The following is a 57,671-nucleotide window of genomic DNA, read 5'->3' on the forward strand; positions in this document are numbered from 1 at the left end:
GGCGATGGCTCCTGGGGGACCGCACGAGTCCGAAGACAAACGGATGTTGCGCTCTTGCCTGTGGTGAAAGCGTTCGCCATTTTAATTAGATCGTTCGTTTTTTGAACTAACCTTGAGTTTTAGAATTCATTTATTTATAGTGCTTTTCCAAAATCAATTTCGCTCGGGAATCTATTTTCTCTGGAAGCTTGGTTTTAGAAAAATAAGCAAGTGCTAGACTCTCACCATCACTTCCACCTAAATCTCCACTTATTCCTTCAGCTCGATAAACGCCACTTACATTGTATGTTTCATCACCGTTTGGGTATCTAAAATAGTAATCTCTACCTGATATAACATCTACAAAAGTTAAGCGCTCCGCACGCAACCCTGTTTCCTCAAACAACTCCCGTTCTGCCGTTTCTTCAAAGCTTTCACCAAGCTCCATTACACCTCCAGGCAAGCCCCACTCTTCAGTATCTTTCCGGTGTTGAAGCAAGATATCACCAGACTCATTAAAGACAAGGATGGTTGCACCAACAAGAATGAACGGTCGTTTCCCTATTAACTCACGAATATCCTTTATATAATCAGCCATATGATAAGTGCCTCTCTTTCTCTAAATAGAAAAATAAAAGTAGAATGATAGCAACCATCCCACTTCGCCTCTTATTTCTTATAATCAAACGTTAATTCATCTTCAGCTTCGTTGTAGTCTACATACAAATCGTGCCCATCAAAAAACCAGACATCGTCATCTTCTACAAAAAATTCAACGCCGTTTACTTCTGTTTTAACGGCTATTTTATTCGGCGCATCTTCTGCCATGAATCCTAACGCGAAATTTTCTTGTACTGGACTTGAACCGTATACTTTCGAGAAAAACTTAATTTTATCATTTTCACCCATTGCAAAATCATCCTTGAACCACTTTGCCGCTGAATCACTTATATAAATATTCATGTGTATCATCCTACTTTCCACTAGATCATTGCATCTCCTAGGTTATTCATTTTACTAGCTTCCATACGTTTACTATAACAGAGAAGGACGATCATTTAAAAACAGCCAATCTGTTTAAACCGTGTTACGGAGAATGGTAAAAGGGGGAAATTTATTTTGGACTCCTCCATTTTTAAATTTTCTCCCGCCACCTTTTCGTCGGAAGCTTAATCCGCCTCTCCGACCACTAACTCTAGAGCCACAGCCGAAACTAGATACTTCACCACGCTAACCACTCAGCAGTTTGGTCATTTACAGATGTATCAATTAGCTTCATATCTCTTCATTTTTTATTTTAAACAGCATTTGGTTCATATGATTTGCCTTCTGGTATGTTTTTAGTGGTGTAAAAAATACTGTACCGGATTGGGCTAGTCATATGTATTCTTTCACACAATTATATGGACTCTATTCGAAAAATAATAAAGGTGTTATCCAAAGTTAGATAACACCGGAAACGTCTCTGTTTAGATAAGCATCGATGAACATCGATTGAATTATATCCTATATCCTTACGATTCTGTTCGATTGCTCTGCAAAAGATTCGTCATGTGTAACACAAACAATAGTCTTTCCTCGTTCCTGAATCTCCCTAAACAAATCAAAAATAATTTGTTTATTTACATCATCTAAATTTCCTGTAGGCTCATCTGCAAAAATTATACTAAATGGTTTTAATAGAACTCTAGCTATTGCAAGCCGTTGTTGTTCACCACCACTTAATTCATATACGGGTCTATGAAGAAGTGAACTATCAAGTTGAACCCTTTCCAGTGCTTTTGAGAATTCGGATTCTAATTTAACCTTCGACTTGAAATTTGGTCTTGAGATCAACAAGTTCTGGTATAGTGTCTTATCATTTAGCAACACATAATTTTGAAAGACGAATCCGAAATGGTCTCTCCTTAAACCTCTTAATATTTTTTTTTGTGGATTTTTATATCCTAAAATCTTTATATCACCACTGTCTGGTTTGTCTATAATACTCAGTAGATTAAGTAGAGTTGTCTTACCTGATCCACTTCTCCCCATTATGCATATGAATTCACCATCTTCTACACTTAAATCGTAATCACTAAATATCTTTTTATTTCTATAAGATTTATGAATACTGTTCATAGAAATCATCTACAACTACTCCTCTCGCTCATGCCTTAGGTCTGCTGAAAATAAGTAACGACAGAAATAATAAAATAAAAAAAACACCCACTAAGCTTCCCCAAAACCACCATTGACTTTCTAATAATAAATTAAATCTAATAAGTAACCTATGGACAATCAATGAAAAACAAAAGATTATCATTATTAATATTGACTTTACTAAAGCTGAAAGCATATCTTTAACTCCTTGTAGTTTAATTTAAATCGTTCTTTATTGTTTTTAGAACTTGTTTGCGAGTTAACCTTGAAAATAAGAAATTTAGAATAATTAACTCTAATAGTATTAAAACAGCGGCATAAATGAAAATAAAATATTGTGAGGAATAAATAACAAATATTAAAACTGCTGCCAGTATATTTGCAAAGATCATGCTTCCTAAAATAAATTTATGCCTATCCCAATAAGAAAAACCAAAAAGATAATATATTGTAATCTTATAAGAGTTTTGCTGGAAATATGTCCAAGTAAATATAAACAAAAAAATCAAAATAGAAATGATTACCATCATTAAACCGATCATTAAATTTGTTAGATCTCTTTGCATTTGAATAATTTCTTCGCTTCTCTCTTGGTAAACTGATCTAACTTCATTGATAAAGGGTTTCGTATTTGTTTCTTTTAAAAAAGGCTCCATTTTGTTAAATGCCTCACCTTGAGAATCATTATGATAAAACACGCTTGTAGTCATAAATGCAGCGATAGCAGAAGAATTATATTCACCATCTAGTAAAATTGAAACTGGATCATTTATAAAGTGTCTATTTTCATAGTCACTGATTTGACTATTATATGTAAAATAGCTTTGATTATCTTTTACATATATTATGTTTATAGCTAAATCCTCGATAGCAGTATCATTTAAGACCACACCAAGTGATTCATTATATATATTATCTACTTCAACACTACTAAAATAAAATTCTTCTAAATACGCTTGTTCGATTATATCTTCTATTTCTTGGTATTTTTCAGGAACGAGAACGTTTAATGTGGTATCTTCACGATTTATTTGATCATTTATAGGAATTTCATTAACTGCAAATATTGGGTTTACTTTTAAATAGTTCTCGTCAATAATAATGGATCGACCGCTTGGTAACACATTTGGTCTACCTTGTTCATGATTTAATTCATATAAATAATTTTTATCGCTATTGTCTGAGACATCTTGAAAATTGTTCGCATAGATAAGAAACGCTTCCATCTCTTTATTCAGCTCATTATATAAATCAAGTAATTTATCGTTTAACTTACTTTCTGACGCTAATGATCCCCCCACTGGTAATTGCGCAGTTATACGATATATATCTTCAGTTTTATCCCAATATTGATCGTCTGTAACAGCTTCTTGTATTTCATGAGTTTTCATAACAGTTACAGTAAAAAGAAATAAAAATGCTGTAGTTGCAAAAGTTTTTAATATTAACGATGCGGCATTATAGTTCTTAAAAGGAATCGTCTCTTTTATATTGATATTGTCATCCTGATTCCTATATATTAGTGTTAAACCAAAAATTGAAAGCGGGGTTGGTAATATTACTAAAGTAAACCAAACAATAAATAGAAACAACAAATAATAAGATAGAAAAGCTAATTGTTGAGTTAGTAAAAGCACAACAATAACAGTTACAGAAGATACTAACAGTAACGATAACTGTAATTTATAGAATGGTTTAAAAAGGATTAAATGTGACTTTAAAGGTGAATATCCCCAAATTTTGAAAAGGTACATATGTTTTTTGGTTGAAATAATAAAAGAAAATTGAACGATTGAAAAGACTAGAAAAGAAAAGATGACCAACAAAATGAGAGTGTAATTAATAAAATAAGCTTTATTTATTTCTATGTCATTAATTTCAACTTGTCCAAACTCATTGAGAGTTTTTGATAATTTTTGTTTAATTTCTTGTGAGCCGTTTGAAATATAGAATTGATTTGAAAGGCCAACGTTTTGAACCTCATCGAAGTTATAAAATCTTAAATAGTCTGCAGTAAAAGGAAATAAAATATTTCCTACTTGCGCTTCTTTATTGTGGCTAATTTCATTTGAAATATAGTTTGAATCATACGGAAACGAACCATTTAATAATTCTACTGAAGAGTTCACCTCTATGTTAGTAGAATATATATGCATTGTATTATCATTAAGATATGTATACTGAGATATATCGACATTCTCATTTATTGAAAAATCTATTAATATATCTACTAAATCCTCTCTATTATCCTCTACTTCTGAATATAGACTAAGGATGAATTCTTGTTTATCTTCATAAAGAAAATTTGTTGCTAGTAATTTAGTAGCAAAATCGAACGAAAAAAAAACTGTTAACATGAATAGCAATAAATAAACAATATTAATTCTTTTCAATACTATATTCCCCTTCATATCAAAGTGAACGCTTAACTTCTAAGCGTTCACTTTGATTTTAGATCATTTATTAGTTTAACGAGGTATATTACCGTCTACTGAAATATCCCAATAAGCTTTATTTCCTGTAGCAGATTGAGCGATTTTTGAATTTGAAAAACCGCCATTTTTACCTAACCATGGTCCTCTATCCGTGTGTCGAGAATTACTTGTGGAAGCGCGGTGAATCCAACTTTTGTGATCATATCTAGAAAAATGATCCTTAATACCGTTAAATCCATGGTACCACGTGCCACCACCAGCGTTAGGATTGTGGGATTGTAAACCAATTCCATCTCCAATAATAGGGTTTTCTCCTTCATAAGAAAAGATGTATTCGCCAGTATCATAATTAAATTCGGCGGACATTATCTGTTCCTGATCACTACCATCATGATGCGCTTTTGCATCTCCACTAGCTAAAAATAAACTTGCTCCAACAACTGAACAAAAACTTAGAAATATTACTTTTTTCATATGTAGTTCCTCCTTTTATATAAAGAACTTAATCATAATAACATTATTCTGTAAATTACGGTAGTTTTAATTTTTTTTATTTTATATCTGAATCAATTTCATAAGTCTTCCTTCTAAAAAGGGGTAGAGAATCCCCTTGTAAAAAACGGCGATTAAAAAACGTTAAGCCACGTGCTTAAAAAGACGCGCATTTAGACGGTCACATGCAAGTTTGGCCCCGTTGTAGATGATTTGTGCAAAATCGACATGAAGCTTGGCTCGTTTTCCTGTTCGATAGCGGATGTTGTTCAATTGAAAGAATTCTTTCAGGTAAGCGATGACGCGTTCCACAGCGGTTCGACGTTTATAAATGATTTTCCAGGCGTTTGACCCTCGTGCCGGCGCACTGTATTTGCGCAAGTCGTTCGTCACTTTGATTTTATAGACTTTTTGGCAAAGAGAATCCTGATTCAGCGGGCAGGTTGTGGATTCTCGTGGTCGTCTATATTTAATGGTTTCATAGCTAGGATCATAACTATCGTATCGGTACGAATGTTCACGAACACACGTCGGAGCGAAATGCGAATCGAAACCGATTCGTTCTGGTTCATTTCGTCGATTATAGGCCACCACTAATCGTGCATTTTGCCGATGTACCTGCTCGTATATGGCTGGTGCGTCATAACCCGCGTCCATCGTGTAATACGTGATTGTCATGAATGGCAGGCGTTTGGCGATCCCTTTTAATAAGGGAATGGCAGCTTTCCCATCATTTAGATTACCAGAAGAGAAAAGGGATTGAATGATGTATTGACTCGTTGTACCAACCGCAAGATGGCTTTTATAACCAAACCAAAAAACATTCTTTCCTTCACTGTTTTTCTTAATTGCCCACTTTGGATCAACAGGCATTTCCTTCCGTAACCTTTCAAAAGGTTCATCGAGCTGGGCTTCAATCGTTTTTTCATAGATTGGCTAAGCGGCTTCTTTTTCTGCTTGTGCTTGAAGCCAAGCTTCTTTCAGCTTTGGGTTTACGCCCTCGTCTTTTTGGTTGTTTTTTTGCCTTCTCCTGCTTGGATGGCGCCCGATCGCGCGCTTCAATATGGGTCTCATCGATTGCCACCGTGTCGTCTGTGAGAAACCCTTCCGTAAATGCTTGAACAAGGATATCCGTTTGGATGGAGTCAAGCACATCGGTTTGTTGGATTTTCGTTACCATGCGAGAAAAAGAAGCTTCTGAAGGAACCGAATCTGACACCAAAAAGCCACAGTCCAGATGAAACTTAAGGTCATTTCGTAAGCGATGGACCAAATCTTTTATGGTTGGAATTCGTTCAAGAATACGAATCAATAAGGCGTGAATCATGGCCGCATAATTCAGACGCACAGGCGCTCCGTAATAAGCTTTTTGGACACCATAAATAGGATGGGACTGATGTCGATTGCCGAAAAAACATCATCAAATCGATGGGTGGGTTCTAACTCATATAAATCGTGCAGGTCAAATAGACTTTCTTGTCGTATAATAGCCATAGGGAGTCTTCCTCCAGTCTGAGAGTTTTGATCGTACTTAACTCATTCGACGATTTGGGGAGGTACTCCTTTTTTCGTTGTTTGAAAACCTTGGGAGACAAGGGTTAGGACTTATGAAATTCATTCCTTTAAAAAATTAATTAATTTTATGCTCTCGTATCTCGTTCATTTTAACTAACTCTTCTGCTTCCTCGCTAGGCATATAATTTAAGTAAACTTCATCTTTTCTTGCATCAATAAAAATGAAAAATGATAGCCTTATGGACCTAAACGATCAATGGCATCAAATGCTGCGCTTACTATCAATTGTCCTTATACCTCATCCACTGTGCTTATGTAATAAATAAAATATGTGTCGTTTGCAGCTATCTAGATTTAAGCTAATGAAAAAAATAGCTTAATTAACAACTGTGGCGTCTGCTAAAGCTTGAAGCGGAAAACAGAAGCACCATACACATTGCAACTAAAGCAATCATCGTATGCTTAAAACTATTCATTATTCGTCCCCCCTTTTTTCTCTTAATGTAACATACAAGATGAAGCGCTGGAAGGTTGCAAAATCACAAAAAAGAACCAGTCACACTCAAGTGATGCCTGGTTCAATCTTCATCTCTACCCATTCAATTGTAAACAATTGATTCCCTTTTATTTGTTGAAGAAGGGGACGGTCTTCCGCTATGATTCTTCCCAACACGTTTACTCGATGATCGGCGCTCAAATTTTGTTTCGTTAATTGAATCTCGCCTTGATAACGACCATAGCGCTCATTATCAATCGTGACACTTCCAATTGGACGAGCCACCGTATGAGACGGCTCAATGTACATTTGGTTCTTCTTTGCCATTCCTCTTGATTGAACAGACCGAATAACATCCCTAGCCTCATCAGGCCGATTCCCGTGTTCAACAATTTCTGGTGGAGAAGGCTGAAATGCTTTTGCCCGGAGTAGAATGACCCTTTTTTCAAAGAACAGCTGAAACTGCCGTAAACTCTGTTCACCTAACTCCGGATCACCGACAAGAACGGTTTCGACGGTTTTTTGTTGATAAAAATCCAGCCACGCAGCAAATGGGCTCCAGCTCCGATGTTCTTCAAGCGTTGGCAACCCTTCGTAAAGAGGACCACGTTTTTTATCACCAGGAATAAACGCCATTGATGTGACTCCTGCTTGCCTAAGTATTTCAGTCATTTCTTTAAGCACTTCTCTGCCTAATCCTGTCTCAGGTCGTGGATAAAAATTATGCCATGCTTCCACATGTTTAAGGGGTACCCCTACGTCTTCAAACGTTTTTAGATCCAATGGTTTAATGGTACTTGCATTTAAGACAACGTCAAATGACATAGCGAGATGCGCAACTGTTTCCGCATCAATTCCGTAATCAATTCTAAGTCCCGTTACGCCCCAATTTGTTAATGTTCCTGCTTCGGACCATGAAAGGTTCAAGTGATCCATCGATTGAGGCGAGACATCACACACAAGCTTAATCCCTTTTTGCTTCGAGAACGCCCCCAGTTGTTTTAGACGATCTGCATATAGGCTAACATCGTCTTCTGGTATGTGAAGGGAGGTAAAGAGTGTGCGGAATCCGTACTCATATAGTTTTTCTAAATAAGGGATTTGTTCTTCAATTGGTACATGAAGATAAACCGATGTACCGAGCTTCATTCTCGACCACTCCTAAATTCCTTTTGCCATCTCTTCTTTGAAGCCAAATAGATACGTAAATAAGAATCCTAAGAAATAAGCGACAGCAATTCCAATTAAATACTGTAGATAGTTCCCTTGTGCAATCAGAGGCGTTAATGATAAACCTGATACGCCAATTCCAAGTGCTCCTGTCCCGAAAGATGCTTGTATGGCTCCACCAACTGCCGCTCCCATACTCGCTGTAATAAACGGACGTCCAAGTGGCAAGGTCACGCCATATAAAAGTGGTTCTCCAATTCCCAGGAAGCCAACAGGAAGACCCCCCTTGATGATGTTCCGCAAACGTTCATTACGTGTTTTAACAAAAATTGCAATTGCTGCACCAACTTGCCCCGCACCTGCCATTGCCAAAATAGGTAATAGTGTTGTAAATTCGAATGTATTAATTAACTCTAAATGAATTGGCGTTAAGCCATGATGAAGCCCTACCATAACAAGCGGTAAGAAAAATCCAGCCATCACAGCTCCAGCAAGAGGACCACCAAACGATAGCACCGAATTTATTCCGGACGTGATTCCTTCTGCCAGTACACCTGCTACAGGCATAACCGCATAGATCGAAAGCGCTCCCACAATAATGACTGTAAAAAGAGATGTGAAAATAATATCGATCGACCTTGGCATAATTTTTCGAATGTTACGCTCAAAGAAAACCATCAGCCACGCAGCAAAAATCACACCAAACAGTCCACCGCGACCTGGCTGTAGCTGTTCGCCAAAGATTGTCACTTGTTCTAGTGCTGGGTTGAAAATAAACATACCGGCAATCGCACCCAATACTGGTGTCCCGCCAAATTCTTTTGCTGTGTTCCACCCTACTAGAATCGCTAAGTACGTAAACAAGCCGCCGCCGAGTATCGTCATTAATAAAAGCCAAGTATGGTCCGCTGTATTGTAGCCGTAATTAATTAAAAACTGCGCCACACCGTTTATAATCCCGGAAGCGACGAGCCCTGGAATAAGCGGAATAAAAATATTCCCTAATCGTCTTAAAAATTGCTTAACTGGCGTTTTATTCCGCTCTTTTCGAGCAGCCAGATCCCGCTCATTTTTCTCTTCAAACGAAAGTTCTTCAGATTCACCTACAAGCTTTTTTATTTCCGCTGTTACCACATTAACTGTGCCTGGCCCGACGACAATTTGCCACGTATCGTCTTCCACGACTCCCATTACGCCATCAATCTTTTTTAACGCTTCTTTGTCTACTGCATCGTCATCTTTCGCTTTGATCCGAACACGCGTCATGCAATTAGTTAGGTTTTCAACATTTTCTTTTCCACCAACATGCTTTAAAATGTCCGAAGCCATTTGTTGGTCTTTATTCATGCTATTCACCTTCTTTTCATTAGTTCACTGCTTTTCGAATAAACCCACCTGTTTTCTGTAATTTTTCTTTTGCCTCGTCAGCTTCACACTGTAATAACAGCATCACAATGGCTGTTTTTACGTGTCCATCTGCTTTTTGAAGCGCCGTGGCTGCATCCTCGATTGAAACGCCCGTTGCTTCTACAACAATCCGCTTTGAACGTTCCACGAGTTTTGCGTTCGTTGGCTGAACATCCACCATTAAATTTTCATACACTTTGCCGATTCCGATCATTGAAACTGTTGAAATCATGTTCAAAACAAGCTTTTGTGCAGTTCCAGCTTTTAATCTCGTTGAGCCTGTCAACACTTCCGGACCAGTTTCAACTTCAATTGCCACGCTCGCATACGTACTCATTTCAGCATTTTTGTTACAACTAATTGCAACCGTCTTGGCGCCAAGGCGATTCGCTTCTTCCAACACCCCAATCGCATAAGGGGTTCGACCACTAGCTGCAAGGGCAACAACTGTATCATATTGATTGACGTTCAGTCGCCGACAGTCTTCTGCACCTATCGATTTTTGATCTTCTGCGCCTTCAACCGCTTTCAAAAAAGCTCCCTCACCTCCAGCAATGAGACCTTGAACCCGTTCAGCCGGCATATCAAATGTCGGCGTGCATTCAACTGCATCTAGCACACCTAATCGACCTGATGTTCCTGCTCCTGCATAGATGAGTCGACCACCAGAAGAAAGAGAATCAATGACAAGGGTTGTAGCTGCTTCAATCTGATCAAGCTCACGTTCAATGGCATTAGGAACAGTCGCATCTTCTTCATTCATCAATTTTAAAATGTCATAACGACTCATTTGATCGAGCTTCATGGAACGTCTATTTCGTGATTCGGTTTGTAATTTATCTAACAACGCTTTTCACGTCCCTTCATCATTTATTTACGTTTATTATCAATCTACTGAAATTATATGTCAATATTTAAGCTAATATTATTAAAATTATATTTCAATATACACAAAATAAACCCCTCCAATATTACACTTAGACGTGTCGACATTGGAAGGGTTGCATACTATTCCTTTTATCCCTACATACTCTCTTTTTTGTGTGAAGACCTTTTCGTTTAGCGAACAATCCCTCTTTTCTTTGCTTCTAGAGCAAGTGTTTCACGAAAATCTGGATGGGCAATGGAAATGAGGCGTTCTACACGTTCATCTAGAGACGTACCTCTTAAAGAAACAGCGCCATATTCGGTCACTACGTAATCAACATCATTTCTCGATAACGTGACCGCTGACCCTTCAGCTAAAGCAGGAACAATTTTGGATTTTCGCTCTCTGTGACCTGTCTCATGATTTTTAACCATTGCCGTTGAGTACAGCGCAATAAATGATTTGCCTCCTGGACTTCGTTGCGCGCCAACTGCTGTATCCGTTTGCCCCCCGGTTCCACTATATTGTCGGTGACCGAGTGATTCAGAACTGCATTGGCCTGTTAAATCGATTTCAAGCGTTGTATTTATGGAAATCATTTTTTCGTTTTGACCGATAACAGCTGGATCATTCACCCAATTTCCATTTAACATTAATACACCTGGATTATCATCTAGAAAGCGATACAATTTGTCTGTCCCTAAAGCAAATGTAGCAACCATTCGATGCGGGTGTAGCGTTTTTTTGCATCCAGTAATGACTCCCGCTTCTACAAGGTCAACCATGCCATCAGTCAACATCTCTGTGTGAATACCGAGATTCTTTTTGTGCGTTAAGTTTGCGGCGACTGCATTAGGAATCCCACCAATTCCTAGTTGAAGCGTTGAACCATCTTCAATATGTGTAGCAATTGCTGCACCAATCAGTTTGTCTTTTTCATTCGGTTCTGGTGAAGGAAATTGCGGAATTTGTGCATGGTGTTCGACGATGTAATCTACATCTCGAATATGCACGATCGTGTCGCCAAATGTCCGTGGCATGTTCTCATTTACTTCTAAAAGGACGATATCTGCTTGTGCCATCATCTCTCGCTCGTACGTTGCGCTTAACGATAATGATAGATAACCGTTTTTATCCATTCTTGAAGCGCTACCAGCAAAAATTTGCACCGACCGATGTGCCAAGCGCTTCGTTCCAGCAAAGTGGAGATGGTTTGGGATGTAAGATACGTGCCCAACCCCTTGCATATTGCGAATGGCAGATGTATAAAACCAGCCTTCCATTTTAAAATGGGGAAAATACTGTTCATTTGTAAAGTAATCATAATTCAGCATCGGTAAACAGGTTGAAACGGTTATGTTTCTCGCATGTTCTGCCGCCATATGCAATTGTGATAGAAACCCAATCGGCTCGGCAGCTGCCATAGCTGAAACAATATGATCTCTGTCTTTTACTAGCTTTGTTGCTTCCGATATTGATAACCGTTTTTTTTGATACTCACCTTGAACAGCACTCGTTTGTTCTTGAATCATCTTACACCTTCTCCTCTCTCGGCCCCCAACGAATTGCACACGCCGCCCATGCATAGCCAATCCCTGCAGCAACAAGCGCAACAGTGCTTTCCGGTTTTATCTTCCCTTCTTGTAATCCTAGCTTCAAAGAAAGAATTTGATCAATCTGCCCCATATGCCCATAGTCACTTAGATACGTCGTTTGTCCACTAGATAGGTCTAACGCTTCAAGCATATAACGATGCATGGAAGGCTTCATATGCAGAATCCCTAAGTAATCGATGGAGTCCCTTGTAAGGTCTGACTGTGTCAAGGCTTTATCGATACAAAGAAACCAGTTCTTCATTGAAACATCATTAAGCCGATTTTTCATGTGCTCTGGGTGCATTAACTTTAAGGTTCGATGTGCTTCATGGAAATTATGTTCGTCGATCGGATGTACCGTTCCGCCAATTTCTACACCTGCGTCTCTTGCCATCGTCCCATCTGTCATCACATAGGAACCAAGCACTTCATTGTATGGGTGGTTTCGTTTTAAAATCATTGCCCCGCCACCAGCGCTTAAGTTATACAGCATGGAAGAAGTCGGGTCTTCATAATCAACAAGATCGCCATTGCGGTAGCCTCCAGCAATTAAAACGGTCTTTAACGTTTCATCACCGCTCATCATCGCTTTTGCCATCTTCATAGCGGAAATGCACGAACAGCAGCGTTGCTGAACGTCGATTGCCCATGCGCGATTCGCTCCGATTTGTTCTTGAATATAGATGGCTGAAGTTGTTAATGGATACTCCTTCCACTCTTCACCAATACAAAGAATCAAGTCAATTTCCGTTGCATCAATTTTTCCGTCACGCAACGCATCTTCGGCTGCTTTTACACCCATTTCTTGTGTACCGTCGTCGATTCCAGGTACCGTTTTTTTATGAATCCCTAGTTTCGTTCGCACCGCCTCTTCTGTCCAGACACCTTTTGTCTGTTCGGAAATGTACGCTGCATCAACGGTATGCTCGGGTATATATAACCCGAGCCCAGCAATTCCAACTGATACTGTCATTCTTACCACTCCTTATGCATCCATCACTCTCTCTATTTCCTCTGATAACGGCTCCGCTTTCGTCACATACGAGACCCCAATGAAGACGAGGATGGAAATAATCATCGCAATGGCTCCCGTATATATTCCATGTGGCAAGCTGTATATCCCTAAGCGGGCTAGAACTTCAATACTGACACTTAAAATAAGTCCGACAAGAATAGAAGCGATCGCACCTTGCTTCGTTGCCTTTTTCCAATTCAATCCAATACCTAACACAGGCGCAAGAGCAGCGGCAAATGTCCCCCAGCCTACAGCACCTAAGAGGGCAATTCCTTGATCGCCTAGACTTAGTACAGCCAACACGGTAATAATAGAAATCGCGACAACCGCGTAACGTCCATATACGAGTTGCTTTCGGTCAGAAAGCGTTCGTTTAAATGCAAATGGTAAATCGCGTACGACCGCAGCCGATGCAATATTAATAAACGAGTCGCAAGTAGACATAATAGCCGATGCAACACCTGCAAATACAAGGCCTGCAAGTATTGGTGGTGTATAGTCAGCTACAAACACCAGAACTGCGTCATCAGGATTGGCAAGCGGTGGAATTTCACCAGTCACGACAAGGTAGCGCATGACAAGGCCTACACCGATCAAGAGTAAGCCGCCTAACACTGCTGGCACCGCTGCTAGTGCAGGACCCCATTTTAATTTGGTTACATCTTGAATCATATAAAGGCGTGAGATGACATGAGGCTGCCCTACAATCCCAATTGAGAGTGCAAAAAACCAGCTCATCGCGAGTATTGGCGCCACAAGTCCCCACGGACCAATAAATTCAGGCATTAGTTGCCCCATGTCTGCAAACGGCGTTTCCGCAATCGTGGACTGGATATTTACGAGCCCATCACCCACTTGTAAGGCGACAATAAAAATTACGATTGAAGCAACCGCCATAATTCCCCCTTGGAGAACACTTGTGTACGTGCCAGCCATTATTCCACCAGCTGTTGAATAAACAACAATGATGAACATGCCGACCACGACACCTAACGCGACAGAAGTATTAAAAATAAATGCGATAATCGTTCCTAACGCTAAAACTTGCGTACCTAAAAATACAACGACTCCAACTAAAGTAGCCACACCTGTCAATCCGCTCGCTACCCGACTGTTGTAGCGATGATAAACCGCATCTGCTACCGTCATGGCCCCTGTTGCCTCTGTAATTAAGCGCATTCGCTTCCCTAAAATATAGTAAGCCATTGCAAACGAAATCGTTGTTGGAAACGTAAACCACAGCGCACCCATTCCCACACTGTATGTTAAGCCCGGTCCGCCAATGAATAAGAACCCACTTAATGACGTGGCAAAGATGGCAATGGCAGAGACAAACAATCCAAGACTTTTTCCAGCTATAAAAAAGTCAGCCGATGTTTTCGTTTTCCGCATCGACCAGAAACCAATTGCAAAGATAGCAACAAGATAGAGGAGAATAATCGTTATGATCGTCGTCACGAGGCTTTTCCTCCTTTATTGGAAGCTGAAAGAAATTGATCCCACTCTGCACGACTCATGCTATCTTTTTCGAAGAATACACCGTACAAAAGAGATCCAGAAAAGAAAGGCAGCAACCAAACGACATACACCATAATAAATGTATGGATAGGAAAACCGAGTAAGTACATCGTTGGCACAACCGTGTCATCTAAGTACACCATGGACAAAAATCCACCAAGCCAAATAACTAAAGTTGACACGAGCGAGAAAAAGTAACCGCTTCCAATTTTACCGTTGCGAATCGCTCCTAAACACATCCATGAAAACATGACAATTGGAAACGCAGCTGCATACAACCAAACAAGATTAAATAAAAGTGCGATTAACATGAACCCCGATGTTCCAAAAAGCAATGCAATAAATCGATCATTCATTTCATTCCCTCCCTTACTAACCCTATTGCAAAAGTTGTGCCAATGAAATACTCGCAACAATTTCCTATTTCGCGAGAAAAAATGTAAGGATATCCGAACAATTGTCCGAAAATCCTTACACTTCAATGTGAAACTTTGCTAATTTTTCATACAAGGTCGTACGACTAATTCCTAATTTCTTGGCAGCTAGTTGTTTATTCCCGTTTGCTTCAGCTAACGAATCCATGAGCCATTCTTTCTCTTGCAATGAAAGCCGTTCTTTTAAAGAAGCCGTTGTGTTTGAGGACGTTTGCGTTAATTGAGACGGTAAATCATCAGGCATAATTCGATCATCTTCAGATAAAATAGCCGCTCGTTCCAAAACATTTTCGAGCTCTCGTACGTTACCAGGCCAGTTATAACGAGCGAACAACGCCAACGCCTCTTCGGATAGCTGAATCCTTGGTCGCTCAAGGCGTTTTGCAATTTCCGTTAGTAGATGATTAGAAAGAAGAGACAAATCCTCCTCTCCCCGCTCTCTCAAAGGAGGGATGATAATTGGCAGCACATTTAATCGGTAGTACAAATCCTCTCGAAACTCACCACGCTTCACAAGTTCAAATAATTGCTGATTCGTTGCAGCGATAATACGCAAATCTAGCGGAATCGATTTCGTTCCGCCCACACGATCCACTTCTTTCTCTTGCAAGACGCGTAGTAATTTCACTTGCATCGCTAGCGGCATTTCTCCTATCTCATCTAAAAAAATCGTCCCTTTATGCGCAAGCTCAAACTTTCCAGCTTTGCCTTTTCTGTTTGCTCCAGAAAACGATCCACTTTCATATCCAAATAATTCTGACTCCAATAAATCGCTAGGGATGGCCGCACAATTCACCTTAATAAAGGGCGAATGGCTGCGTTTGCTTTCATTATGAATCGAGTGAGCAAACAACTCTTTTCCTGTTCCACTTTCCCCTAAAAGCAGAACAGTTGAATTCGTTTTCGCTGCTTTTTTAGCTAAATGAATGGTATTTTGAATCGGTTCACCTGCTCCCGCTACATTTCCCCATGTATAGCGGGCACCCTGGTATTCTTTCAATTGTGCCTTAGCGTGTTTTAACGCTTCTTCTAATTTACGGTTTTCTTCAACAAGACGGATCATTTCCTCCATATCTTGAAACAAAAGTAACCCAAACCCAAACAATACCTCCTCTTCATCATCCACCACCGGAATACGGTGAACAATTGCGGTTCGACCGTTTTCAAATGTATGCTTCCAAGCAATTTCAGCTGTTCTCGACTTCAATACGTCTGGGAACCGGCTAAGTTTATCAACTTCAAGAACAGGTTTCCCGATAATCTCGATTTTGGGATAGCCTAAAAAATCCGCAAAACTTTGATTGATCATCACAATTTCCGTGTTTTTTTGCAATAAAATCACCGGCACGGGAATACGATCAAACATGCGCTCAAGCATCGTGATAAATGCTGGACTATACTCTTCTTGTTCAATTTTTTTCTTTTCCACCATGTTTTCACCACTTTCAAGATAACGCTTACATAATTGGCATCATTTTTGCATAATGAAACGTGAACATACATGAAAAGGGGTATTGATAATGACTGTCAAAAACAAAGTTGTGCTTATTACTGGTGCAGCCCGCGGCATCGGTGCCGCAACAGCCAAACGGTTTCTGGAGGAAGAAGCTATTGTTATTTTAACAGATTTAGAGATGGAGCCTTTACGTAAATTGCAAAAAGAGCTAAATGGACACACGTCTGAAGTCATGACCATGAATGTAGCAGACCGAACGAATGTTAAGACACAACTACAAGCCATTATCGATAAGCACGGGCGGCTTGACGTTGTGATTAACAATGCTGGCGTAACCGCTGACGCTACATTAGGAAAGATGACCGATGAGCAGTGGGATCTCGTATTAAATGTAAATTTAAAAGGTGCTTTTATTGTTGGGCAATTGGCAAGTGAACAAATGAAAAAACAACAATCCGGTGTTATTCTAAACGCCGCATCCATCGTCGGTCTATATGGAAACTTTGGTCAATCGAATTATGCAGCCTCTAAAGGCGGACTCATTACCATGACGAAAACATGGGCAAAGGAACTTGGTAAATACAACATTCGGGTAAACGCAGTGGCACCAGGATTTATCGAAACCGAGATGACCGCAAAAATGCCAGACAAGATCTTAACACATATGAAGGACCAATCCCCATTAAAGCGTTTGGGTCAGCCCGAAGATATAGCCAATGCTTATGTGTTCCTCGCGTCCGATCAAGCAGCTTTTATTAGTGGCGCTGTACTAAGTGTAGACGGAGCCGCACATATTTAACGAGAATCCCTCTCTATGTAGCGACAAAAAAAGAATCTTTATGAGTGGAAAAGTCACTCATAAAGATTCTCTTTCTATTTTTTAGAAGACATTCCTTTTTCTATTCAAATGTGATAACGATTTTTCCTGAAGCATGCCCCGTTTCACTTTGTGCGTGTGCGTCTTTAATTCCTTGCTCGCTAAACGGAAACGACTGATCAATAATAACGCGAATCTGGCTTTCTTCTATTAAAGCAGCCAGCTTTTTCAACTGTTCGCCATCTGGCTCTAACCAAACCCCGTGCGCTTGAACATCATAAGACTTTGCTTCTTCTTCATCTGGCACACCAACAATCGTAACGAGGCGTCCCGTACCTTGTTTAAGCACGCTGTAACTTCTCGACTGTACGTCCCCTCCGATCGTATCAAACACGACATCGATCTCTTCAAGCTGATCTTCGAAGTTTGTTTGTTTATAATCAATCACTTCATCTGCACCAAGTCGTTTAACGAGTTCATGATTTCGCTCACTTGCTGTGGTGTACACATATGCCCCTGCATGTTTAGCAAGTTGAATCGCAAAGTGGCCGACACCACCAGCGCCGCCATGAATCAGCACCTTTTCACCTTTCTCTAACTTACCAAACGTAAATAAAGCTTGCCATGCCGTTAAACCAGCAAGAGGCACTGCAGCAGCTTCTACTGATGTTAAGTTATCTGGAATGGATGACAGTAGATGCGTATCCACTAAAGCAAATTCCGCATAGGTTCCTCGAGGTGTTGTCTCCGGTCGGGCAAACACTCGATCTCCTACTTGCCAGTCCGTTACGTTCTCTCCTACTTCCTCAATCACACCTGCAGCATCCCAGCCTATAATAATTGGAAAATCCCAATCAAGCATTTCTTGTAAATACCCTTCTCGAAGCTTCCAATCAATCGGATTAATAGACGTCGCTTCCAAACGCACGAGCACCTGACCTTGATCTGGCACTGGACGATCCATTTCCACCTCTTTTAATTGATCTTTTCCCCCATATTGTTGAATCGCAATTGCGCGCATTCTTGACACTCCTTTCGACTTACTCTTTTTCATTCCCGCTGATCAAAAAATGAATCAAGTAAAAAGGAGGCTATGTGACAAAACATCAGTTCCTACACCCTTTAAGATTTTGAGACAATTTGCTGATATTTTATATAGGAATGAAGAACCCCAATAACCGCAACACATAATAAGATTCCTGTAGCGATTAACACATAATACTCACTAAGTGGAATAGCCAAGGGTAAGATAACAAGACCCGCAGCGAAAAACAAGCGACCTGTAAATCGATTTGATAATTCCCAGACTGTTTTGTTCTTAAGTGTCCACGTCGTTCTCAAACCGACCGTATGATTCATCCGTACTTTCGGCATGATATTCCCAAGTACAATGCACAATGACCCAATAATCAACCCTCCATAAATTTGCTCATTTATCTCTACACCTAATCCATTTAATAGAATCAAGATATGCCCACCGAAAAAAACAGCCATGAATAATGTTATAATTGTTGATCTTGTTTCACAAGAAACGCCATCTCTATTCGGATCAAACCTTAGAAACACTGCAAAAATGGTAATAACTAAAATCATGACTGCAGGCATGGTCAAAACACCTAACCACCGCGGTACGGTTGCACTGGTTTCTCCATTTTGCCATTGAATTGCTAGTTCTTGATCGAGGTAAGGCCATGTAAAAAGGCTAACAAGTATGGCAAGAAAAAAGATTGATAAAGTTACCCAATAATTCTTCATTTTACTTCTCTCCTTTTTTGTTTATAAGTGTATGCACCCAAACCAATAAATCTTGGAAAACGGTTGTATTCAAAGTATAGTAAACGAATTGCCCTTCTTTTTGGCGATGCACTAAGCCAGCTCTGTGGAGTGACGATAAGTGGTGAGACATATTAGGTTTCGTTAAACCTAATTGCTCAGCAAGTTGTCCTGCAGATAACCTTCCTTGTTCACCAAGTACCGATATAATGTTTCTTCTCGTATCATCATCTAAAGCTTTAAACAACTCATTCATACGCAATCCTCCATAATTAAATAATTAAACAATCATTTAATTACTTACTATCGTATAACAAAAATAAAATTCTATCAATGGTTAATTTTCTGATTAAATTAACTATTTTACAGTTTCCAACTCTGAACAACACCAACATCTTTTTAGAGATCGGTGCACATACCGCTTACATCCTTTTCTTGTTTTATGTCTCGCTTAAGCGAACCCAATGTAAGCCATTAAACAAGTCACCTTCCAAAATTCATTTGTCGTACAAGTCAAAACGTACAATTCAATAAAAATGAAAAGCCTTCGCTTAACAGGATTTTTTGCAATTTTCTTTTTGTATACTTAAAGTACACCCAAAACAGACGATCTGCAATACTTTTTAGTTGTTAGGTTGAGTTGTCTAGAATTAGAATATTTATCTCATAACATTTATATTTAGAGATTTCCCTGAATCTTTAAGACTCCAGTTGTTGTTTAGCCTATACATCAACAGTAAATGAAAGGAATAAATTGTAACATAATGTAAAATTTAAAAATAATTATCCCTATTTAAGATATAGTCCTTAATATTCTTTTATATATTTTGTGAATCTATGGGGTTGTTTGTAATAAAATGTAATGTTAGCATTACGAATGTAAATAATTCAAAGGAGCTTTTTATGAATAAAAATTTAAAGTTATTAAGTGCAGTATCTGTTATTGGTCTATCTCTATTTTTATCTGATAAAGTAGCAAACGCTGAGGATTCCTTTAGTTTTGAAACAACTAATAACTCAATTGATTTAGACTGGGCAGATGATGCGGAATATTATGAGATTTATTTAAATGATAATATTATTTGGTCTGGTACAGACGACAGTTATACGATTAGTGAACTAGATCCAAGTTCACAATATCATATTACATTAGCCAAGTATGACGAAGACAAAAATTTCTTGGATTTTGACTACTATAGAATTTCAACGAAGGATAACGCAAACGTAATGAGGTCTATAGATGAAGAATCTATACCCGGGGTACAAAGCTATTCACAGATACATAATAACGAAGAAGTAGAAGTTAGTTGGTCTGGATATATTCCAAATGATTCCGATGTATATAGGATCACTAGAGACGGTGAAGAAATAGGAGAATCTTCCAATAAATCTTTTACTGACAAGAATGTAACTCCAGGTGAGGACTATCTGTATCAAATTCATGGAAAAACTAAAGTCGAGGATTCCAAAATTGAAGAAGGAAAAAAAGCGTTAGAGAATGAAAATATAGAAATAACTGATGAAACTCTTGAAGCGCTATCGTATGAGCCCTATACTGTAGCTCGACACGTTTCTGTTCCGGAGAACGATCTTGAGCAACACCTATCTACACAAAACCTAGTAGAGACTCGCTTCGGAATACAATATACAACCTTTTTACAAGACGAATATGCTCCAATTGGTGCAAATGACATTTGGGAAATACCGGCTAATATTGGATATATGGGTGGCGACAATAGAGGGTTTGATATGTTTAATGATAATTTCAGAACCAGATCAAACATCTATGCTAACTTTGATTTAGGTATAATTGGTCCTGACTTTGCGAATGGTGCCAATAATTCTGGTATACAAGTTGGTCCTACTTCTAGATATGACCGAAATTATAATTTAATAGATACTACAACTCAAACAGATTATAGATCAGAGATAGTCAGATCAAATTTTTCTGGTGGCGTGGCGCAATGGCGTTATGAACATTCGGTAGGAGTTCCTCTTTTTGGCGGTGCACCTCCCAATATTGATTATGACATTGCTGTTAGCATAAATCGTAATGGGAGTGGATCAATAAACGGTTCGCATGATCAAGCACCTTCACATGAGATTGGTGTGTACATACCTTATTCTGGGGTGAATGCAACGTTATATACTTTTGAAGAAAGAGGAATTCAATATCTAGCACCCGTTTTTCCACAAGCAAATTATAGATTAGGTTTCTAATTAAAAAGAGTCGCTTCACAACATTATTGTGAAACGACTCTTTTTTTTAAAAGCCCTCTAAAATCTTTTTTTAAATCCATAAAACAGAATAACTTTTACAATAAATATAATTGCTAACATTGGAACTGCATAAATACTAATTAAAATGACGAGAAAAAAAGCAAATGTTCCCTGAATGTCACCTACTATAATTACAATCAAGAATATTGCAACAATCGCTAATATCGTTAGGCACTCTGGCTTCCAACCTACATTATTACACTTTTTTTTGACAATCAAAAACATTATTCCATACACTGAAAACACTAAAATTAAAGCTAAGAAAAAGCCAAAAAAACTATCGGACATAAAATCCCCCACAAATAAAAGTTAAAGCACGGTGTTATTCTAACACAACACATTATATTTCTTAACCGGTAAAATAGTCATATAAAAAGCAGTCAACGCTAATATTTTGATACTGCAATTGAAACGCAAAAATATCAATTTATACCGGAATTGTGCATGCGATTAAATATATTATCCCGGGCTATTAAAAATAGGGAAACTAATTATTTTGTAAGACTTCAACTTTTTTCTTTTTCTAAATAGCAAATCTAAGTGCATTAAATCCCAATCCTTCATGAAGTAAAGCACCCACTTTTGATTTGTTAATCGATCTTCAGTCAATAGTAAATGATCAAAATCAAGTTATTGCGATTGCTGCTAGAGGTAAAGATATTGTGCCTAATGAAATTATCCCAATCAAACAGGCAATTGAACTTTATAATCGGCATATGGAAAGTGTTAAGGGTTCAACAAACGGTTAATTTAAAAATTGAATAATGGATATACAAAACAGTGTCATTACTCAATAGTTTTGACACCTCTTTATCATAGCTTCATTAATCCTATAGATCCCCTATTCAGCTATAACAAAGGACAATACCTTTAACAGTATTGCCCTTTGTTTCAATAATAAGTTTATAATTATCGCACACGACGGTACCAAAAAATGATTGGTATTAAAATAAGGGAAATCAAACTTCCAAATATAGAGAGGGTTGTATAACTCGTATTAGCTACTACCATGCAGACATAGCCCCTCCGTTTCTGCCAGAAATATTGGATCTGAAAGACCTTGGATGGGTGGAGGCTATTATTACAATGAAGTATTTACAAGGTTGTATCTAGAAGCAAGCTTCCCTATCAGATTTCAGTCAGTTGTTTTCGATTCGAATACAGTTGAAACAATGGTAGGAGCAAATGACCTTGTTAATGTTTATAGTGGATCACAAGTTGTTCGATAGAAATTAAAAAAGCTATTTCGAACAATTCGAAATAGCTTTTTTAATTTCTTTTATATTATGAGGTAAAGATACTCAAAGTGAAAGAGTATCATTTTTATACACCGTAGTAAATTTAAGCTATTCTATTGAACAGTTATTGAACAGTTCCGCTTCCTTTTACAGTAGTCTTATTATTATTCTTATGAAACGTTAAATAGTAGGTACCCTTGTCTTGCGCTGTTTTCATCACGCTTACTTTCGCTTTTGTCCCTCCTTTTTTAACTACAGTCGACGTGTTAGTTATTACCGTATCAGGTAAAACCGCATTAGATTTCCTAAGAACTGTATTCACAGTAACTGAATTAGTACCGCTGTCGTTCCAAGTAGTAGCCCAAAGTTCTCCATTCACTTTTCTGGTACCCTGACCTAAATTATAAGTCTTGCCATTCGTTTTTCCATTAACAACAAGATTTTTAATCTCTATTTGCCAATGCGACGCTGCTAAAGCCGGTGTAGCCAAAGATAAAACAAAGCTAAGAGCCAAAATACCAGCTAAAATTCTACTTTTATTTTTAGAGAGTTTGGGTTTGTATTCTTTCATAAGTTCCACCTTTATTTATAATTAGTATTAACTGATGATCTAATATGATCTAATATTGAATTATCTTCTAGTTCATATTTAGACAGGATTAATTTAAAAATTAAGCCAAAGAGTAAAAAGAGCAAATAACCGATAATACCGCCTAAGGTATTATAAATAACGTCATTAACGTCAACCATTCTATCATTCCCAGGTAAAAATAAATGTGCACTTAGTTGTAAAATCTCCAGTGTAAGAGAAAAACAAACTGTTAGAAACAGTGCCTTTTTAAAATTCATTTTTATAAGGAAGGCTAAACCAAAACCAAATGGAATTGTTAATAGAACATTTAATAGACTTGTTTCTAAATTGTATCCAAGTGGAGATTCTGGTTTTAACTGTATAAAATCTTGCAAATTGTATTCAAAAGGAAAATCAACTATGAACACGGGAAATTGTGTTAACCTTATTACATTTACAATATAAATATAAAACAGTGTCCAAAAAGCCATATATGTTAGGTCTTTGTTTCTTTTCTTACGTAAGTAGATGAAAAGAACGATGAATATAATTATTGAGAGAAATATTGGACTTAAGTTAAATCTAAGCATGTTGCCTCCATATAAATCTAGTTGGATGGTGGAATAGAGTGCGTCCACCCACCATCAAAAAGTTATTTTATTGTTCCAGATCCTTTTACCGTGGTTTGGTTATTTGGTTTGTGAAAGTATAAATAGTACGTACCTTTGGCTTGTCCTGTAGCTTTAATTTCCATATTTCTTTTAACACCGTTTTTATTAACTGTAGATGTTGTGGAAGCAATTCTTGAATCAGCAAGTACAGGGTTAGATTTGTACAAAACAGATCCAACACTAACTGTATTTGTAAGGTTGTTATTCCAGTTAGTAGCCCAAATTTGTCCTGTCACAGTTCTAGTACCTGCGTTTAAGCTGTAAGTTTGTCCGTTATTTTTCCCACTTACAGTAGCGTACTTCATCTCCATTGTCCAAGATGCTGCTAATGCAGGCGTTGCTAAAAGAAGGATTAGACTAGCTGAGATAATACCAGTAAAAAACTTGCTTCTGAACCCAGATACTTTAGTTTTTTTTTTTTTTCATTTTTTTACCTCTTTTCTCAATTTTTTAATATCTAGGTAAGAATACCACATTTTCAACCTTTAAATTCTAAAGTTTTCTTTATAATTTAAAGGTTGAAAATGTGGTATTATTAATTATTTAGGGTAGTAATGTATCAAATATTTCCACTAACTGGTCTTAGGTGTGATCAAACTCAAGTAATCATCTTAATGAATACTTTTGATTAAAATTATTAAATATTTCTGAAAATAAGTATCCAGTAATTTTTTTCGAGATCGTGGCTATAAAGAAGCGTCATAACTCTACAGTTTTGACACTCTTTTTTAAGTGCTGTAAAATCAATAGATACATAGGTGTCATAACTTAGGTTCATAAACAGAGGTGATTTTTATGAAATATGGCTATTGCCGGGTATCTACATCAGGTCAATCATTAGAATCGCAAGAACATTCGGTTTTATTAGCTGGAGCTGAAGTTATATTTAAAGATACGTACACTGGTACAAAAGTAGACAGACCTCAGTTTCAAACATTACTAAGAAACATAAAAGAAGACGACACACTTATAATTACCAAGCTTGATCGTTTTGCTCGATCCACATTGGAAGGAACAAAAATTATTAAAGAGCTTTTCGAGAGAGGTATTACCGTTAATATTTTAAATATGGGCTTGATTGAAAACACACCTAACGGCCGCTTAATTTTTAACATCTTCATGAGTTTTGCTGAATTTGAAAGAGATATGATTTTAGAACGTACTCAAGAAGGTAAAACAATTGCAAGGCAGCGTAAAGATTTTCGAGAAGGAAGGCCGAAGAAATATGGAAAGAAACAGATTGAACATGCTTTGATATTAAAAAAAGATCGCTCTTATAAAGAAGTAGAAGAAATTACTGGAATATCGAAAAGCACATTAATCCGAGCAAAAAAAAGTAAGAACATAGATAAAAGCATTTAAGGTCTAGTTAACTAGTAGCACATATTTACGAGGTGAATATAAATGGTAGCTGAAGATCAGCTTGAAATTAAATTTAAAGCTATTTCTCATCAGAAGCGAATAGATATAATAAAATTTATTTCAAAGGAACAACAAAATGTCGCTTTTTTAAAGATATTAGAGGAATTTAATATAAAACAATCAAAGCTTTCTTATCATCTAAAAATATTATTGAATGCTCATTTTATTAAAGCATCTTTTATTGGACGTCACAGCTATTATGAAATTAATGAGATCGAAATCAAAAATTACCTTTCTACTCAAGCGTATTCAGTTTTAACAGGTCAATAACAAAAATAAAAACCCTCCATATGAGGGTTTTTATTTTTAAATTAAGCCTTATTTATACTGTCTTCTTTTTCACCATCACAACTGCAATTTTCTTCTTCTTTTACCTCAACAATTTTCACATTACAACAATCATTATCTTTCTTATTTCCACCACCGAAAATTGAATTAAAAAGTCCCATTCATTACACCTCCTTTAAAAATTTAAGATTAGAAAGAGATACCCGGAAAATGAAGCAACTAAGAATACAGATACGACGAAAGCTGCAACAAGTTTTGTTTTAAAAATGCTCTTTAACATAACAATTTCAGGTAAGCTCGCTCCCGCGCCACCAATTAAAAGAGCCATCGTTGGTGCAATTGGAAATCCTTGAACTAAAAGCGCTTGAGCAATTGGCAACATTGTTGAAAGACGAATATATAAAGGTACGCCGATAATGGCCGCTAAAGGAATAATCCACCATTGGTTCTGATCGGCTATAAAGCTAATTAGTGACATTGGGATAGCTTCTTTAATAATTGCACCGATTAAGGCACCGATTAAAATGTAGACTAAAACCGTCTTCATTAGTGAAAGGGTTTCCCTGACTGATTCTTTAATATTTAATTTTAAATTCTTTCGTCTTGCTCTGTCTTGTTCCGGTAATGAACCTTGTACAGCTACTTTTTTAATATATTTTTCAAAGTTATATTTATCGAGCAGCCAAGAAATAATCATTGAGAATATTAACGTGGAGATCGTATAAATAATTGTTACATTCACCCCATATATGTAAGCCATTAAACCCAAAATCCATGGATCCAATAATGGAGAGGTGAAAAGAAAAGTCATACTGGCTTGAAAAGGCACTTTTTTATTAATCATTGTGACTAAGAAAGGAAAAGTGGAACAAGAGCAAAATGGTGTTACGAAACCCAAGAATGCACCAGCCAGATTCCCGATAATTGGATTTTTGCTCGCCATCCACTTGTTAAGCTTATCAAACGGTACGTATGCTTGAATAAAGTTGATAAATAAAGTAATTCCAATAAATAAGACCAATAAATTTTTACTTAATGACAAGAACTCTAAAAAAATATCTCTTAAAACATCTGACAAGTGCGTACACCCCTTAAATTGCAAAATGCAAATATGTTTTATGTTTTTTTTTCCTTTTAAACAGAATAAAAAGGATTATCAACATTTATCTTTCGTAAATTAATTGTAATATGCAACTAAATAATTGTCAATATTTATTTGAATTGACTAATTAATCATTCGATTATACAATTTCATTATTAACCAAACTAACTTTATTAGTTTAATTAACAAAATGACCACATATGTTAATTTATTTTAGGGGGATTAAAGATGTTACATTTTAATAGTGAGCTTAATGAAATTTTTGACCAATTTTCCGCAAAATCGATTGAAGGCGGGACATTAAGTGACAGAGAGAAAGTCATTAGCATTTATATTGCTGGTTTGTTGACGAAATCGAACGCAACTATCAAAAATGCTATGATGCAGGCCAAGCAGTTGGGCGTCACAAATGAGGAATTAGGACAATTGAATGCAATAGCAATTATCGTTAATGCAACTAGTTTAAAACCTGATTTAAATACTTCTTCAAGCAATAACGACAATTTGTCGTCTTGTTGTCAGTAAGGATGCATTCATGGCTAATAATCAGTACGTTATAACCATAAGTCCTAATCAGAACGAGTTATCGATCATAAAGGCCAAAGGGTATAAAATCATTCTATTAAAGACCAATCTTTCTTTTGATGAGGTGATGTCTGTTGACGTACCCATTGAGATGAATATTAATGACGAGGAGTTGGTTTTAAAAAGATGTTTGGAACTAAATGAAAAGTACAACATTGCAGCCGTCTTTTCGCTCAACGAATATCGTGTTGTGTTGAGCTCGAAAGTCGCGACTGCGTTAAATTTAAACCATCATTTAGAGCCATCAGCTGCTTTGCTTTGTCAAAGTAAGAATAAACTACGTCAACATTTAAATGACCGCAATATTTCCTATGTGCATTATGAGAGCATTTGCATTAAGGGCGATTCATGTGCATTGAGTATTAAACACATCAATTTCCCCCTTGTCATAAAGCCCTCTAATGATTCCGGTAGCAAAAATATATTTTTTTGTACAGATGAGAAAAGCGTTAGTGAAGCAATATATAAACTAAAAGAAGTGAAATATAATCATGTAGGTCAAGAAATAGAGAAAGAGATCTTAGTTGAAGAGTTTTTAGAAGGACCTGAGTTTAGTGTGGAAAGTTATACAATAGACAGTGAAACTAGAATTGTTGGGATTACCAAAAAAGAAATCTCAAACTATCCTTATGCATTTGAAGTGGGGCACCAATTCCCTGCTACTCTTGGAAAGGATGATTCAACTTCTATTGAAGACTTGGTCTCCATCACTCTTGAAGCTATAGGCTTTAACAATGGTATAGCACATACTGAGGTAAAGCTCACTGAAAAGGGACCAAAAATAATAGAAGTAAATGCACGACCAGGTGGCGACAGGATTATGGATTTAGTTCAGCATGTTCATCACATTGATTTAAAACAGCTTGCTTTTGAAATAAACCTAGGTACGAGTAGTCTACCTTGCCTTCACAAACAGAAAGAAGGTAAAAAGTCTGCTTCAATTCATTTTTTTTACGCAGAAGATGACGGAATTGCTTCGTTTCAAGAAGTGGTTACTAATCAACAGATATTAGAGTCTAAATGGTATATTCAAAATAAAACACCTGTTAAAAAAACTACAACTAATTTCAACAGGTTAGGGTATGTAATTGTAGAAGGTAACTTGGACAACACTCTTACGATTAAACAAGCTTATAACTTACACATAGAAACCCCCTCTTTAGTATAAAAGACGGGGTTTCTTTATCTAATTTGATTTTCTATAATAATCAGCTGCCACTTTATAATCATTCTGTTCAAAATAAGCATTTCCAATTTTAAACATGATCTTTTTAAAATGTTCATGATCTGATGTTTTGAAGTATCTTCCAGCTTCTAGATAGAACTTAACTGCTTCTTTAATATTTACCTCGCTATATACATCTCCCAGTATTTCAGTAGCTTGTGCTTTAAACCTATTTTCATCTTTCATTGTTTTAACCAACTTACAATGTTTTATAGCAAGATCTCGATTGTTTTGATGCAAGTATGATTTTGCGAGTTCAACATGCGTATTCATAATGTTAATCTCTTGGCTGTCATCGTAAAGTTTTATTGCGCTTTTTAATAACAACTGGGCATGATAATAATTTTTCTGATACATGTTCAAGATGCCATAGTTCGTATAAACTTTTGCTTCACTTTGGCTAGCTCCCTCAAATTTATAAAATTGAATTGCTTGCTCATAGGAATTTTTAGCATCTTCTAATCTTCCAATTTCCATGTAACAAATTCCTAATGCCATAGCAATATCACCAGCTTTATAAAAGAGCCGTAATTGTTTGTTTAAGTCCTGTGTCTCTTCTAAAAAATTAATTGCCGAGTAATACTCCTTTAATCTACCATGTAGAACACCCAAGTTACTTAACAAAGAAATTTGCGTCGTTTCATTGACGTTTGTTGTTAAAATTAATTTATAGCCTTCGTAAAGCTTAGTCAAAGCAATGTCATTTTTACCTATTTTCCCATATGCGTTGCCTAAAGAATCGTAAGAACGGACTCTTTCTGAACAATACTCTCTTTTATCTTCAATATACTCAAGGCTTTTTAAAAAGAAGGGGATGGAATGAGTATAATCCCCTTTTAACTCAAAGTATTTGCCATGAATCCAATTGAGTATGCCTTTGTCGAAGTCTGTAAGAAACTCTTCGTTCAAATAATCTCTTGAGTTAACTAATTTATTAATTTTGCTCAGGTTATCCTCAAGAGCTCCTCTTTCCGCTAGTCGGATTTCTTTTTTAATATCCGCTAATAGTAAGTCTCTGTTTTCCGAAGACTTATAAAAATCATTGATGTCACAACCTAATCTTTTACTAAGTTCGTCTAATACATCGTAAGAAGGATTAACAGTTCCTTTTTCAATTTGGCTTAAATAACTGCGGTTTACGAGACCCTCCGCTAAATCTTTTTGTGTAAGCTTCTTTTCTAGTCTTAATTCTTTCAAACGTTGGCCTAACATTTATATCACCTCAATATTAACAATTATAACATTTGTTAATATATTTTTGTTTATGTTAATTAAGTTATTGACTATTTAAATTCTAACGATTATTATACGTATATGGAATTGTCATAAAATTAACAAGGATGTGATCTTTTGAAAAATCAGATTGGTTATTTTCTAATTATGTCATTAATTGTATTAACCACAGTTAGAATGGACCCTATATGGCCTTAATAAAAAGGAGGTAAGAACACTTGAAAATTCTATTAGTTTCCAGCTTTGAAGGTGGTTTTCAGCCTAGCACTATTGCTACAGCTGCTACTCCCCTCATAAAAGACGGACATGACGTGCAAGTTCTTGACACGTATGTTGAAGGGATTGTTGAAAGTAAATTCGAAGGTAAAGATTTAATTGCCATTTCAATTCCGTTATTTGATGCCGTTCATGCCGGTGTGGAATTGTCAAAAAAAGCAGCTGAGATTAACCCTACTGCACACGTAACATTCTTTGGACAGCATGCCACTATTAACGCTCGTAGATTCACAGGGAAATATAGTCATTCTTCAGTAACCGGTGAATGGGAAAAACCACTACGCCTTTTAGCACAACATCTTGAAGGTAACTACGAGGGGGATATTCCTGGATTAGTTACAGCTGAACATATTATTAATGAGACGCATATTGCTCCATGTATGGATCGAAAAAGTTTTGATCTACCTTCTAGATCCATTCTACCAAGTTTACACAAGTATCCACAGAAACAAATTAATCACCTTTTAGGGTCAGACCAAGTAGTAGGTTCTACCGAAATTGCACGCGGTTGCCATCACAGATGCTTGTATTGTTCCGTATTTGCCGCTTACGGTGGAAAGGTTCTATTAATACCAGAAGATATTGTTATTAACGATGTGCGAAATCTTGTTGAAGATGGGATGACTCATTTAACATTTGTAGATGCTGATTTCTTTAATGCAAAATATCACGGTATTAAGATTATAAGAGCATTAAATAAGGAATTCCCGAATCTTACTTATGATTTTACAACAAGGGTTGACCATATCTTAGAGAATAAAGAAACATTAGTAGAATTAAGGAATTTAGGTGTTAAATTTATTACTTCAGCGCTGGAATTCCCTTCAGAACAGGTGTTAGACGAAGTCGCAAAAGAAACTTCCGTAACAGACATAGAAGACGCTATTTGGTACCTAAAAGACATTGGCATAAAACTAAACCCTACTTTTATAATGTTTAATCCATGGACGTCATTAGACGATTTAACCCACTTTAGATCATTCGTTGATAAAAATGATTTAAATCAATACATAGATCCAATACAATATGAAACGAGACTTTACTTATACAAGGGTTCTCCACTATTAAATCAACAAAGTATAAAGAATCTAGACCTTACAGAACACGAATTTCACTTTGATTGGAAACATCCGAATCAAGAAGTTGATGAACTCTATTATGAGATGTTAACACCAGCAGAAGAAGGCATCTTTAAAAGGTGTTGTCTTAAATGTTAAAACAGGAAAGGGAAAATTTAAGCCTTTCTTCTCCAACGGAGTTAAAGACCGTACCAACAATTTCAAAAGCACCTACAATTGCAAACAAATTAACGGCAGAATTTCTAGGAAGTTTTTGTCTTGTGTTTATCGGAACAGGAGCTATCATCGTAAATACCATGACAGGTGATTTAACACATTTTGGAGTTGCGATTAGTTTCGGTTTGGTCGTTTTAGCCATGATTTACTCCTTTGGCCATGTTTCCGGTGCACATTTTAATCCAGCTGTAACGATTGCTTTTCTTTATTTAAAAGAAATAACGAAATTTGAAGCCGCTTTATACATATTGGTGCAAATGAGTGCTGCGGCCGTTTCAAGCATTTTTCTATTCTTTATTTTCGGAAATATTGGAAGTTTAGGTTCCACGACACCTTCGGGCACTTGGCAACAAAGCTTTGTTTTGGAGCTTATTTTAACGACCATATTAATGTTGGTCATACTAACTTCTGCTGTTCATAAAAAAGCCAACAAATCAATAGCTGGAATCGCCATTGGAAGTACGGTAGCAATCGGTGCAATGTTTGGTGGACCAATAAGCGGAGCATCCATGAATCCTGCTAGATCGTTTGGGCCAGCCATTATTTCAGGCACAACTGAATTTCTTTGGATTTATCTTACAGCCACCGTCATAGGTGCCATCATCGCATGCTTTTTTTATAAGATATTATCTACAAAATAGGAGGAAGACGATATGACAGCAAAGCTCGTCCTTTTAGGAGGCTTTCTAGGAGCAGGTAAAACAACAACGCTTATTAATACTGCTAGGAAATTAGAACAATCTGGCCACGTTGTTGGAATTGTAACGAACGACCAAGGGAAAGAATTAATTGATACGGAGTTGGCCAAGTCTAGCGGCCTGGAACCAAAGGAAATTACCGGGGGTTGCTTCTGTTGTAAATTTGATGATCTCTATGCAAATATGAATGAGTTAATGGAAGAGAAAAAGCCAGATTTTATTATTGCTGAAGCTGTAGGAAGCTGTACAGACTTAATAGCAACAGTGATACAACCTCTTAAACAATACTATTCTAAAGAATTTAAGACAGCGCCTTTAACGATCGTTGTGGATCCCGAAAGACTTTTGGGAGATTTGGAATTAAGTAATGATGAGACACCAAATTTCTCTCAATCAGTTGATTATATCTTTGAAAAACAACTAGCAGAAGCAGACATCATCGCAGTAAATAAGAGCGACATTCACTCACCAGAGGTTATTGCTAAGGTTAAAAAGTATCTACAAAACCGATATCCTCAGACAGTTATTCAAGAGATCTCGGCTTCTGCTGATCATAATTTAGATGAACTCATTTCAATTTGGAAAACTTCAGATGTTGGTGGCGATAAAGTCTTAGACATTGATTACGACATTTATGCTGCAGGAGAAGCAAAATTGGCATGGATGAATATTCTAGGTGACATTCACGCATCTACATCTATAGATCCTTATGTATGGGTTCAAACGTTTCTAGACAAATTAAGTGCGCACATTGAAAGAGAAAACATGCCAATTGCACATCTTAAAGTACATGCAGGCTTAGAAAACAATGGTTTCGTGAAGGCAAGTCTTGTTAAAACTGGAGCAGCAGCTACATATACTGTTGAAAATGCTCAATCTGCAACATTTATTCGATTGGTACTAAACATTAGAATTGAGACTGAACCAGATAAATTAAACCTCATTGTTCAAGATTCAATAGAGTCTACGAACGAAAAAGTGGGCACGACTTGGAACGGTACTTATCACGAATGCTTTAGCCCGCTACCACCTGAGCCGATCCACCGTCTACAAAAAGTTTAGGAGTGTTGTAATTGAATAAGCTCGGTTTGATTGAAATTTTCCCTAGAGTCAATGCAAGTACTTCAGAATGCGATCCCATGAGTGGAGAAGAATGTTGTGATGAGTTAGTTACCGTTAATGAAGGGGATGCTTTAAAAGAACAGTTGGTCAGTTATTACAATGATAACTTAGATGTTCTTGTCTATGATTACAGCGTTCCTATGGATAGAATAATGGCTCAAAAAAAATTAAAACCGCTCTTAGCAGAAGTAGGGTACAGCAGTATTAAAGGAGACCATATCTTGCAATACGCTACTCCAGCAATTGTAGTGAATGGTAAACTCCTTTCATTTGCGACGGAGCCAAATATTGATGACGTGATTGGAAAACTAATAAGCTAAGAAAAAGACACCGGATTACGGTGTCTTTTTTAACAACAGCTATTTGTTTTTGCCATTGCTTTATTTAGTATCTCCATTGAATTAATCACAGTTTGTGCTTCAAACTCACTCATATTAGAAAAAATGTCCTTTATATATTCGTTCATCTCTTCATCAATAGATTTTACTAACTTATTACCTTCCTCAGTTAAGGATAAGATGAAGATGCGCTTATCATCTGGGTTTGGTGTTTTTAGCAATAGTCCCTGTTGAATGAGTTTTTGAATCTGTCTGCTAAATGTTGTTGCATCGATTCCTAGACTTTCCGATATTAGTTGCATAGAAGGTGTATGATTTCGGGAGACTTCATATAAGATATGGCTATGAATGACTGAAACAGAAATCCCCTCTGAACTGCAACAATTCTTATTTAAAAGGCCGAATCTCCTTGTGGTAACCTGAAATAATTCTCTTAAATCTTGAATTGAATTTTCCATAAAAAATCACCTCTACTCTTTTATAGCTCAATTAATTGTATAATGCAACTATTTTCGTTTGTCATTGCGTTAAAGAATCTTTTCCATTATCATAACGTCTACATATTTACCGTCTAAATACCCTTGGTCTTTATAAACCCCCACTTCTCTATATCCCATACTTTTGTACAGATTTTGGCCAGTTGAATTAAAAGGGAATGTATTTAATATGATTTTTCTTATGAGTGTTCTAGAACGTTTTTCAATATCTTGCATTAACAATTTTCCGTACCCCTTGCCTCGATACTCTCGGCCTATGTAGATCGATAAAGTGGCCACTTCGTCGTAGACACTACGAGTAGAATAAGGATTTAAAGACGCCCATCCAATTACATTTTCTTTGTTTGTTAAAATGATAAGTGGGTGCCTTTTACATCGTTCATAAAAATAATCCTGTATAAAAGAAAAATCTTTTACTTCTGTTTCTAATGTGGCTATTCTATCAATTATTCCTTCATTATATATATCTAAAATTCTGTTTAGATCTTTAGGTTCGGCCGAACGGATCGTAGTAAACAAGATGATTTCTCCTTTATAAAGAATATATCACTGCAAAAAACACAGAATCCCTTTGGGAAACTGTGTTCTTTAGATTATTTTCCTGTCTCTTTAAATTCTCTTATTCTTGAGCCAATCTCATCACGCACTCGTTGGAAAAATGCCCATTTCTCTTCCTCATTTCCCACTGCTTTCGCAGGATCGTCAAAACCCCAATGTTCTCGTTTAACATGTGGAGGAGTCATTGGACATTTGTCTGCTGCGTCCCCACATAAAGTCACAACTAAATCAGCGCTATTTAGGATTTCACTGTCAATAACGTCAGAAGTTTGATTTGTAATATCAATATCTACTTCACCCATTGCTTTTACTGCATTGGGATTAAGCCCGTGAGCTTCTATTCCAGCACTATATACACTCCAAGCATCACTTAAATAGTGTTTTGCCCATCCTTCTGCCATTTGCGAACGACATGAATTACCTGTACATAAAAAATAAATTGTCTTTTTCATTTTATTTCTCCTTTAATAAATTAATAATAACCACATATAGAGTCCAAGTAGTGTAATAAACAAAACAGGAAGAGTTATGATAATACCTGTCTTGAAATACGTTCCCCACGAAATTTTTACACCTTTTTTTGATAAAACGTGTAGCCATAGAAGAGTAGCTAGAGAACCAATTGGAGTAATCTTCGGTCCCAAATCAGCTCCAATAACATTTGCGTAAATTAAGGCTTCTTTTGTCAGTCCCGTTGTTCCTGATTCCGCAATGGCAATGGCATTAATTAATACTGTTGGCATGTTATTCATAATTGAGGATAGAATTGCGGCAATAAAACCCATTCCCATAGTTGCGGCAAACAATCCTTTATCGGCAACCATAAAGGTTGCATCTGCTAGTACATCTGTTAATCCAACATTACGAAGTCCATAAACAACGACATACATTCCTATGGAAAAAAACACAATGTTCCATGGTGCGTCCTTTAGTACCACCTTCGTATTTACAGCCCGACTTCTTCTCGAGATCAGTAAGAAGATAATTGCAATTGAGCCTGCAACAAAAGATACTGGCACTTCTATAAACTCGCTTACCAAATAACCAAAAAATAGCAGTCCTAAAACGATCCAAGAAATACGGAACATTTTTGGATCTTTAATTGCAAGTTCCGGTTGTTTCAACTCAGAGTAATCGTAACGTCTAGGTATGCTTTTTCTAAAATAAAGGAGCAGCACAATAATGCTTGCGATTAGAGCAAAGAAGTTTGGCACGATCATTCGAGTCGCGTACTCAATAAAACCAATACCGAAGAAATCAGCAGATACAATATTAACTAAGTTACTGACGACAAGTGGAAGCGACGTTGTATCTGCAATGAAGCCACTTGCTATAATGAATGGAAAAACCATTTTCTCATTGAAATTTAATGAACGTACCATCGCTAATACAATTGGAGTTAATATGAGAGCGGCACCGTCATTGGCAAAAAAAGCAGCAACTACTGATCCAAGCAAACAAACATAAATAAACATTAAAACAGCGTTCCCTTTTGCCACTCTGGCCATATGCAAAGCCGACCATTCGAAAAAGCCTATTTCGTCAAGAATGAGCGAAATAATAATAACAGCAATGAATGTAAGCGTAGCGTTCCAGACAATATCTGTTACTTCAAGCACATCTGTAAAACTGACAACACCAAGCAAAAGAGCCAGAACAGCACCAGCACAGGCAGACCAACCAATGTTCAAATTCCTGGGTTGCCATATGACAAAAATTAAAGTCACAATAAAAATTGATGCTGCTAAAAAAACTTCCATTAGTAAAAATTCCTCCCTAGCACTTCGCAAGCCCTTCTCTGTCTAAAGCTTGAAGGTAGCGTTCATCCTGATCGTCGCTGTGTTCAAGCAAATCTTGAATGATGGGGTAGTATGAAGATCTCTCGTTTAGTGAAAAATATCTCCACTGTTCTTTCCTTTCTTCAATAAGTAAGCCTTGCTCTTTCAGCTTCCGTAAATGTTGACTGACAGCAGGTTGACTTATGCTTAACATCTCAACAAATTCACATACACAGAAAGCCCTTTTCGTTAAAAGCTTTAGCATTAAAAATCGATTTGGATCAGCTACAACCTTTAGACAAGAAGAAATATCCTTTAGGCTTAATTTTTCTTTTATCATTTGTTCACGCCCCTATTCAAAACACATTATATAAGCAATATTTAATATAAGTCAATGGTTATGTAATGTGTATGTTTCTTCCTAAATTCAACATCACTATTGCATTATGTTTGTTATAAGTACACCTAAAACAAACATTATACAATAGTTATCAGACGATGTGATCATATTGCGAGTTGAAAACCTCGACCTGTATCTATTTCTAAATAAGTGTGGGAAAAGGGAGTAACGAGGAGGAATGTCCTATCTTTATGCTCGTAAGAGTAATTAATGGTAAGTCTCAAATGCTTACCGATTCTGGAACAACTGACGTGAAACTCTTCCACACATTTAATGAAGCGAACATTCTAGCTTTAAAGTTGAACAGTCAGCTTTTGAAAGATCGTCTTCAATGGAAAGTTCAACCCATCTAATCTGAACGGTACATCTTTCTTATTTCGAGATTATATTAAGGTATCCAAACGGATGCCTTATTTTTTTTACCGCCCAGTTTGAACACTTTAAAAGTTACACATCACAAGATTCCTTTTAGAAATTTTTCTTTTTTCCTAAAACATAAATAATTAAATTAAATTTCTTAAAAAATGTGTTTATTATGTAATAAAATGGGTTAACCATATTATAGAAAACGATGAAAATATTGGACTTTTAACACCTTTAGAAATATTTAAACTACATAGTTAAGTTCAAACAAAATACGTTCCCATTTAACTTTGTATAAATAGCAATATGAGGAGGAAATTTAATGAAAAAGACATTCGCAACATTATTTATGGCACTGATTGTAACAATTGGAGCGGCTGCTCCGAGTGTATCAGCTTCTGAACCAGTACTTAATGATGAACCTGAATTTACTACCCAAGCATTTGGAACAGCAACTGCTTTATTTGCAGGAGGAATTATTACAGGATTTGTAGTAGATGGAATAACTTTAAGCGTAACAGACTTTTCAGCTGGTGAGTGGGCTTCAATTGGTATTGATTACATCGCTTGTACTGACGCAAGCAATAATTTTGAAATTAACCCCGAAACAAACGAATGGCGTTGTAACGATTAATTAAAATTAAAAATTAATATCGCTATTTATACATAGTATTTGGGATACATATAGCGATAACAAAGAGAGGTCATGTATGAAGAAAAAGTACATCATTTACTTTTTTGTAACTGTAATTGGAGTTCTAATTGGTATTGCTCTATCAAGATTTGTTTTTTACTAAATAGCAATTATACAATTTTCAGAGCATCATATTGCATGATGCTCTATTTAATTTACAGCCTGAGACAGCAGAATATTAAATCAAAAAAATTAGACTTCCCACATTAATTATGTCTTTTGTTTGAGTGGTATAAAGACCCAATAACTAAAAGAATGGCTCCTAATACAAAGAGTATTACAGGCGATAAAAAGCTCAACATTATTAAAAACATGTTATCAGTACTTACTCCTGAAATATGTAAGGACATTGCTGACCCTGGTATAGCTACTAAAAAACATATCCCAATTTTGATTACCAAATTGAAGTCACTTAAACGAAATACGATAATTATGAAAAATAAGGTTAGTAAAAGAGAAGATGCGATCCCAATAAACAAAACTAATCACCTCATTTTTCTTTCTATAATATCAAAAAGGTTATGAAAAGTTCCATAACCTTTTTTCTTAATTAAAAAGAAGTTGTATTATACGGTACTGATGGTTTACTGTAGAATGATGCTTCAAGAGCATAAGGAACAATAACACCAGCAGTCGGTTGCCTTACCACACTTGATCCCGCTCCATACCAATAGCTTTGCCATACAATTTTTGAGCAATAAGAAGGGTTTGTTTTTGCTAATTCTGTATTGATCTTATAAGTAGGTTGTTTGTTCTTAATATAATAATTATTGGTCACCCATACATTTGCTTTAGAACGATTTGCTTCTGATGGACGTAAAACCTTTGTTTTTGGGTACTTAGATTTCCATTGTGACCATGTATCATTTTTAATTCCAGCAGCTTTGCTTTGAAAATGAATTATATGCAAATTGTCTCTGAAAATTCCAGCGTGACCCGCTACTCCTGAAGCGCTAGTACTACTTGTAACCACAATATCTCCTTTTTTAGGAACATATTGAGCATTTATAGACATTTGCTCTTCTGCTTCTTCTTCTGTTAGTTTTTCACCTATGAAATCTTCTTCAGTAATTTGATCTGGATTAAAAAACAATTTTTTTGCTTCTTCATAAGGCACTGACTCATCGAGAATTTCTTCTTCTATTAATGTTTCATAATCCTCAATAGTTAATTCGCCAACATCCAAATGTTCTTCTTCAGCACTAGCTTGATTTCCAAATAAAATCGCCCCAAAGAAAACAAATAGTAAAGACATTAATAAAATAATTTTAGAACTTTTCCCCATTATTATTGCTCCTCTTCAGATTTTGAAGGAAAAGAATGTAATTCGTGGATAGTAGTGTCATTATCTCCAACAAATTCATTATATCATGTACTCAGGAAAACAATTCTAAAGTTTTTCTAAAGTTTTTACGATTATCATCGATGATAAATGCTACCCTATGACTAGAAATAATTTCACCTAAACTATGGCTAGATTAATTATTAAAATACGTTAATGTTTTTTCTAATTGTACGATTTGATAATACCTATATCATACAACTAACAATTATTTAAATTACATTATTCTCCTTTAGCTTAGCTAACCGTGTCCCTAACTTCCTGTTTTGATCGATTCATATGCTAGCTCAAAATCGTTATGGTCACTTCTTTACCCATTATTTTACGATTTCGTATGATTTGAAGCATTTTCCTTTCGAAATCCGTAAGCATCGCCATCGTATCCCTCCTATATTCTTTAATGTAATAAGGTACGTGAAATTAAAAGGTAATTAATGACTTGGGAAATACCCTTAATATGTATCTATTTCATGTCGAATAAACGTATAATTGGACTATTAACCATTAAATTGAAAAGAGGGGTTTAGTTGGCGAATCAGTTAGCACCTGAAAAAGTAGGTGGAAAAATTGTCCAGTGGCATAGTTGCCTTATTGCTAAAGACATTGAATCAGCTAAAGAAGCACGTGAACAAACTATCCTAGCCATCGACAAGATGAAACCCGACGACAAAATGCTTGCATATTATCAATTGATCTCATTTAAGCACAATTTGCTTGTCTCGTATCCAAACGGAGAAAAAGCAGAAGCACCACTATTAAACTCGATTGAGATTGAAAGAGACGACTATCTCAACTATATGTATTATTACGTTTCAGGTCAAAATGAATATTTAGACCAGCGTTACAAGTCTGCGATACGAACGTACAAAATTGCTGAACGATTGCTTGATAAGGTAAATGATAAAGCGGAGAAAGCAGACTTCTATCAAAAACTTGGTATGAGTTATTACAAAATCAACCAATACACATTTGCCATTTCATACATAGAACAAGCACTAGAAATATTTGAAAAGGATTCCCTTTATAGAAAGAACGAAATTACCTGTAAACTAGCACTTGCTATCATTTCAAGTGAAATGGAATTATTTGAAACAGCAAATGCACTTTACAAAGAGCTATTTGAGATAACTAAGCCATTCCCTTATGAGCAGGCATTAACTCATCACAATCACGGCATTTATCAAATTGTGCGAGAACAGTTCGTCGATGCAATTCAAAATTTTAAATTGGCACTAGATGTACCTGAATTTTCTCAATCTATAACAGCTCTCAAAACCACTTACCACATTTACCACTTGCAATTGAAGATGGAAACCTACTCGCATGGACTTGATGAATTAGAAGCTAAAATAAAGAAGCAGAAACTGCCTGAATATATCGCTCGTTGCAAAGTCAGTCGTGGACTTTATATGGAAAATAATATGTCGCTTGTTAAGGCTGGTTTAGATATACTTGAATCCAATGAATTTTACTTTGAGTATGCAGAAATGTGCGATGAAATATCGCAATATTTCGAGTCTAAAGGAGATTTACCACGCTCTCTCGAATATTCAAAGAGAGCAAGACATATGGGTAAAAAACAAACTTTTATAGGAGTGAATCAATCATGAAGAAATGGTCTTACGCTCTTTTAGCAACTGCCCTTATTACAATTATCACAATCAGCTCTACAGGAGGAAAAGGCGACTTTGAACAAGCTGGACCGAAAGGCGATGTTGAACAAGCTCGGAGTACAATCAATCTTTAATCTTAAATTATTCATGTTACAATAGGTGTAACGAATTGTTTAACGCTTAAATGGAGCCTTTTTGACGGCTCTTTTTTGTGTGTAACTCACTGTTAATAGGGTTTACACTACAAGTTTCCCGGTAACCTATCGTAAGTATTTCAATGCAACTGCTCAACACACAAATGGGGTTTGTGTGTCCAGAGTGTCATACACAAAAACAACCGACTGATCATCGGTTATTTGTTTTGTCATATAAATAATTAAATTGGGCATAAAATAAAAGAGGGAACTTGTACACTCCCTCATTTTAAGGCGAGAATCGCTTGCTTGATGTTGCCTTTCCCCTTTAGTAACTCCGGCCCGAAACCGTGATGTTCTATGGTTAAGCAGACCCTTATCACAACAACGATCAATGAGCTATCTGGTAGCCTTAGAACCAGTTTTTAATGATTCTAAATGCAATTGAGATGAAGGAAGCAATCCGACCGACTGCAATCAACTTCTCTCGATTGCTTTTTTTATTTTGCTTTCTCTCTTACGTCTTTCAACGCGGCTCAATCGGGGATTATTTGATTCTACCATCGTCCTATACACGACTCTCTTCTTACATAGTATTAAACGCCCGCTCATTCGAGAAGGCGTTTTTTACCAACTTACATTACATCGACGACTACCTAATAAGTCACAAGAAACATTGCCAACAGGACGTAGCTTATAACCAAATAAGTACGTCCTTTTCGCTTTTAATTACGTCGAATAGCTGGACACCTAAAATGGCAAGAAAAAGCGAATCACATTCTTTCCCATTTTAAAAGAACAGGAATTTACATGTTTATACCGAAAACGTTTACATAGGCGGACGTTTTCCATGCCTCACCCATCTGACAGGAAAAGGAGATTTATTTTATGACAAACGTGAAAGCACAAGATGTTCGTCAGCAGTTGTTACACGAATTGGATCACTTATCAGAAGAACAGTTAAATATTCGTATGGAGCCACATTGGACAATTGGTGAAGTCTGTGACCATCTCATTAAAATGGATCATCAAATTTTATTAACTTTACAGTATGCACTCACCAAAAATATTGAAGAGGTTGTCCCTTCTAAACCTATTGAACGAGCGCTAGATCGTAGCATGAAAATTGAGGCGCCGGACATTGTTGCACCAAATCCTGGTCCGTTTGAAAAAGCTTCATTAATTGACCGTTTGCACCAAGGCAAGCAAAGCCTGGATGAAGAAATTGAAGCGACGAATCAAGAACGGCTTGAGCGATTATCAGCGAAGCATCCGGTATTTAGCCGGCTTTCCTTAAAGCAATGGGTAGAACTACGAACGTATCATGAACAACGGCACATTGAGCAAATTAAAGAGTTAAAGCAAGACCCTCGTTTTCCTTCTAAGTGAAATAACAGCAACCACATTGGATTGTGTGGTTGCTGTTCGTTTCTCTTTTAATTGACTGTGAGCTGTTGCTTCACAAGTTCTTGATATAAGCCGTGGTGCTCGAGCAACTCCTGATGCGTTCCTGAACCTGTTACCCTACCCTCTTCTAAAACAATGAGTTGATGCGCATTTCGAACAGTAGCTAACCGGTGTGCAATAACAAGAGTCGTTCTGCCCGTCATTAACCGTTCTAGTGCCTCTTGCACAAGTTTTTCTGAAGCGCTATCTAAATGTGCCGTTGCTTCGTCTAATAACAAAATTTCCGGATTTCGTATCATTGCTCTAGCAATTGCCAAACGTTGCTTTTGTCCGCCTGATAAACGTACGCCCCGTTCTCCAACTTCCGTTTCTAACTGGTCAGGCAAATCATGTAAGAACGCTTCCAAATTCGCTGAACGTACCGCATCCTCTACCACACTTTGGGGAATATCTTTTAATCCATAGGTTAGATTGCTATAAATGGTACCCGACATAATTGGTGAATCTTGAGAAACATAAGCAATTTTGTTTCGCCACTCTGCTAAAGGAATGGAAACCGTCTCATCACCAAGGTATTGGATTGACCCTTCAGTCGGCATGTAAAATCGCTCAATTAGCGAGAATAGCGTTGTTTTCCCTGCACCACTCGGACCTACAAACGCCGTCATTTCTCCAACTCGAGCTTTAAAAGATACATTTTTCAAGATCAATTTGTCTGCTGAATACTGGAACGACACATGTTTAAACAAAAGCCCGTCGTGCTGCTCTGTATTTGTCGATGTTTGAACAACATCTTCTTCAACGGTCGCTTTTAAAATTGTTTCCATTCGTTCACTTGCACCTAACGCTTTTTGCAATTGTGTGAAGAAGTTAGCCATCTGCGTAAACGGCATGGATATTTGAAATAAATAAAAGATGATGGCTACAAGTGCTCCTGCTGTGAGCGTCCCTGCCGCTACGCGCATTCCGCCATAACCGAAGATGACAACAAGCATGATGAGCATTAAGCTCATCACAATCGGTTGAATCACCGCCATAATTTTTCCTTCACGTAAGCCGTAGCCAAATAAATTGGCCATTCGATTAATGCCGACCTTCTTTTCCTGGTCTTCAGCAAGCGATGCTTTCACAAGACGAATGTCCGAAAGTACCCGCCCTAAATCTCCTTGAAAGGAGGCTGTTTCATCTTGCAAAGAGCGAGACACGCGATACATTCTGCGGCCAAGTGGCATCATAACAAGTAAGGATGCTGGGACGACCGCTAACATCATCAACGTTATTCGCCAATCAAGGACTAGCAAAATGACAATTGAACCAACAATGGAAATAATGCCTGAAATAAATGGAATGAGTTGCATTGTCATAAAGTCTTTAATAATAAGCGTATCATTCGTCATTCGACTCATCATTTCGCCTGACGAATGACGATCAAAGAACGAAACTGGTAGATGTAAGATTCGTTTCCAAGCGGTTTCTCTTAATGAATAGACAACTTTTTGTCCAATATACACCATTGTATAAATCGCTAAACCAGACATAATTAATTGTGCAATAAATACTCCTGCTAATAGTGCGATTGTCGACCACTCAAAGCCGATAACCGTCATTTCATCAATAAAGCCCATCGTCAAAAGTGGTACAACAAGAGCGAGCGCTGTCTCAACGACTACAAGCACTACCGCAAGTATAAGCAATGACCGCTTAGGCAAAAATGGTCGCACCATTGAAACAAACGTTTTGCTACTAATTTGCTTAGGTTGATTCCCCTCCATGTAATTGCTCCTTTTCACCTATTAAATACGCTGTAAGCGCCTCGCTAATAAACAATCCTAGCTCTGCTGGAAAATACCCATTGAATAAATCATAATTCTTTTGATAAAAAGCTTCGTCAATGGCGTTGAGCGCCTGATTTAACATGACTTCTTGCTCTGGATTGTTCCGAACAAATTCTTTGACCAAACGATTTACTCGTTCGCTTTCAGCTGTCTCCCCTTCCTTCATCGCTCTTTTTATCTCATAAAAGAAATGTAGCGCTCTTTGATCATTTTCAAGTTGAAACGCTGGTTCATTCAATTGATCTAACGCTTTAATCGTGGCGAGATCACCAGTAAAATGTTGCTTAAATGCATGAATCTGCTGTTTTTCACGTTTAAACGCATCAAGTAACACAAAGGCTAGAGCATCAAGCTCTGAAGATTGAACGTCCTCTACCTCATATAGACGTTCCACTCTTTCAATCATGCTTAATGTTTCCTCTAGTTCTGCTTGTTTTTTCTTGATTACTTGCTTTTGCAAAACTAGACGCTCTCTTCCGTTCAATTCTTTCTTTTTAAGCATTTCTTTGATCTCTTCAAGCGCCATCCCTAGATGCTTGCACACAGTAATTTGCTGATAAACCTCCCACTCTTTCCGGGTATATACTTTTTGACCTTTTTTATTGGTTCCCTTTGGCGCAAGCAAACCAATTTGGTCATAATAACGTAATGTACGTACTGTGGTACCAACTCGTTTCGCAAATGGACCAATTGTCTCTTCCATGTTAGAACCCTCCATCCGTTTAGTGTATCCTGTTACGTTACGTCACACTCAAGCCATTTTATTTTCTCGTCAATTTGACAAAGGTGAAACCATTTTGTAGGCTAAGAAGACTTATACTTAGGAGGATTAATAAGACAATGAGATCTTTCACGATATGCGAATTCAGCGATACTGATTTTAGCGCGATTCAACGATTAAATCATGCAGAAGGTTGGTTTTATTTAACTGAAAATTCTCATCAAACGAAACGTGCATGGTCCTCATCGATTATTCGTTTTGTGGCAAAAGAAGTCAAAACCCATACAGTCATTGGTTATGTACGTGGTTTAACTGACGGGAACCTTACAACCTATATATGTGAACTACTTGTCGCAAAGCCGTATCAAGGTCACGGGGTGGGAGATGCTCTCATTTCGCACGTTCATTCCTTGTACCCTCACACACGTTTGGATGTTCTCTCACTTGCATCTTCAAAATCCTTTTATGAAAAAATGACATTCAGACCGCTATATGGATTTCGAAAAACATATGACGAATCATGACTCTATACAAACTGAGCCATAATAATATCATCTACATACGTCCCGTCGTCTAGTCGTGCATTACGTTTCAAGCGACCTTCTTCAATAAAACCTAATTTCTTATACAAGTAGATGCCTCGCTCATTGTTCGAAAAAACTTCAAGTGCTATTTTTTCAATCGTAGGCTGCTCTCTTGCCCATTCGATTAACATGTTTATGAGTGTAGAGCCTATTCCTCGACCAGCATACGCTTCTTTAATGCTAATGCCAAGCATTCCTTGATGCGAAAAACGTTTGCTTTGCGAAGGAAGAAAGTTCACAACACCGACGATCTGCTCTTCCAGTGTGGCAACATAAAGGAAGCCATATTGCTGATGTTTTTCAATCCAACTTTTTTCCTGTTCCACCGTCACGTTGAATTCATCGACTCTCGTTCCGTAGAATGTCGGATTTTCTGCGAAGACAGCCCTCGTATGATCGATAATCTGCTGGGCATCTTCTAGTTTCGCTTCTCGATAGTAAATGCTCATTGCGCTCCTCCTCATAATTTATAAAACTTTTCGTCCTTAAGTAGATAAACCCCTTTTCCATCAATACTTTCCATTTTTCCATTTTTAACATACATCCCAGATTGTTCGTCAATTCCATAGTGATCATCATTACTTTCTTTCGCTAAAAGCCGTAAATGTTCCTCTTCCTGCCACTCACTAAAATGTACAGCAATTTTTGTATGTGCTTGTAAGCCTAAACCTTCTTTTACAACCGGACGTTGTTCTCGATTATCTTTTGCTGATAAATAACTTTTTTCCATTGCTATAATGGCTCCGGCAGAGAACCTGCTACCGGAACCCCTTTTTTAAATTGCCGCTGAATTACTTTCCCAATAGGTGTATGAACGATCTCTGCAATATAGTTCTCTGTATCACCGCCACAGATGACAATCCCTCCGCATTTAGCTAGTTGTTCACACACTTTTTTTTGATGGCAACGTCAAGAACGTACAATCTACGCCAACTGAATTCAGCGCTTCAACATAGTTCGTTTTGTATTGATCAATACCAGGTCGATCGATTACGAGCACTACACGTGTCTCATTTTTCATGACCTTTTTAAATAGTCGAATAAATGTCTCTGTAAAAGGCGGTCCACCACCAAATAGAAACAAATGGTTAGCCAAGCGTACTCCTCCTCCATTCGTTTCTTTTAATCATCGCATACTTTTAGGCCTTTCACCATTGACCTTGAACATTCACGCACTTTAATAACAAAAGGCCACCCGTTATAAACGAGCAGCCAATTTTTTCATTGTTTAATCTCGATCAATTTCAATGATTTCACCAGATTGTGCATCAACTTTCACTTCGTGTTCACCTTGATCAATTTCAATCTTCACTTCATAATATGTGCGGTTGTCATCTCTCTCTAGTTCCCAACTTCTCATAGCGCCATCAATTTCATCATGTGCAGTTTGAACAGCTTCGTTTGGCTCAATTAACCCCTCTGTGTCAATTGCTTCTCGCTCACGTTCCACGCCACCTGCATCATCTTGATCAAGAGCCTCTGTTTCTTGGCTTACTTCTTCTTGCGTTTCTACATCAATGATTAATTCGTACTCTGAATCATCATCGATCCCGTCAATTTCATAGTTCATGCTTTGTGCATCGTATTTCAAGCCTGTTAATGAAGCGTCCGGGAATACTTCATTAAATCTTTCTATCGCATCATGGATAGTAATGTATGAATTCATGGATTCGCCTTCTTGAGTCGCGCTATTTTCCTCGCCACTATCTGGCTGTGGATTTGGGTTCATTTCTTCTGGTCCGCCATCTTGGTTACAGGCAGCAAGCATGAGTAGAGCTGCAAAAGCGGTCATCGTTGATAGCTTCCGTTTTCTCATTTTGTGTTGGCTCCTTTAAATATGATAGATAAAGTATTCCCCAACCTTTAGATTTTCACTACTTGGTTGTGAATACTTTAAATGCTTCTGGAAGTTTTTCAATGAGATAACTTGGTGTGATATTGTCAGCACTCCAAGAATCTTTCTTAAATAAATCAGCTGCATACCCATGTAAATAAACAGAAGTGGAGAGTGCGACTTGAGTAGTTTGCCTAGCAGCAAGCGCAGTGATAATCCCCGTTAGCACATCGCCTGTTCCACCCTTTGCCAAGCCTTCATTTCCAGACATATTCACAGTAATAAACCCATTTGGCATTGCTACGATCGTGTGAGGTCCTTTTAAGACTACATAAATGCCATTCTCTCTTGCAAACGCCTCGGCAATTTCAAAACGACGGTTCTTAATTTGCCCTGTATCCAAATTCGTCAACATCGACATTTCACCTGGATGAGGCGTAATGATAAGCGGTGCCGAACGTTCGCGAATTAAGGATAAACATTCATTTATACAATGTAATGCATCAGCATCTAAAAGTAAGGTTCCCTCAAAATATTCAATAGCATGAGCGACAATCTTTTTGATTGAATCGCCTCGCCCAATACCAGGTCCGATCGTTAAGACATCTTTGTTTTCATAGAACTGCAGAAGCTCCTCTTCTGTTGGTTCAAGGTGCCCCTCTCGTTCCGTAAATGTCGCAAACATCGCTTCTTTCACATGGGAAGATACGAGTGACTTTACCGATGTGACAGCAGCAACCGTTGTTAAACCGGCGCCACTTTGTACAGCAGCACTCGTAACGAGACTTGCCGCTCCAGGCATGTCTTGATGTCCAGCGATAATTCCGACTCGTCCATTCTTTCCTTTATGTGCAAATGAACTTGGCTTTAGCCAGCTATTAAACACTTCCTCTTCTCCCCAAATACAGCGTTGCTTTTCAAGGTGCTTAAAGGTTGCTGGTGGCACACCAATAGGCAACACGTCCGTTTTTCCATAAAACGGTTTCGTTGCTTCTAAAAAGTAGCTGAGTTTCATTAATTGTAAACAATACGTTTGATCAGCCTGAATCGGCTCATAATCAAATTCCGATTCATCCGCAGGTACACCACTAGGGAGATCAATTGCCACAACCGCTCGTTGCGACTGATTTACTTTTTCTATAATCTCAGGATACGGGTCTTTAAGAGCTCCTCGTACGCCTGTTCCAAGCATTGCGTCTACAATGACGTCGATATGACACAGGATCTCCATCCAGTCCGGTTCAAGGTCATGCCAGTATTTCCACCTGTAGCCACTTTGTTCGTAAATTCGTTTATGCAATTTTGCATCGCCTGTATATTGATGTTCTTCAGCCACGATACATGTAATAACTTGAATTCCTTGCTCTCTTAGCATCCGCGCCACAACAAATCCATCTCCACCATTGTTGCCTGCACCAATTAAGATTAGGTAGCGTTTATGACCATATTGCTCGATTAATTTACGTGCAATCTCTCTTCCTGCATTTTCCATCAACACAACGCCTGGTAAGCCAATTTTGTTCATCGTGATCGCTTCTACACTCGCCATTTCTTCTCCGGTTACTATTCGCATTGCGCTCACCCTTTTTATTCGATCATCGTATTCATGGATATTCCCGCTTGCGGCAACTTCAAACAAGCAGAATAGATATTTCATTGGATTTCTGCTATTTTATGATATAGTATTTTTACTACTCTCTTTTGAATACACATAGTAAATAAAGATTTATTGGATGGAGGCCTGGCTCACCGTGATGGATAGTAAAGCGTTTCGTTTTGCTTGTTGGATCATTATTATATTTTTAATTGTCTACTTAGGATCACTCGTTGATTTTATTTTTAGACCGATCGCGGTTCTGTTTCAAACGCTGTTTGCACCAATTGTAATCGCACTGATTATTTATTACTTGTTACGACCTTTTGTGAATATCCTCAGTAAAAAAATTCATCGAGGTATTTCCATTTTAATTGTATTTCTTGTTTTAATTGGCTTGTTAACAGGCGCGATTTTGTACATAGGTCCAATTATTCAAACCCAAATCATGTCCTTTATCAACAATATTCCGAGATACGCAAATATGGTCCAAGACTTTTTCGAAAGTCTCCAGGATACACAAGCGTTTCAAAATGCGATGGATACAATGGATCTGTCTTTAGAAAATATCTCGAATACAATAACGGAAAACTTCCAGGGGTATCTTGAATCTGCACTCGATAGTATCGGCTCATTTATTGGCGCTGTTGCCAACGTAGTCATTGTTGCGGTCATCATTCCTTTCGTCCTGTTTTACATGCTGAAAGAAGGAAATAAAGCACCAATGATGGTCATTAATCAATTTCCAGCAAGAGAACAAGAAGAAGGAAAGCGAGTGCTTAATGATCTGGATAGTGCTTTAAGTGGCTATATACAAGGACAGCTTCTTGTAAGTGCATGTGTCGGGGTCCTTTGCTTAATCTGGTATTTAATCTTAGGGTTAGATTACGCCTTAATTTTAGCCATTGTCGCCTTGTTCACAAACGTTATTCCGTTTATTGGACCATGGATCGGTACAGCACCAGCGGTTGTCGTAGCACTATTTGACTCACCACTTACCGCACTATTTGTTATTATTGGTGTTGTCGTCATACAACAAATTGAAAGTAACGTCTTCTCCCCGCAAATTATGGGTCGACAACTTTCAGTTCACCCACTAACGATTATTTTCGTCTTACTTGTCGCCAGTCAGCTAGCAGGGTTTATCGGCATCTTACTCGCCGTACCTACTTATGCAGTTGGTAAAGTAATTGTCCAACACACATACCGCTTAATTCGTATTCGAATGCGGTCTACGCCGAAAAAGATTTAACGAAAAACCGTTTCGCTAATAGCGAAACGGTTTTTTTCATGTTGCCTATACCTTTTTATCCTTATTTACATAGACTGTGAATAACAAAGGAGGTGTGTATAGATGTTCCGCAAACCTATGCCCCCCAGGAGGCCTCATGTAGAAGAGTATGTTGTTCAAGAAATTCAGCCAGTGTTGACCCATTATGTAACAAATAAAATTTATCGACACGTTCACACTTATCCCCACACAGAATCAACTGTGAACCGAGAGCTACCACCACCACCGGTGAACCCTCAACATCCTTGGAGAAGACCGCCTCGCTAATCGTGGCGGTTTATTTTGTATATCGATTGGCGTAACAGCTTGCTACATAAGCAAACGGTTTAATTCTTGTTGGAAAACCTACTCGATTTAACCGGCTTCTTAATTCTTCCATATAGCGAGATGAATCGTGTTGCGCTGAGCCGCTTATATCTAAATGTGCTTCAAAACGAATTCCAACCCTTTCTCGATACGCCATATACAATTCTGAGAGAAGTGACTCCGTTAAGAGCGTTTCATAAAGTAGGCGACTATAGATTGAACGAATTTTAAAAGGCTTTGTCACTCGCAACGTATAGGTCCATCTCTTGTAAGATGAAGACGTTATGACCACACCTGTAACAAATCGCGTTGTTTGCCCATGAACTTGGGAATCCGTACCAACAATGATATGCGGGTGACTCAAATGATGATTCATTTGAACAGCAACTTTCTCAAGTACATCCGCAAATAGCGCTTGATTCTCTGTGTTCCAATCATGCCCCATTGACATCTTATGCCAACCCCACTCACCTTCTGACCTCTTCTATTCTATGCGAGAAAAGAATAAAAAAACCTACGAAATTGTACGCTTTTCCAAAAAGGCAAACACAGTCGCTTCTCCCGGTAATTGAGCATGTGAGACAATTTCATACCCAAGCTTTTGATAGAGGGCAAGGTTTTTCTCACTTTTTGAACCCGTGAAAAGTTTATAGGTCGTAGCAGGTAACGCTTGCTCAATGGCAGTCATTAGCTTTCTTCCTAGCCCTTGATTTTGTGCAGATGGATGAACCATAAGTTTTCCAATATTCGTCGTACCGTCTTCATGTTTTCCTCTAACCGATCCTACAATTTCATTTTGTTCATTGACCGCTTTTAAAATATGATGGGTCTCAAACGCTTGCTCCGCATCATTAACAGTTTCATGTAAAGGCAAAATCGTATAATCGTTATAAATCTCTGCTTCACTTTGATAAGCGAGTTTTTGTAGGGAAAGAATTTCTTGTGCGTCTGCAACTGTTGCGCGTATAAGTTTGATTTGCATCATAAGCACTCCTTTTCTAAGAAAAAAAGACAGTCTACCGACTGTCTTTTTCTATACTACCCGCCAATTAACATTCCGGCAATGGTAGCATTCATTAAGTTAACAAGTGTAGCGGCGATTAATGCTTTTACACCGTATTTTGCAATAAGTGAACGACGTTCTGGAATCATACCGCCAAGACCACCAAGCAAGATTGCGATCGAGCTCAGGTTCGCAAATCCACAAAGAGCAAATGCCGTAATGATAAACGTACGCTCAGACAATTGGTCTGCGCCGGACATTAGTGCTTCAAACCCAATAAATTCATTAATGATCGTTTTTTGACCAATAAACGAACCTGCTTCTAACGCTTCAGCCCAAGGAACACCAATTATCCAAGCAACTGGTGCAAACGCATAGCCAAGAATTTGTTCAAGTGTCACTACACCAAGACCGAGAATATCGTTTCCGACAAACGATAACAATAAATTCACTAACGCAATTAAAGAAACGAATGCAATAAGCATCGCACCAACGTTTAAAGCAAGCTTTAAGCCGTCAAGTGCACCATTCGATGCTGCATCAATAAAGTTGCGGGATTCCCGCTCTACTTTAAGATTAATTCCATCTTTTGTTTCACTAATTTCCGTTTCTGGCACAATCATTTTCGCCATCAATAGTCCACCTGGAGCAGACATAAACGTTGCCGCAATTAAGTATTCCAGGGGTACGCCCATTAATGAAATACCAGCCATAACTGAACCTGCAACAGTTGCCATACCACCAGTCATGACGGCAAAAAGTTCAGAAGCAGTCATTTTTCCTAAATAAGGTTTAATCATTAAAGGTGCTTCTGTCTGTCCAACAAAGATATTCCCTGTTGCTGAGACCGATTCAGCACGGCTTGTTTTTAATAAACGAGAAATTCCGCCTCCAAGATATTTAACAATAAATTGCATAATGCCATAGTGGTATAAAATACTAATAACGGCAGAGAAGAAAATAATTACTGGTAAGACTTGGAATGCAAAAATCATTCCGACTCCTTCTACTTCAAATATCCCACCAAATACCATATTAATCCCTGCACCTGATGTATCAATTGCAGCTTGTACACCGCGAGTTACTTGTTCCAAGACAAAACTTCCTGTGTCCGTCCATAAAACAATGAATGCGAATGCAATTTGTAACGCTAGAGCAGTCAAAACTGTTCGCCAGTTAATCGCTTTCTTATTTGTGGATAATAAAAAAGCAAAGGCGAGTAAAATGACAATACCCATAATACCCCATAATACGTTCATATTAGCCTCCCCGACGCGAGTTAGTCACTCTTTGCGCCTTACTATTCCCTTTAATATGAGATTGTTGCACGTTTCCTCAAAAAAATAAAAAAGCTGACAAGATTCAGCTTAAGAAAACGCGCACAGGAAGTCAATGCGTTCTAAAAAAGTTAAAATACTAAGAATCATTTCTACAATAGTCTTTTTACACATATCGGATCACGTTTATACGTAAAAAAGCGTTTACCAAGCGGTTTTTCGACAACAGAAAAAGTGGACTTTGTTTTCCTTCGCTTCAAAAAAAAGACAAAAAGAGCTCCACTTAAGTAAAAGCAGAGCTCTCATTATTTATGCCGAGTGGTGATTTAAAAAACCAATTACTTCATTATTATGGTCCTCTGACCCTTTACCTAAAGAAAGTAAATGGCCCCACGTGTTTAAACAACATAATTTTGAGGATTGAATATGCCCTTTCGCATACTCAGCATGATCGAGCGGCACAATGGCATCATTGATACTATGAACAATTAACGTTGGTGCTTGAATCGAATCAAGCTCTTGTTCAAGTGAACCTTTTATTTGGTGTAAATCAATCCAAAATCCATGACCAGAACGCTGAAATTCTGTCATGCGGTCAAATAAATACCAATCTCTTGATAACGTCCGTTCTTTAATTTCTTTATAAGGAAGTTTACTGTACAAGGGTGCAATCGTTTTAAACGCAAAGTCTGGTGAAAAGCGCGCTACACTTGATACACCTTTCCAGACAAACTTCTCCACATATGGATAAAACAAGAAACGACTGAATAGTGCGTCACGTTTTCTCGATTCTTTCCACGGCTTCGTCACCGCACCTTGTAACGTAAACGTTTTTACACGTTCTGGATAATGACTTGCTAAGTAAATGCCAGAAGGGCCTCCAGTTGAAGCAGCAATGACATGTACTTGATCAATATGCAGCTCATTTAATAATTCAACATAAAAACTGCACGCTGTTTCTAATGATTTTCCGATTCTTTTCGACGTATGGCCGTATCCTGCTCTTGAGGGGATGATAACCGAATACCCTTGTTCAACAAGTTCTTCTAGGCCAAGTTGTTCTAAACAATTGGAATGACCACCATGCAAATATAATATCGGTTCTCCTTCTCCCGTAATCGAATACTCTAAAGTCAAATCCTCATACGTAAAAGAAGCAACGCCTCTCTCCATGATGACTATCTCCTTTTTTTATCGTAGTTTTAAAAAAATCTAAGATGAATATTACTCCCCTTGAGAAAGAAAGTCAACGGGCATTTCACGATTTTTCATCTACAAATTCATACCAATTTCTACATAGATTACGCTACGCCTATTAAGATTGTGAATGATTTGCTAGAAGCATGTCTTTCCCGCACTATAAAAGGCCTTCTATGGATACATATCAAAAGATATGACGACCTCAAATGATATTCATCACTTATCGCGCGGATGGAGACTTTTACCACAGGCACAAGCGCGACATCCGTTTGCGCTACGTTATCACTTGCGCTCACGGTGTCTTCTTTACCGCGGGCAATGCCTCAACTCCTTCGCTAACATTACTCTTGGCTTTTCACCGTTTTCGAGTATACTTTTCACTCAGGGAATTTAATTAACTATTGTGTATTTTTAAAATTGATGTTGTTTTTTTGTTCTGTTAGGGTATGGGTATCGGTATGCAAAATGTTTTACATAGTATAAAAAAATTTTATAAGGAGCTGTTGCTTATGGCTAGTACACCGAACAAAGAAAGTATTAAAGAACAAGCTTCCCCCTTTGTGTTAATCTCTTCAACCATTATCATCGCGTTATTCGTCTTATGGGGGATTATTAGCCCTAGTCATTTGGCTGCTACAGCGGACACAGCACTTGACTGGATTATTGAAAATTTCGGCTGGTTTTACATGACCATTGCCAGTTTGTTTATTGTATTTGGGTTAGTTGTCGCGCTTTCTCCATTTGGTAAATTAAGACTTGGAAAAGACAACGATCGACCGGAGCATTCGTTTATTTCATGGATTGGGATGCTGTTTGCCGCCGGACTTGGTGTTGGCTTCGTTTTCTTCGGTGTAGCTGAACCTATTTTATATTACGCAGATCAACCTCCTGGCTACTCATTTAGCTTGCCAGAGGAAGGTGGAGATGCTGCAGAAGTCGGTCTTCGTTACGGGGTATTTCATTGGGGACTGCACGCGTGGGGAGCATTTTCAGTCGTTGGTTTAACGCTGGCTTACGTACAGTTTCGAAAAAATCGCCCTGCATTAATTAGTTCTGCCTTTTACCCATTACTTGGAAACAAAACAGATGGCTGGATGGGAAAAGGGATTGATTTACTCGCCGTTATTTCTACTTGTGCCGGCGTCGCTACGACATTCGGGATTAGTGCTTTGCAAATATCAGGTGGTGTTTCCTTTTTATCTCCTCTTGAGAACGGTTTACCACTACAATTAAGCATTATTGCAATAATTACAGTCCTATTTTTATTCTCCGCCGTTCGCGGTATTAATAAAGGAATTAAACGATTAACGAATTTAAATTTGGTTTTAGCTGGACTATTAATGTTGTTTGTATTATTTGCAGGTCAAACCATCACGCTACTAGAAAGCATGGTGACAACATTAGGCAGTTACGTGGCAAACGTTGTGTCGATGTCGTTTTCGATGGATCCTTATAATGATGACGGATGGCTTGGCGCCAATACGATTTTCTTTTGGGCGTGGCATATGTCTTGGTCCCCGTTCGTCGGACTATTTATTGCTCGAATTTCGAAAGGCCGTACTATCCGCGAATTTATTGGCGGTGTTTTGCTTATACCAACAGTTATGGCAGTTATTTGGTTTTCTGTCTTCGGTGGGACAGCATTAGATATTCAGTTAAGCGGAATTTTTGATATGGCATCCGTTGCGACTGATGAAGTGGAATTAACGTTATTCTATATGCTCGATCAATTGCCATTAACGATGATTTCTAGCATTCTAGCTGTCATCGTAGTTGGGATCTTCTTTGTGACATCTGCTGATTCCGCTGCATTTGTTCTTGGCTCAATGACTTCAAATGGCTCGCTAAATCCTAGCTTTAAACTAAAAGTCATGTGGGGTGTACTCATTGCAGGTACAGCTTCCGTACTTCTGGTTAGTGGTGATGGTGGTTTAGATGCTCTACAAACCGCCGCTCTAACAGCCGCACTTCCTTTTGCTTTCATCCTCGTCCTCATGCTTGTTGCAATGGGAACGATGTTGACACGGGATTGGAAGACAGAACAGAGACGTAAACAAAATGCCCATGATGAGGATCTCAAGAAATCAATGAAAGAAGAAGCGTATGAAGATCTTAAGCGTGAATTAGCTTCGGAATGGCGCGAAGAATTAAAAAGAGAAATTCTTGCCAATGGTCGATCTTCTGCTGAGATGCTTCACTTCCAAACGACAGAAGAGACTTGGATTACAGGCAAGACTTTAGCAGAGATCAAGTTTCCTGAACACGTCAATGTAAGTGCAATTGAACGTGAGGATCAGATGATCTCTCCAACTGGAAGTACGGTTATTCAAGCAGGTGATTATCTCTATATTCTCGTTGAAATTCAACAAAAAGAAGCGGTACAAGAAATCTTACGTAAAACAAATTAACTGCGACAATGGTTTTCGTAGTCAGCTAAACATCAGACATTTTCACAAAGATAGAGGCTTAGGGTATCTACCTAAGTCTCTTTTTCCATTGCAAAAGATCTTACATAGTCGTACTAGCAACAGTCAGAATGTTATATAATTGAATTAAAATAAATTTGACAGTTTTCTTTATTTTTAAGTAAAATTAATAAATAGAAAAAAACAAATTTTTTAGGGGGTCTATATGTTATGAAAAAATCCTTACCTTATCTCGTTGCTTTTAGTGCGATTCTAGTTCTTGGCGCTTGTAACAATGGAGATGATAACGGCGGTGGCGATGGCGAAGCAGGTGGCGATGAGCCCGAGTTCATGAACTTATTAACTGGTGGGACTGGTGGTACGTACTACCCACTTGGTGGAGAAATTGCAAATGTTTTAGGCGATGCGACAGAAACATCAATTGATGCCCAGTCCTCCAACGCCTCAGCAGATAACTTAGCCAGCTTACGAAGTAATGAAGCCGAAATTGCTTTTACACAAACTGACGTCATGTCAAACGCAATTGAAGGGATTAATTCTTTCGATGAGCCGATTGAAAATATCTCTGCCATTGGTTCTCTTTACCCAGAAACGATTCAAATCGTTACGACAGCAGATAGTGGCATTGAAACAGTAGAAGATCTAGAAGGGCAAGCCGTTTCAGTTGGTGCACCTGGTTCAGGTACATACGTTAACGCTGAGCAGATTTTAGAAGTATCTGGCTTAACGATGGACGACATTAATGCACAACACCTTTCTTTTGACGAGTCAACGAGCGGACTGCAGGACGGGAATATTGATGCCGCCTTTATTACAGCCGGGACACCCACTGGTGCTGTTGAAGGGTTATCAGCAACAAACGATATTGCCATCGTTTCTATGTCTGATGAGAGTATTAATAATTTAGTTGATCAATATCCTTACTATGCAGCTTATACAATTGAAAGCGGCACGTATGCAGGTTTGGATGAAGAAGTGAATACAGTAGCGGTTTATGCAATGCTTGCTGTTACAAATAATTTATCTGAAGACCTTGTCTATGAACTAACTAAGGCACTATATGAGAGAACCGACGAAATTTCACATGAAAAGTCCAATGAAATCATGCTTGAAACTGCGCAAGAGGGAATCGGCTTTGACATTCACCCGGGTGCTCAACGCTACTACGACGAACAGGAATAAATTCTTAAAGAGCCGGCTGCCTAGCCAACGTTTGTGCAGTCGGCTTTTATTATGGGAGAGGTCCCAATGAAACATTTGAAAAACCGCTCTCTCCAAATCATTGGCGGGGTTATTTTAATCATAATGGGTTTGTCGTTTATACCATACCAATCTGCGCTGACGTTTTCAACACAGCG

General features: G+C 37.7%; 63 protein-coding genes and 1 pseudogene (1 of these 64 running past the window's edge). 22 read left to right on the plus strand and 42 right to left on the minus strand.

Translation table 11 applies throughout. From position 1 onward, the window contains the following. Positions 1–130: 130 nt before the first annotated feature. From ACE1TH_RS13055 to ACE1TH_RS13120, 14 genes and pseudogenes are all read right to left on the minus strand, one after another. Positions 131–577, minus strand: coding sequence for an NUDIX hydrolase (locus ACE1TH_RS13055; RefSeq protein WP_099303236.1), 447 nt, complete (start codon positions 575–577; stop codon positions 131–133). 71 nt (positions 578–648) lie between these two features. Next, positions 649–942 (minus strand): HesB/YadR/YfhF family protein, encoded by a 294-nt coding sequence (locus tag ACE1TH_RS13060; RefSeq protein WP_255224439.1) that lies wholly within the window; start codon positions 940–942, stop codon positions 649–651. A 543-nt stretch (positions 943–1,485) separates the two neighbouring features. Then, positions 1,486–2,109, minus strand: a complete 624-nt coding sequence (locus ACE1TH_RS13065) for an ABC transporter ATP-binding protein (protein WP_255224438.1) — start codon at positions 2,107–2,109, stop codon at positions 1,486–1,488. A 227-nt stretch (positions 2,110–2,336) separates the two neighbouring features. Continuing rightward, the gene (locus ACE1TH_RS13070) at positions 2,337–4,478 is read right to left on the minus strand and encodes a DUF1430 domain-containing protein (RefSeq protein ID WP_375079206.1); all 2,142 of its coding nucleotides are present in this window, start codon (positions 4,476–4,478) and stop codon (positions 2,337–2,339) included. 111 nt (positions 4,479–4,589) lie between these two features. Beyond that, positions 4,590–5,030, minus strand: coding sequence for a lactococcin 972 family bacteriocin (locus ACE1TH_RS13075; RefSeq protein ID WP_255224436.1), 441 nt, complete (start codon positions 5,028–5,030; stop codon positions 4,590–4,592). 162 nt (positions 5,031–5,192) lie between these two features. Further along, a pseudogene (locus ACE1TH_RS13080) lies at positions 5,193–6,542 on the minus strand (transposase). Between the two features lie 583 nt (positions 6,543–7,125). Further along, positions 7,126–8,208: a DUF871 domain-containing protein gene (locus ACE1TH_RS13085; RefSeq protein WP_255224435.1), complete on the minus strand. Its 1,083-nt coding sequence runs from the start codon at positions 8,206–8,208 to the stop codon at positions 7,126–7,128. Positions 8,209–8,220: 12 nt separating this feature from the next. Beyond that, positions 8,221–9,576, minus strand: coding sequence for a PTS transporter subunit EIIC (locus ACE1TH_RS13090; protein WP_255224434.1), 1,356 nt, complete (start codon positions 9,574–9,576; stop codon positions 8,221–8,223). 19 nt (positions 9,577–9,595) lie between these two features. Then, positions 9,596–10,483, minus strand: coding sequence for an N-acetylmuramic acid 6-phosphate etherase (gene murQ, locus ACE1TH_RS13095; RefSeq protein ID WP_255224433.1), 888 nt, complete (start codon positions 10,481–10,483; stop codon positions 9,596–9,598). A 212-nt stretch (positions 10,484–10,695) separates the two neighbouring features. After that, the gene (locus ACE1TH_RS13100; protein WP_375079207.1) at positions 10,696–12,036 is read right to left on the minus strand and encodes an acetyl-CoA hydrolase/transferase family protein; all 1,341 of its coding nucleotides are present in this window, start codon (positions 12,034–12,036) and stop codon (positions 10,696–10,698) included. A 1-nt stretch (position 12,037) separates the two neighbouring features. Continuing rightward, positions 12,038–13,072 carry a 3-oxoacyl-ACP synthase gene (locus ACE1TH_RS13105; RefSeq protein WP_255224431.1) on the minus strand — a complete coding sequence of 345 codons (1,035 nt, stop codon included), beginning with the start codon at positions 13,070–13,072 and terminating at the stop codon, positions 12,038–12,040. A gap of 12 nt (positions 13,073–13,084) precedes the next feature. Continuing rightward, positions 13,085–14,572 carry a sodium:solute symporter family transporter gene (locus ACE1TH_RS13110; RefSeq protein WP_099303250.1) on the minus strand — a complete coding sequence of 496 codons (1,488 nt, stop codon included), beginning with the start codon at positions 14,570–14,572 and terminating at the stop codon, positions 13,085–13,087. Further along, positions 14,569–14,988: a hypothetical protein gene (locus tag ACE1TH_RS13115; RefSeq protein ID WP_255224430.1), complete on the minus strand. Its 420-nt coding sequence runs from the start codon at positions 14,986–14,988 to the stop codon at positions 14,569–14,571. Before ACE1TH_RS13115 ends, ACE1TH_RS13110 begins: the two co-directional genes overlap by 4 nt. A gap of 115 nt (positions 14,989–15,103) precedes the next feature. After that, positions 15,104–16,498 (minus strand): sigma-54 interaction domain-containing protein, encoded by a 1,395-nt coding sequence (locus ACE1TH_RS13120; protein ID WP_255224429.1) that lies wholly within the window; start codon positions 16,496–16,498, stop codon positions 15,104–15,106. A gap of 88 nt (positions 16,499–16,586) precedes the next feature. Here ACE1TH_RS13120 and fabG point away from each other — a divergent pair, with 88 nt between their 5' ends. Continuing rightward, positions 16,587–17,321 carry a 3-oxoacyl-ACP reductase FabG gene (gene fabG, locus ACE1TH_RS13125; RefSeq protein WP_255224428.1) on the plus strand — a complete coding sequence of 245 codons (735 nt, stop codon included), beginning with the start codon at positions 16,587–16,589 and terminating at the stop codon, positions 17,319–17,321. Between the two features lie 100 nt (positions 17,322–17,421). Here the strand turns inward: fabG and ACE1TH_RS13130 are convergent, their stop codons facing one another. From ACE1TH_RS13130 to ACE1TH_RS13140, 3 genes are all read right to left on the minus strand, one after another. Then, positions 17,422–18,360: an NADP-dependent oxidoreductase gene (locus ACE1TH_RS13130; RefSeq protein ID WP_255224427.1), complete on the minus strand. Its 939-nt coding sequence runs from the start codon at positions 18,358–18,360 to the stop codon at positions 17,422–17,424. A 101-nt stretch (positions 18,361–18,461) separates the two neighbouring features. Beyond that, a complete protein-coding gene (locus tag ACE1TH_RS13135; RefSeq protein ID WP_255224426.1) occupies positions 18,462–19,094 on the minus strand; it encodes an SdpI family protein in 633 nt (210 codons plus the stop codon). Position 19,095: 1 nt separating this feature from the next. Then, positions 19,096–19,368 carry an autorepressor SdpR family transcription factor gene (locus ACE1TH_RS13140; protein WP_255224425.1) on the minus strand — a complete coding sequence of 91 codons (273 nt, stop codon included), beginning with the start codon at positions 19,366–19,368 and terminating at the stop codon, positions 19,096–19,098. Between the two features lie 647 nt (positions 19,369–20,015). Between ACE1TH_RS13140 and ACE1TH_RS13145 the strand changes: the two genes are divergently transcribed. After that, positions 20,016–21,332 carry a hypothetical protein gene (locus ACE1TH_RS13145; RefSeq protein WP_375079208.1) on the plus strand — a complete coding sequence of 439 codons (1,317 nt, stop codon included), beginning with the start codon at positions 20,016–20,018 and terminating at the stop codon, positions 21,330–21,332. Between the two features lie 57 nt (positions 21,333–21,389). Here ACE1TH_RS13145 and ACE1TH_RS13150 read toward each other — a convergent pair whose 3' ends face one another. Further along, a complete protein-coding gene (locus tag ACE1TH_RS13150; protein WP_255224423.1) occupies positions 21,390–21,680 on the minus strand; it encodes a hypothetical protein in 291 nt (96 codons plus the stop codon). 299 nt (positions 21,681–21,979) lie between these two features. Here ACE1TH_RS13150 and ACE1TH_RS13155 point away from each other — a divergent pair, with 299 nt between their 5' ends. Then, the gene (locus ACE1TH_RS13155; RefSeq protein WP_375079209.1) at positions 21,980–22,141 is read left to right on the plus strand and encodes a hypothetical protein; all 162 of its coding nucleotides are present in this window, start codon (positions 21,980–21,982) and stop codon (positions 22,139–22,141) included. Positions 22,142–22,754: 613 nt separating this feature from the next. Here ACE1TH_RS13155 and ACE1TH_RS13160 read toward each other — a convergent pair. The 3 genes from ACE1TH_RS13160 to ACE1TH_RS13170 form a co-directional block, all read right to left on the minus strand. Then, the gene (locus ACE1TH_RS13160; protein ID WP_255224422.1) at positions 22,755–23,201 is read right to left on the minus strand and encodes a hypothetical protein; all 447 of its coding nucleotides are present in this window, start codon (positions 23,199–23,201) and stop codon (positions 22,755–22,757) included. An 11-nt stretch (positions 23,202–23,212) separates the two neighbouring features. Next, on the minus strand, positions 23,213–23,791 hold the full coding sequence (locus ACE1TH_RS13165; RefSeq protein ID WP_255224421.1) for a VanZ family protein: 579 nt from the start codon (positions 23,789–23,791) through the stop codon (positions 23,213–23,215). A 62-nt stretch (positions 23,792–23,853) separates the two neighbouring features. After that, positions 23,854–24,183, minus strand: a complete 330-nt coding sequence (locus tag ACE1TH_RS13170) for a hypothetical protein (protein ID WP_375079210.1) — start codon at positions 24,181–24,183, stop codon at positions 23,854–23,856. A gap of 484 nt (positions 24,184–24,667) precedes the next feature. On the opposite strand from ACE1TH_RS13170, the gene ACE1TH_RS13175 reads away from it, so the two are divergent. Together ACE1TH_RS13175 and ACE1TH_RS13180 are read left to right on the plus strand one after the other, a co-directional pair. Then, positions 24,668–25,234 (plus strand): recombinase family protein, encoded by a 567-nt coding sequence (locus ACE1TH_RS13175; RefSeq protein ID WP_255224419.1) that lies wholly within the window; start codon positions 24,668–24,670, stop codon positions 25,232–25,234. Positions 25,235–25,276: 42 nt separating this feature from the next. Further along, positions 25,277–25,564 (plus strand): ArsR/SmtB family transcription factor, encoded by a 288-nt coding sequence (locus ACE1TH_RS13180; protein WP_255224418.1) that lies wholly within the window; start codon positions 25,277–25,279, stop codon positions 25,562–25,564. A gap of 41 nt (positions 25,565–25,605) precedes the next feature. Here ACE1TH_RS13180 and ACE1TH_RS13185 read toward each other — a convergent pair whose 3' ends face one another. Further along, complete coding sequence (locus ACE1TH_RS13185) at positions 25,606–25,743, minus strand: hypothetical protein (protein ID WP_255224417.1); 138 nt, start codon at positions 25,741–25,743, stop codon at positions 25,606–25,608. A 14-nt stretch (positions 25,744–25,757) separates the two neighbouring features. Next, complete coding sequence (locus ACE1TH_RS13190; RefSeq protein WP_255224416.1) at positions 25,758–26,660, minus strand: permease; 903 nt, start codon at positions 26,658–26,660, stop codon at positions 25,758–25,760. 252 nt (positions 26,661–26,912) lie between these two features. On the opposite strand from ACE1TH_RS13190, the gene ACE1TH_RS13195 reads away from it, so the two are divergent. Continuing rightward, a complete protein-coding gene (locus ACE1TH_RS13195; RefSeq protein WP_255224415.1) occupies positions 26,913–27,209 on the plus strand; it encodes a carboxymuconolactone decarboxylase family protein in 297 nt (98 codons plus the stop codon). A 10-nt stretch (positions 27,210–27,219) separates the two neighbouring features. Continuing rightward, on the plus strand, positions 27,220–28,437 hold the full coding sequence (locus ACE1TH_RS13200; protein WP_255224414.1) for an ATP-grasp domain-containing protein: 1,218 nt from the start codon (positions 27,220–27,222) through the stop codon (positions 28,435–28,437). 18 nt (positions 28,438–28,455) lie between these two features. On the opposite strand, the gene ACE1TH_RS13205 is transcribed toward ACE1TH_RS13200, so the two are convergent. Continuing rightward, positions 28,456–29,706 (minus strand): helix-turn-helix domain-containing protein, encoded by a 1,251-nt coding sequence (locus tag ACE1TH_RS13205; RefSeq protein WP_255224413.1) that lies wholly within the window; start codon positions 29,704–29,706, stop codon positions 28,456–28,458. A 239-nt stretch (positions 29,707–29,945) separates the two neighbouring features. Between ACE1TH_RS13205 and arsL the strand changes: the two genes are divergently transcribed. The 4 genes from arsL to vcpD are packed head-to-tail and all read left to right on the plus strand — an operon-like array spanning position 29,946 to position 33,438. After that, positions 29,946–31,220, plus strand: coding sequence for an arsinothricin biosynthesis radical SAM protein ArsL (arsL, locus tag ACE1TH_RS13210; protein WP_255224412.1), 1,275 nt, complete (start codon positions 29,946–29,948; stop codon positions 31,218–31,220). Beyond that, positions 31,214–31,939, plus strand: coding sequence for an MIP/aquaporin family protein (locus tag ACE1TH_RS13215; RefSeq protein ID WP_255224411.1), 726 nt, complete (start codon positions 31,214–31,216; stop codon positions 31,937–31,939). Before arsL ends, ACE1TH_RS13215 begins: the two co-directional genes overlap by 7 nt. Before the next feature lie 12 nt (positions 31,940–31,951). Continuing rightward, complete coding sequence (locus ACE1TH_RS13220) at positions 31,952–33,058, plus strand: GTP-binding protein (protein WP_255224410.1); 1,107 nt, start codon at positions 31,952–31,954, stop codon at positions 33,056–33,058. A gap of 11 nt (positions 33,059–33,069) precedes the next feature. Beyond that, entirely contained in the window at positions 33,070–33,438 is a 369-nt protein-coding gene (vcpD, locus tag ACE1TH_RS13225; RefSeq protein WP_255224409.1) for an ArsD-related vicinal cysteine protein VcpD, read from the plus strand. Between the two features lie 29 nt (positions 33,439–33,467). Here the strand turns inward: vcpD and ACE1TH_RS13230 are convergent, their stop codons facing one another. From ACE1TH_RS13230 to ACE1TH_RS13250, 5 genes are all read right to left on the minus strand, one after another. Further along, positions 33,468–33,902, minus strand: a complete 435-nt coding sequence (locus ACE1TH_RS13230; protein WP_255225330.1) for a MarR family winged helix-turn-helix transcriptional regulator — start codon at positions 33,900–33,902, stop codon at positions 33,468–33,470. Positions 33,903–33,983: 81 nt separating this feature from the next. Next, on the minus strand, positions 33,984–34,472 hold the full coding sequence (locus ACE1TH_RS13235) for an arsinothricin resistance N-acetyltransferase ArsN1 family A (protein ID WP_369682422.1): 489 nt from the start codon (positions 34,470–34,472) through the stop codon (positions 33,984–33,986). A gap of 74 nt (positions 34,473–34,546) precedes the next feature. Then, positions 34,547–34,963, minus strand: coding sequence for an arsenate reductase (thioredoxin) (arsC, locus tag ACE1TH_RS13240; RefSeq protein ID WP_255224408.1), 417 nt, complete (start codon positions 34,961–34,963; stop codon positions 34,547–34,549). Between the two features lie 12 nt (positions 34,964–34,975). After that, the gene (locus tag ACE1TH_RS13245) at positions 34,976–36,271 is read right to left on the minus strand and encodes an arsenic transporter (RefSeq protein WP_255224407.1); all 1,296 of its coding nucleotides are present in this window, start codon (positions 36,269–36,271) and stop codon (positions 34,976–34,978) included. Positions 36,272–36,287: 16 nt separating this feature from the next. After that, complete coding sequence (locus ACE1TH_RS13250; RefSeq protein ID WP_255224406.1) at positions 36,288–36,629, minus strand: ArsR/SmtB family transcription factor; 342 nt, start codon at positions 36,627–36,629, stop codon at positions 36,288–36,290. Positions 36,630–36,880: 251 nt separating this feature from the next. On the opposite strand from ACE1TH_RS13250, the gene ACE1TH_RS13255 reads away from it, so the two are divergent. Beyond that, a complete protein-coding gene (locus tag ACE1TH_RS13255) occupies positions 36,881–37,042 on the plus strand; it encodes a hypothetical protein (protein ID WP_375079211.1) in 162 nt (53 codons plus the stop codon). 332 nt (positions 37,043–37,374) lie between these two features. Further along, the gene (locus ACE1TH_RS13260; RefSeq protein ID WP_255224405.1) at positions 37,375–37,686 is read left to right on the plus strand and encodes a hypothetical protein; all 312 of its coding nucleotides are present in this window, start codon (positions 37,375–37,377) and stop codon (positions 37,684–37,686) included. Between the two features lie 610 nt (positions 37,687–38,296). Here ACE1TH_RS13260 and ACE1TH_RS13265 read toward each other — a convergent pair. Further along, positions 38,297–39,031: a peptidoglycan amidohydrolase family protein gene (locus ACE1TH_RS13265; protein WP_255224404.1), complete on the minus strand. Its 735-nt coding sequence runs from the start codon at positions 39,029–39,031 to the stop codon at positions 38,297–38,299. Positions 39,032–39,615: 584 nt separating this feature from the next. On the opposite strand from ACE1TH_RS13265, the gene ACE1TH_RS13270 reads away from it, so the two are divergent. The 3 genes from ACE1TH_RS13270 to ACE1TH_RS13280 all read left to right on the plus strand — a co-directional run bounded on the left by ACE1TH_RS13270 (position 39,616) and on the right by ACE1TH_RS13280 (position 42,224). Beyond that, complete coding sequence (locus tag ACE1TH_RS13270; RefSeq protein ID WP_255224403.1) at positions 39,616–40,698, plus strand: Rap family tetratricopeptide repeat protein; 1,083 nt, start codon at positions 39,616–39,618, stop codon at positions 40,696–40,698. Then, complete coding sequence (locus tag ACE1TH_RS13275) at positions 40,695–40,835, plus strand: hypothetical protein (protein ID WP_255224402.1); 141 nt, start codon at positions 40,695–40,697, stop codon at positions 40,833–40,835. The genes ACE1TH_RS13270 and ACE1TH_RS13275 overlap by 4 nt, the downstream gene beginning before the upstream one ends. Positions 40,836–41,723: 888 nt before the next feature. Continuing rightward, positions 41,724–42,224, plus strand: coding sequence for a DinB family protein (locus ACE1TH_RS13280; RefSeq protein WP_375079212.1), 501 nt, complete (start codon positions 41,724–41,726; stop codon positions 42,222–42,224). 47 nt (positions 42,225–42,271) lie between these two features. Here the strand turns inward: ACE1TH_RS13280 and ACE1TH_RS13285 are convergent, their stop codons facing one another. Continuing rightward, positions 42,272–44,014, minus strand: coding sequence for an ABC transporter ATP-binding protein (locus ACE1TH_RS13285; RefSeq protein ID WP_375079213.1), 1,743 nt, complete (start codon positions 44,012–44,014; stop codon positions 42,272–42,274). Next, positions 43,995–44,780, minus strand: a complete 786-nt coding sequence (locus ACE1TH_RS13290; protein ID WP_375079214.1) for a MerR family transcriptional regulator — start codon at positions 44,778–44,780, stop codon at positions 43,995–43,997. The genes ACE1TH_RS13285 and ACE1TH_RS13290 overlap by 20 nt, the downstream gene beginning before the upstream one ends. A 137-nt stretch (positions 44,781–44,917) precedes the next feature. On the opposite strand from ACE1TH_RS13290, the gene ACE1TH_RS13295 reads away from it, so the two are divergent. Continuing rightward, positions 44,918–45,322: a GNAT family N-acetyltransferase gene (locus ACE1TH_RS13295; RefSeq protein ID WP_375079215.1), complete on the plus strand. Its 405-nt coding sequence runs from the start codon at positions 44,918–44,920 to the stop codon at positions 45,320–45,322. Between the two features lie 2 nt (positions 45,323–45,324). On the opposite strand, the gene ACE1TH_RS13300 is transcribed toward ACE1TH_RS13295, so the two are convergent. From ACE1TH_RS13300 to ACE1TH_RS13325, 6 genes are all read right to left on the minus strand, one after another. Continuing rightward, positions 45,325–45,831 (minus strand): GNAT family N-acetyltransferase, encoded by a 507-nt coding sequence (locus tag ACE1TH_RS13300; RefSeq protein ID WP_375079216.1) that lies wholly within the window; start codon positions 45,829–45,831, stop codon positions 45,325–45,327. Positions 45,832–45,842: 11 nt separating this feature from the next. Beyond that, complete coding sequence (locus ACE1TH_RS13305; protein ID WP_375079217.1) at positions 45,843–46,112, minus strand: type 1 glutamine amidotransferase family protein; 270 nt, start codon at positions 46,110–46,112, stop codon at positions 45,843–45,845. A gap of 2 nt (positions 46,113–46,114) precedes the next feature. Continuing rightward, positions 46,115–46,273 carry a type 1 glutamine amidotransferase family protein gene (locus ACE1TH_RS13310; RefSeq protein ID WP_375079218.1) on the minus strand — a complete coding sequence of 53 codons (159 nt, stop codon included), beginning with the start codon at positions 46,271–46,273 and terminating at the stop codon, positions 46,115–46,117. Continuing rightward, entirely contained in the window at positions 46,266–46,478 is a 213-nt protein-coding gene (locus tag ACE1TH_RS13315; RefSeq protein WP_375079219.1) for a hypothetical protein, read from the minus strand. The genes ACE1TH_RS13310 and ACE1TH_RS13315 overlap by 8 nt, the downstream gene beginning before the upstream one ends. A 132-nt stretch (positions 46,479–46,610) precedes the next feature. Then, positions 46,611–47,198, minus strand: coding sequence for a PepSY domain-containing protein (locus tag ACE1TH_RS13320; RefSeq protein WP_375079220.1), 588 nt, complete (start codon positions 47,196–47,198; stop codon positions 46,611–46,613). A gap of 58 nt (positions 47,199–47,256) precedes the next feature. Continuing rightward, positions 47,257–48,873, minus strand: coding sequence for an NAD(P)H-hydrate dehydratase (locus tag ACE1TH_RS13325; protein WP_375079221.1), 1,617 nt, complete (start codon positions 48,871–48,873; stop codon positions 47,257–47,259). Between the two features lie 76 nt (positions 48,874–48,949). Between ACE1TH_RS13325 and ACE1TH_RS13330 the strand changes: the two genes are divergently transcribed. Next, complete coding sequence (locus ACE1TH_RS13330) at positions 48,950–50,062, plus strand: AI-2E family transporter (protein WP_375079222.1); 1,113 nt, start codon at positions 48,950–48,952, stop codon at positions 50,060–50,062. Positions 50,063–50,179: 117 nt separating this feature from the next. Further along, entirely contained in the window at positions 50,180–50,368 is a 189-nt protein-coding gene (locus ACE1TH_RS13335; RefSeq protein ID WP_375079290.1) for a CotD family spore coat protein, read from the plus strand. Between the two features lie 10 nt (positions 50,369–50,378). Here ACE1TH_RS13335 and ACE1TH_RS13340 read toward each other — a convergent pair whose 3' ends face one another. From ACE1TH_RS13340 to ACE1TH_RS13355, 4 genes are all read right to left on the minus strand, one after another. Then, on the minus strand, positions 50,379–50,858 hold the full coding sequence (locus ACE1TH_RS13340) for a ribonuclease H-like YkuK family protein (RefSeq protein WP_099303291.1): 480 nt from the start codon (positions 50,856–50,858) through the stop codon (positions 50,379–50,381). A gap of 63 nt (positions 50,859–50,921) precedes the next feature. Continuing rightward, positions 50,922–51,392: a GNAT family N-acetyltransferase gene (locus ACE1TH_RS13345; RefSeq protein WP_255224391.1), complete on the minus strand. Its 471-nt coding sequence runs from the start codon at positions 51,390–51,392 to the stop codon at positions 50,922–50,924. A gap of 53 nt (positions 51,393–51,445) precedes the next feature. Continuing rightward, positions 51,446–52,669 (minus strand): NupC/NupG family nucleoside CNT transporter, encoded by a 1,224-nt coding sequence (locus ACE1TH_RS13350; protein ID WP_375079223.1) that lies wholly within the window; start codon positions 52,667–52,669, stop codon positions 51,446–51,448. Between the two features lie 327 nt (positions 52,670–52,996). Next, entirely contained in the window at positions 52,997–53,860 is an 864-nt protein-coding gene (locus ACE1TH_RS13355) for an alpha/beta fold hydrolase (protein WP_099303297.1), read from the minus strand. A 536-nt stretch (positions 53,861–54,396) separates the two neighbouring features. Here ACE1TH_RS13355 and ACE1TH_RS13360 point away from each other — a divergent pair. The 3 genes from ACE1TH_RS13360 to ACE1TH_RS13370 form a co-directional block, all read left to right on the plus strand. Next, positions 54,397–56,295, plus strand: coding sequence for a BCCT family transporter (locus ACE1TH_RS13360; RefSeq protein ID WP_375079224.1), 1,899 nt, complete (start codon positions 54,397–54,399; stop codon positions 56,293–56,295). Positions 56,296–56,523: 228 nt separating this feature from the next. Then, positions 56,524–57,495, plus strand: a complete 972-nt coding sequence (locus ACE1TH_RS13365) for a TAXI family TRAP transporter solute-binding subunit (RefSeq protein ID WP_099303301.1) — start codon at positions 56,524–56,526, stop codon at positions 57,493–57,495. 66 nt (positions 57,496–57,561) lie between these two features. Then, a protein-coding gene (locus ACE1TH_RS13370) for a DUF1850 domain-containing protein (RefSeq protein WP_375079225.1) crosses the window boundary here: on the plus strand, positions 57,562–57,671 show its beginning. 424 nt of this gene lie beyond the right edge of the window; 110 of the gene's 534 nt are visible here — the first part of the coding sequence; the start codon lies at positions 57,562–57,564; its stop codon lies off the right edge, out of view.

It is taken from the genome of Shouchella sp. JSM 1781072, from assembly GCF_041949915.1.
Classification (GTDB): Bacteria; Bacillota; Bacilli; order Bacillales; family Bacillaceae_D; genus Shouchella.

Bases quoted from the DNA above. Each gene is read 5' to 3' on its own strand.
- ACE1TH_RS13205 (WP_255224413.1), bottom strand. From the start codon at position 29,706: ATGTTAGGCCAACGTTTGAAAGAATTAAGACTAGAAAAGAAGCTTACA.
- ACE1TH_RS13280 (WP_375079212.1), top strand. From the start codon at position 41,724: ATGACAAACGTGAAAGCACAAGATGTTCGTCAGCAGTTGTTACACGAA.
- ACE1TH_RS13170 (WP_375079210.1), bottom strand. From the start codon at position 24,183: ATGGAGATGAAGTACGCTACTGTAAGTGGGAAAAATAACGGACAAACT.
- ACE1TH_RS13220 (WP_255224410.1), top strand. From the start codon at position 31,952: ATGACAGCAAAGCTCGTCCTTTTAGGAGGCTTTCTAGGAGCAGGTAAA.
- ACE1TH_RS13115 (WP_255224430.1), bottom strand. From the start codon at position 14,988: ATGAATGATCGATTTATTGCATTGCTTTTTGGAACATCGGGGTTCATG.
- ACE1TH_RS13255 (WP_375079211.1), top strand. From the start codon at position 36,881: ATGCTCGTAAGAGTAATTAATGGTAAGTCTCAAATGCTTACCGATTCT.
- ACE1TH_RS13070 (WP_375079206.1), bottom strand. From the start codon at position 4,478: ATGTTAACAGTTTTTTTTTCGTTCGATTTTGCTACTAAATTACTAGCA.
- ACE1TH_RS13185 (WP_255224417.1), bottom strand. From the start codon at position 25,743: ATGGGACTTTTTAATTCAATTTTCGGTGGTGGAAATAAGAAAGATAAT.
- ACE1TH_RS13160 (WP_255224422.1), bottom strand. From the start codon at position 23,201: ATGAAAGAATACAAACCCAAACTCTCTAAAAATAAAAGTAGAATTTTA.
- ACE1TH_RS13075 (WP_255224436.1), bottom strand. From the start codon at position 5,030: ATGAAAAAAGTAATATTTCTAAGTTTTTGTTCAGTTGTTGGAGCAAGT.
- ACE1TH_RS13320 (WP_375079220.1), bottom strand. From the start codon at position 47,198: ATGAGAAAACGGAAGCTATCAACGATGACCGCTTTTGCAGCTCTACTC.
- ACE1TH_RS13335 (WP_375079290.1), top strand. From the start codon at position 50,180: ATGCCCCCCAGGAGGCCTCATGTAGAAGAGTATGTTGTTCAAGAAATT.
- ACE1TH_RS13135 (WP_255224426.1), bottom strand. From the start codon at position 19,094: ATGAAGAATTATTGGGTAACTTTATCAATCTTTTTTCTTGCCATACTT.
- ACE1TH_RS13195 (WP_255224415.1), top strand. From the start codon at position 26,913: ATGTTACATTTTAATAGTGAGCTTAATGAAATTTTTGACCAATTTTCC.
- ACE1TH_RS13290 (WP_375079214.1), bottom strand. From the start codon at position 44,780: ATGGAAGAGACAATTGGTCCATTTGCGAAACGAGTTGGTACCACAGTA.
- ACE1TH_RS13295 (WP_375079215.1), top strand. From the start codon at position 44,918: ATGAGATCTTTCACGATATGCGAATTCAGCGATACTGATTTTAGCGCG.
- ACE1TH_RS13355 (WP_099303297.1), bottom strand. From the start codon at position 53,860: ATGGAGAGAGGCGTTGCTTCTTTTACGTATGAGGATTTGACTTTAGAG.
- ACE1TH_RS13215 (WP_255224411.1), top strand. From the start codon at position 31,214: ATGTTAAAACAGGAAAGGGAAAATTTAAGCCTTTCTTCTCCAACGGAG.
- ACE1TH_RS13350 (WP_375079223.1), bottom strand. From the start codon at position 52,669: ATGAACGTATTATGGGGTATTATGGGTATTGTCATTTTACTCGCCTTT.
- ACE1TH_RS13140 (WP_255224425.1), bottom strand. From the start codon at position 19,368: ATGAATGAGTTGTTTAAAGCTTTAGATGATGATACGAGAAGAAACATT.
- ACE1TH_RS13300 (WP_375079216.1), bottom strand. From the start codon at position 45,831: ATGAGCATTTACTATCGAGAAGCGAAACTAGAAGATGCCCAGCAGATT.
- ACE1TH_RS13150 (WP_255224423.1), bottom strand. From the start codon at position 21,680: ATGTCCGATAGTTTTTTTGGCTTTTTCTTAGCTTTAATTTTAGTGTTT.
- ACE1TH_RS13145 (WP_375079208.1), top strand. From the start codon at position 20,016: ATGAATAAAAATTTAAAGTTATTAAGTGCAGTATCTGTTATTGGTCTA.
- ACE1TH_RS13305 (WP_375079217.1), bottom strand. From the start codon at position 46,112: ATGGAAAAAAGTTATTTATCAGCAAAAGATAATCGAGAACAACGTCCG.
- ACE1TH_RS13365 (WP_099303301.1), top strand. From the start codon at position 56,524: ATGAAAAAATCCTTACCTTATCTCGTTGCTTTTAGTGCGATTCTAGTT.
- ACE1TH_RS13285 (WP_375079213.1), bottom strand. From the start codon at position 44,014: ATGGAGGGGAATCAACCTAAGCAAATTAGTAGCAAAACGTTTGTTTCA.
- arsC (WP_255224408.1), bottom strand. From the start codon at position 34,963: ATGAAAAAGACAATTTATTTTTTATGTACAGGTAATTCATGTCGTTCG.
- fabG (WP_255224428.1), top strand. From the start codon at position 16,587: ATGACTGTCAAAAACAAAGTTGTGCTTATTACTGGTGCAGCCCGCGGC.
- ACE1TH_RS13200 (WP_255224414.1), top strand. From the start codon at position 27,220: ATGGCTAATAATCAGTACGTTATAACCATAAGTCCTAATCAGAACGAG.
- ACE1TH_RS13060 (WP_255224439.1), bottom strand. From the start codon at position 942: ATGAATATTTATATAAGTGATTCAGCGGCAAAGTGGTTCAAGGATGAT.
- ACE1TH_RS13130 (WP_255224427.1), bottom strand. From the start codon at position 18,360: ATGCGCGCAATTGCGATTCAACAATATGGGGGAAAAGATCAATTAAAA.
- ACE1TH_RS13245 (WP_255224407.1), bottom strand. From the start codon at position 36,271: ATGGAAGTTTTTTTAGCAGCATCAATTTTTATTGTGACTTTAATTTTT.
- ACE1TH_RS13100 (WP_375079207.1), bottom strand. From the start codon at position 12,036: ATGATTCAAGAACAAACGAGTGCTGTTCAAGGTGAGTATCAAAAAAAA.
- ACE1TH_RS13065 (WP_255224438.1), bottom strand. From the start codon at position 2,109: ATGATTTCTATGAACAGTATTCATAAATCTTATAGAAATAAAAAGATA.
- ACE1TH_RS13175 (WP_255224419.1), top strand. From the start codon at position 24,668: ATGAAATATGGCTATTGCCGGGTATCTACATCAGGTCAATCATTAGAA.
- ACE1TH_RS13085 (WP_255224435.1), bottom strand. From the start codon at position 8,208: ATGAAGCTCGGTACATCGGTTTATCTTCATGTACCAATTGAAGAACAA.
- ACE1TH_RS13265 (WP_255224404.1), bottom strand. From the start codon at position 39,031: ATGGGGAAAAGTTCTAAAATTATTTTATTAATGTCTTTACTATTTGTT.
- ACE1TH_RS13360 (WP_375079224.1), top strand. From the start codon at position 54,397: ATGGCTAGTACACCGAACAAAGAAAGTATTAAAGAACAAGCTTCCCCC.
- ACE1TH_RS13340 (WP_099303291.1), bottom strand. From the start codon at position 50,858: ATGTCAATGGGGCATGATTGGAACACAGAGAATCAAGCGCTATTTGCG.
- ACE1TH_RS13260 (WP_255224405.1), top strand. From the start codon at position 37,375: ATGAAAAAGACATTCGCAACATTATTTATGGCACTGATTGTAACAATT.
- ACE1TH_RS13275 (WP_255224402.1), top strand. From the start codon at position 40,695: ATGAAGAAATGGTCTTACGCTCTTTTAGCAACTGCCCTTATTACAATT.
- ACE1TH_RS13120 (WP_255224429.1), bottom strand. From the start codon at position 16,498: ATGGTGGAAAAGAAAAAAATTGAACAAGAAGAGTATAGTCCAGCATTT.
- ACE1TH_RS13330 (WP_375079222.1), top strand. From the start codon at position 48,950: ATGGAGGCCTGGCTCACCGTGATGGATAGTAAAGCGTTTCGTTTTGCT.
- ACE1TH_RS13055 (WP_099303236.1), bottom strand. From the start codon at position 577: ATGGCTGATTATATAAAGGATATTCGTGAGTTAATAGGGAAACGACCG.
- ACE1TH_RS13180 (WP_255224418.1), top strand. From the start codon at position 25,277: ATGGTAGCTGAAGATCAGCTTGAAATTAAATTTAAAGCTATTTCTCAT.
- ACE1TH_RS13165 (WP_255224421.1), bottom strand. From the start codon at position 23,791: ATGCTTAGATTTAACTTAAGTCCAATATTTCTCTCAATAATTATATTC.
- ACE1TH_RS13250 (WP_255224406.1), bottom strand. From the start codon at position 36,629: ATGATAAAAGAAAAATTAAGCCTAAAGGATATTTCTTCTTGTCTAAAG.
- ACE1TH_RS13090 (WP_255224434.1), bottom strand. From the start codon at position 9,576: ATGAATAAAGACCAACAAATGGCTTCGGACATTTTAAAGCATGTTGGT.
- ACE1TH_RS13345 (WP_255224391.1), bottom strand. From the start codon at position 51,392: ATGATGCAAATCAAACTTATACGCGCAACAGTTGCAGACGCACAAGAA.
- ACE1TH_RS13325 (WP_375079221.1), bottom strand. From the start codon at position 48,873: ATGAAATATCTATTCTGCTTGTTTGAAGTTGCCGCAAGCGGGAATATC.
- ACE1TH_RS13105 (WP_255224431.1), bottom strand. From the start codon at position 13,072: ATGACAGTATCAGTTGGAATTGCTGGGCTCGGGTTATATATACCCGAG.